The following is a 57,671-nucleotide window of genomic DNA, read 5'->3' on the forward strand; positions in this document are numbered from 1 at the left end:
TGTTCCGATTGATCGTTAATGAGTTTGGCGTATTCTTTATACGTGCCGTAATTATCTTGGTGTGTGGCGTGCTGAAGCTTGGCCACCGTATCGGGATTAAAAAGATGATAATTTCCCGTACGCCGCCATTGGTATTCGCCGCCTTCTTCCAATTTATAAATACCAGCATAGCGTTTAGGAAATGCTTTGGCGTGGCGCATGCCAATTTCTTTGGCTAACACATCAAAGCCAACACCTTCAATACGGGTAGCAGTGTTGGTAAAATACGCATCAATCACTTCGCGATTTAAACCAACAGCTTCAAAAATTTGAGCGCCTCTGTAACTTTGAATGGTAGAAATACCCATTTTAGACATCACCTTCACGATGCCTTTTTTAACGGCCTTTTTAAAATTAAGAACGGCTTTTTTGTGATCGAGTCCTGTTACAATTTGCCCCGCAATCATGTCATCAAAAGTTTCAAAAGCCACATACGGGTTAATAGCAGCAGCACCATAACCCAACAAAAGAGCAAAGTGGTGCACTTCGCGTGGTTCGCCCGATTCAAGCACTAAACCGGTTTTTACACGAAGACCTTCTTTCACTAAAAAGTGATGGAGGCCTGCTGTGGCCATTAAAGAAGGAATAGGGGCTAAGGTATCCGAAATACCGCGGTCGGATAAAATAAGGATATTGCTGCCGGTCTCAATAGCTTTTTTGGCATCAGAAAAAAGTTGATCCATGGCGGCCCTTAAACCTTGGGCGCCTTTAGAAACTTCAAATAAAATAGGAAGCGTTTTTGATTTAAATCCTTGGTAAGGATTTTTTTCGAGAGCCACCAGTTTAGCAAATTCATCATTGTCTAAAATTGGATTGCTAATTTTAATTTGGTGACAGTTTTCGGGAGTAGGTTCTAGTAAATTTTTTTCGGCACCAATGGTGGTATCCATGGATGTAACCAATTCTTCACGGATCGCATCGAGTGGCGGGTTAGTAACCTGAGCAAATAATTGCTTAAAATAAAAAAACAGTGATTGTGGTTTTTCAGATAAGACAGCCAGTGAGGTATCGGTTCCCATAGAACCCATGCCTTCCTCACCGTTCACAATCATAGGTGTGAGTAAGATTTTAATATCTTCATCGGTGTAGCCAAACAAATTTTGCTTTTTAAGCAAAGTAGAATGGTCGGGCTGCGGATCGTGCGAAGATGCGGGTAAATCGTCTAGTGCTACTAAATGTTTTTTGAGCCATTCCCCATAAGGCTGTTTGCGCACCAACTCATTTTTAATTTCTTCGTCTTCAATAATGCGTCCTTTTACCGTGTCCACCAAAAACATACGGCCGGGTTGCAGACGTCCTTTTTTAACCACTGTTTCAGGTGCAATATCATCTAAAACACCCACTTCACTGGCTAAAATGACTAAATCATCTTTGGTTACATAAAAACGTCCGGGGCGTAATCCGTTACGATCAAGCACAGCACCAGCCATGTGACCATCGGTAAAACCGATATAGGCGGGACCATCCCAGGGTTCCATAAGGGAAGCGTGATATTCGTAAAAATCTTTTTTATCTTGCGGCATGGTTTTATGCCCGCTCCAGGCTTCAGGAATCATCATCATGATGGCATGAGGAAGCGAATAACCGCTGTGCACCAATACTTCTAATGCATTATCAAAAATAGCCGAGTCGGAATAACCTTCGGAAACAATGGGCAATATTTTTTCAAGTTCGTTGCCAAAGTTTTTAGATTCAAACATGGCCTCACGAGCCCGCATCCAGTTAATGTTGCCGCGTAGAGTATTAATTTCACCGTTGTGGCAAATAAAACGGAACGGTTGTGCTAATTCCCAACGTGGAAATGTATTGGTAGAAAAACGGGAGTGCACAAGCGCAATAGCCGATTGTAAAAGCGGATTGGTTAAATCTTTAAAGAATGGACGGACCTGGTGCGAGATGAGCATCCCTTTGTAAATAAAAATACGTGAAGAAAGAGAAGGAATGTACACCGAGGCTTTATCCACCAAGGTAGAATTTTTTACAGTTTTTTCAAAAGTTTTACGGATGATATAAAGCCTACGTTCAAAAGCCTCTTCAAAAGTACCAGGTAAATTAGGACCTTTGTCGCCCACGCCAATAAACACTTGTTCAAAATGAGGCATGGGTTCACGCGCTGTGGGCCCAATCATGCTATCATCAATAGGAATTTGGCGAAAACCCAACAGTGTTTGCCCGTTTTCAATCACAATGCGTTTTAGCATTTCACGGGTTTTATCGCGTTCGCTGGCTAGTTTTCCCGACAGAAAAATGAGACCAGAGGCGTATTTCCCTTTTTCGGGCAAATCGATATTGTTTTCTTTAGCTACAGCCACGTTAAGCGCATGCGGCATTTGAATAAGGATTCCGGCGCCATCACCAGTATTTTCTTCACAACCGCAGGCCCCGCGATGCTCTAAATTTTCAAGAGCAGTAAGAGCCTTGCTCACAATGTCGTGCGAGGCGATGCCTTTCATTTGCACCATTAAAGCCACACCACAGCTGTCTTTATCGAGTGAGGTATTATAAAGGCCGTCATTACTTTCGGCTATTTTGCGTCGTTCTAATTCGTTCATTTAAATACAAGTGGATGGTGGGTAGTGGATAGTCAATGGAAGAAGAAAGCCTTATGCCGTCCACCATCCACCATCCACCATGCACTTTTGCGTAGGGCCGGCCAATATTGTCCAAAAAGATTATGATTTCAAGAGCTTTTCTGTAATTTTATAAAAAAATTGGATATTTTAAAAATGGATGACAAAATGAGGCTAATTACTTGAAGGTCTTAGCTTTTTTATTTCTTTAAAGATGAAAAAAGCAGGTATTAAAAACCACATGGTGCTACATAAAGCCAAAAAATAGTCTTTTATCCAAAGTGTAATAAGTAAATTAAACAGGAAAACCCCTGTATACAAGCCAATGCCGCCTAAATGAATGAGACGGCTAAACACAGGTGCAAAGTATGGCTTTCTTAAAATTAATCCTGCCCATGCAATACAAAAACTTACTAGCAACCATCCTGCAAAATTAGAGAGTGGAACATTAAAATAAAAACCCGGATTGGGATAATAATAAATATCACCTAAAAACCAGCGGCCTCCCATGTGGGCTAAGGGATCTACAATTACATCTAACAATGTTGTAAAAAAGGCCGCGAGCCATGCTTTTTTAAATGGAGCCAACTGCTGTGGAAAACTAAATTCAGCCACGCGTAATCCGGCATAGGTTAAAAAGACGTATGAAACCGAATCCCACACGGGTACTCCAAAATTAAAAAGTTCGCCGGGCATATTTTGATATTTATAAAAATACCACCCGTATGGAAAACCTGTGCGAATGGAAGACGCTTCCGAAATCCAGGCTATAAGATAACCTACAAAAAGAAAAACAAGTGAGTTGCGTAAACCTTCACGTTTAATACTTAAAAAAAGATAGGTGAGAAGAAACAAAAATACGTAAGGGCGTTTACAAATGGTAATGATGATGGAGTCGAGCATGTTAGCGGCTGCGTTCGGCTGCGTTTTTGCGGATGAGAGATACAAAGGTATCTACAATTGCAGTATCCCATTGCCCGGTGGCGCGTTCACGTTCAAAAATGTCGGCTGCTTGCGTAGGGGCAATTCCTTTTCGATAAGGGCGGTTAGAAGTCATAGCATCAAAGGCATCGGTAATAGAACAAATACGGGCCAGTAACGGGATTTGGTCGCCGGTTAAGCCTTCGGGATGCCCTTTGCCATCCATACGTTCGTGATGGGAACGAATAATGGGCAATAAGTTTTTAAATGATTTTAATTTTTTACAAATATCGTAACCACGTTCAGGATGAGTGCGAATGTGGGCTATTTCTTCTTGGGTGAGCCGTGCTTCTTTATTAAGAACATCATCACGAACACCCACTTTGCCAATGTCGTGCAAAAGAGAACCTTTTTTAAGGTCGTCCAATTCTTGGGAATTAAGTCCCATTTCACGTCCGAGTAAAACGGAATATTTTGCAACACGCTCTGAATGACCACGCGTATAATTATCTTTGGCTTCTAAAGCTTCGGCTAAGGCAAAAACAATATTTTCGGAAGAGTCTAAATCGTCGTATAGTTGTTTTACTCTTAAAAGAGATTTAACACGCGTGATGAGCTCTAACTTATTATAGGGCTTCATTAAAAAGTCATCGGCGCCCAGCTCGATGGCTTTTAATTTGTCATCTAGCTCCCGTAAAGCCGTAACAATAATAGTGGGGATGAGATGCGTTTCGGGATTACTTTTGATGATTTTACAAATTTCATAACCGCTCATGCGCGGCATCATGAGATCCAGCAAAATAAGATCGGGCGGTGTTTTTTTTATAATCTCAAGAGCCTCTTCGCCGTCGTACGCCTTTAAAATTTGATAATTAAATTGTTTAAGCTGAACCGAAACCAGTTCTACATTGGTAGGGTTATCGTCAACCACCAAAATTTTGGGAGTATTCAATACTGAACTTTCGGAAGGGCGAAAAGATAATGCGGCTTGAGACATAAATTTACTATAGCAAAACAAGTACTTGATAACAAGAAGGACTTGCTGGGAAGTGCTTTTTCCTGTAAAACAACCCAGATGAAGTTAATTAAATTTTTACTATGGGTTGCAGTAACTATTTGTATGGCCTATTTTATTACCGATTTTAAAATAGGCGACCGCACCATTAAGCAGCGTCTCGATGTTTTTATCCGTTCTGAAGAAGGGCTAAAAATTCGCCAAGATGTGACCGATTGGGTGAATCATAACGTTAGTCCTAGTGCCAAGCCTTCTGTAGCTCCTCCTGCTGTCCCGCCTGCTAAGCAAGAGGATGTTCAATTAACACATTCCGACGAAAGTGCTCTTACTAAAATTATTAAAGATGCACCTTTAAACAAGGACGACAAAGATAAAATAAAACAGTTTTTGGACGAGTAACGTAACGCAGTTTAATGAGGGGAAAAATATGAGTGAAACGTGTAAGGTAGAAAAATGTAAACGTGAATACCGCGCTAAGGGTTATTGCGATGCCCATTATAAAAAATGGAAACGTGGTGAATTGCCTAAAAGCCGTTATAAAACCTGCCACAACGAAAATTGTAATAAAAAAGTGAGTAAATCGGGTTTGTGTGAAGAGCATTTTGCTGCTGTTTATGGTAAAAAAGCAGGGGCTGCTCCCGCTGCCGAAGCTCCTGCTGCATCTTAGCACGAATACATGAAGTATTGTTTGCTTATTGGTTTTCTTTTGCTCTTTTTGCCCGCCTTGGGTATGGCCAAAACCTATTCCCCTAAAAAGCTTGAGCGTTTTTTTGATCTTAATAAAGATGGTCGTTTAAGTTATTTGGAAAGCGCACTCATAAAAACGCAAAAACGTTACGGATGGCCGTTGGTTGATACCTCAAAAAAGAAGCCTTATGATTATAACGGCGATTTTATGTTAGAACCTTATGAATGGGAATTATATCAAAGAAAGGCCGATCCCAAAGAAGTGTTGCATACTCAGTCTGTACACCGAAAATTTAGAACAATAAATGATTGACGTGAGTGTTTGTATTGGCTATACAAACGCAGGTCTTAATTGAGCAATTTATAGCTGACATGGCACATAAAAAGAAAAAGGCAAAAAATTTGATTTTTACCAAAACCTCCCGGTAACCAGGGAGGTTTTTTTTTACCAAAAACGACCAAAATGAGCATTTTACTTAAAGAAAACCAGGTAGCCGATATCATCGGAGTTATGGCTAAACAGATTAGTGCCAAAGTGAGCAATTTGGACGATTTGGCCCTGGTGGGTATTCGCAGCCGCGGGGTTCCTTTAGCAGAGTCTTTGGCCAAAAAGATTGGAAAGGTGCCGGTTGGTGCTTTGGATATCACTCTTTATCGTGATGATTTGTCGCGCCTTTCTGAACATCCTGTTGTTAAAAAGACCGAAATTAATTTTGCCCTCGACGATAAGACCGTCTTTTTAGTGGATGATGTGCTTTATACAGGCCGTACCATCCGTGCGGCACTGGATGCCTTATTCGACTTTGGTCGCCCTAAAGCTGTTTATCTGGCTGTACTTATCGATCGTGGTGGGCGTGAGTTGCCTATTGAGGCCACCGTTGTAGGTAAAGTGTATGATGTAGAAGTGGATAGCAATGTGAAGGTAAATTTGTTGGAAGTAGACGGAAAAACTTTTGTGGAACTTGAAAATAAATGACATTTAAACGCAAAGATTTATTAGGCATTGAAGATCTCTCCAAAGAGGAAATTTTATCTATTATTGAAACAGCCCGTTCTTTCCAGGAAGTAGGCGCCCGCGAAGTTAAAAAAGTACCGGCGCTGCGTGGTAAAACCATCATTAATTTGTTTTACGAAAGCTCTACCCGCACACGAGCCAGCTTTGAAATAGCCGGTAAACGTTTATCGGGTGACGTGATTAACTTTTCGCCAAGCGGATCCTCTGTAGAAAAAGGTGAAAGCTTGATGGATACGGCCAAAAATCTGGAAGCCATGGGGCCGGATATCATCGTGTGTCGTCACAGCATGGCGGGGGTTCCTTACTGGCTCTCTAAAAATTTAAAGGCCTCCATCATTAATGCCGGCGATGGTTTTCATGAGCATCCTACTCAAGCACTGCTCGATGTGATGACCTTGTTGGATGCCAAAAAGAAAATTGAAGGATTAAAAGTAGTGATTGTGGGTGATATTGCCCATAGCCGTGTGGCTCGTTCGGATATCTACGCGCTTCAAAAACTAGGGGCTAAAGTATCGGTAGTGGGGCCGGCTTCCATGATACCGGTAGGCATTGAAACCTTTGGAGTAGAAGTATCGTATAATTTACGCGAAGCCATTAAAGATGCCGATTGCGCCATCATGCTGCGCATCCAGAACGAACGATTAGGCTTAACACCGTTTCCTACCACGCGCGAATACTCACAGTTTTATGGACTTAATAAAGAAGTTTTAAAGGGCGCTAAAAAAGATATCACCATCATGCACCCGGGCCCGGTTAATCGCGGTGTGGAAATTGATCCGATGGTGGCTGATGGGCCTTACTCGGTAATACTCGATCAGGTTAAAAATGGCGTGGCTATCCGTATGGCGGTGCTTTACTTGCTGACCCAGCATCACGAAGAAAAGAAAAAATGAAACGACTCCATATAAAAAATGGTCATCTGATTGACCCTAAAAACAAGATTAACGGCAAGTTTGACGTTGTTTGCGAAAATGGCGTGGTGATCGATGTGCTCAAGCCCGGCCAGAAGGTGGCTGATGCTGAGGTGATTGATGCGACGGGGCTTGTTGTTTCGCCTGGCTTTGTGGACTTGCATACGCATTTACGTGAACCCGGTTTTGAATATAAGGAAACAATCGAAAGCGGAACCCGCGCTGCGGCTAAAGGTGGTTTTACTTCTATCTGTGCCATGGCCAATACCAATCCGGTGAATGATGCGGCGTCTGTGACCGAGTTTATTATCAAGCAAGCCAAGACCAAAGGGATAGTTAATGTGTTTCCTATAGGAGCCTTAACTAAGGGCTTGAAAGGTAAAGAGTTAGCGCCCATAGGAGAGCTCAAGCGTGCGGGTTGTGTGGCTCTTTCGGACGATGGCAAATGTGTGGAAAATCCTCTGCTCATGCGGGTGGCTATGGAGTACGCCAAAAGTTTTGATATTCCAGTTATTACTCATTCGGTAGATCAATGCTTATCGGCTGGCGGTGTGATGAACGAAGGAAAAGTTTCGGCTCGTTTAGGTTTGCCCGGTATTCCGCATGAAGCCGAAGATATTATGATTGCCCGCGATATATATCTGGCAGGCTTAACCGGGGCTCGACTTCATATTGGCCATGTAGCAACCTGCGGCGGTGTAGAGGCTATTGAACGTGCAAAAAAGAAGGGTTTACCCGTAACCGGTGAAGTAACACCTCACCATTTTACACTCACGGATGAAGCAGTCATTGGCTATAGAACCGAAGCCAAGATGGCGCCCCCGCTCCGTGAAAATCACGATATTAAAGCGCTAGTTCAGGGCTTGGCTGACGGCACCATCGATGCCATTGCTACCGACCATGCTCCTCATTCGGTGCTTGAAAAGGAAGTAGAATTTGAACGCGCTGAATGCGGCATTATTGGTTTAGAAACTGCTTTAAGTTTATCGATAAAACTAATTGATAATAAAAAGATTACTTTAGAAAAAATAATAGCCACCTTAACCCATCAACCGGCCCAGATTGTTGCTTTAAAGAAGGGGAGCCTGGAAAAAGGGGCGGATGCGGATATCACCATCTTTGACCCCGAACGGGAGTATGTGATTGATGAAAATACTTTCTGTTCCAAAAGCTCCAACAGTCCCTTTATGGGCATGAAGGTGAAGGGTGTGGTGACCCATACACTTGTGGCAGGAAAGGTGGTTTACTCATTATGACAAAAGAAGCTCATTTAATTTTAGCCGACGGCACCATTTATAGCGGCAAGTCGTTTGGATACGAAGGTAACCGATTTGGCGAGGTGGTGTTTAATACAGCACTCTCGGGTTATCAGGAAATCTTAACCGATCCCTCGTATGCTGGCCAAATTGTGGTGATGACCTATCCACAAATTGGCAACTACGGCATCAATCCCATGGATGTAGAATCGCGCGGGTTGTTTCTGTCTGGTTTTGTGGTGAAAGAAAACTCGCCCATCGTGAGTAATTACCGCTCTAGCCAAGATTTAGGCAGCTATCTTAAAAAATGGAAGGTGCCCGGTGTAGAAGGGGTGGATACCCGTGCTTTAGTCCGTAAAATCCGTGATGGAGGCGCCCAGCAGGCGCTGATAGTGGTTGGCCCTCTTAAAAATAAGAATAAGCTTTTAGAACAAGCCAAAAATCTCCCATCGATGGAAGGGCAGGATTTAGCAAAAACGGTATCGAGCACCAAAAAATCGGAATGGAAAGAGGGTGTTGTTACCCTTGAAGAAGAACTTTCTAAAAAACGCTCTAAAGTAAAAGCCAAATATCATGTGGTGGCTTACGATTTTGGAATGAAGCAGAATATTTCACGTCTTCTAACCTCGCATGGTTGCAAAGTAACGATAGTACCCAGCAATACACCTGCAGAAGAAGTGCTTAAATATAACCCGGATGGAATATTTCTTTCTAACGGCCCCGGCGACCCCGCTATGTGTGAAGAACCTATTAAAAATGTGAAGAAGCTCCTGGGCAAAAAGCCCATGTTTGGCATTTGCTTAGGTCATCAAATTATGGCGCTGGCCTTGGGTGCTAAAACCTACAAACTTAAGTTTGGCCATCATGGTGGTAATCAGCCGGTGATGGATGTGACCACAGGGAAAGTAGAAATTACCTCTCAAAACCACGGTTTTGCTGTGGACGACACAACACTCCCAAAAGATGTGACTGTTACGCACATTAATTTAAATGATAGAACCGTGGAGGGGATTGAGCATAAAAAACAACAGGCTTTTTGTGTGCAATATCACCCGGAAGCGGCTCCCGGACCGCACGACAGTGCTTATTTATTTAAACGTTTTACCGATATGATGGACAAGCGATAAACGTTGGTATTTTGTGCGGCAGTTTCGAACGCACGAACATACGAACGTACGAACGTACGAATTATGCCAAAAAGAACAGACCTTAAAAAAATAATGATTATTGGTGCCGGCCCCATTGTGATTGGGCAGGCTTGTGAGTTTGATTACTCCGGAACTCAAGGAGTAAAGGCCTTGAAGGAAGAGGGTTATGAAGTGGTGCTGGTAAACTCAAACCCGGCTACCATCATGACCGATCCGGAATTAGCCGATGCCACCTACATCGAGCCGATTACTCCCGAAATTGTTGAAAAAATCATCGCCAAAGAACGCCCCGATGCCATCTTGCCCACTCTTGGTGGACAAACCGCTCTCAATACCGCTGTGGCTTTAGCTAAAAGAGGTGTGCTGGAAAAATATAACGTCGAGCTTATCGGTGCAAAAATCCCCGCTATCGAAAAAGCAGAAGACCGTGAGCTGTTTAAAAAGGCCATGCTTAAAATTGGTGTGTGCGTGCCTCGTAGTGGGCTGGCTCATTCGCTGAAAGAAGCGATGGAAGTGATTAAAAAAGTAGGATTTCCGGCCATCATCCGTCCCGCGTTTACCTTGGGTGGTTCGGGCGGCAATATCTCGTACACCAAAGAACAGTTTAAACAGCATGTGCTGTGGGGTTTGGAATGCTCACCAGTAAAACAGTTGCTCATCGAGCAATCGGTTATTGGCTGGAAAGAATACGAGCTGGAAGTGATGCGCGATTTGAACGATAACGTGGTGATCATCTGTTCCATCGAAAATTTAGATCCCATGGGTGTGCATACTGGCGATAGTATCACCATTGCACCTGCACAAACGCTTACCGATAAAGAATATCAGCGTATGCGTGATTGGGGATTAAAAATTATCCGCGAAATTGGTGTGGATACCGGTGGATCAAACATCCAGTTTGCCATCAACCCTAAAAATGGCGAGATGATTGTCATCGAAATGAACCCGCGTGTGTCGCGCTCGTCAGCTTTAGCCTCTAAGGCCACGGGTTTCCCGATTGCTAAATTTGCAAGCAAACTTGCGGTGGGTTACACGCTGGATGAAATTAAAAACGATATCACCAAAACCACTCCGGCCTCGTTTGAACCTTCAATCGATTACGTGGTGACCAAAATTCCGCGTTTTACCTTTGAAAAATTCCCGCAAGCCGATGACCGCCTCACCATCCAGATGAAATCGGTGGGCGAGGTGATGGCCATTGGCCGCACTTTTAAAGAATCGTTGCAAAAAGCCATGCGCTCAATGGAAACGGGTACCTATGGTTTTGAAGAAAGAAAATTAAAAGAGAAAACCGCCGCTAAACGCACCAAAGAATTAAACGAACACTTAACTGTGCCCAAAGCCGACCGTTTGTGGTGGGTAGGCGAGGCGTTCCGCCAAAAGTATACGCTCGCTAAAATTCAAAAGCTTACCAATATCGACCCGTGGTTTTTAAAACATATCGAGCAAATCATTGCCTTTGAAGGTAAAATTAAACGCGGGCTGATTAAAGGTAAAAAAGTTGATGCTTTAATGCTTAAAGATGCCAAGCAAATGGGTTTTTCCGATAGGCGGCTAGCGGCTCTCACCGGTAAAACCGAAGATGACATCCGTAATTTGCGTGAAAAAGAAAAAGTTGTTCCCATTTATAAGCGCGTGGATACCTGTGCCGCCGAATTTGAAGCGAATACTCCGTATATGTATTCGTCGTACGATCAAGAAAACGAAGCGAATGCTACAAGCCGCAAAAAGATTGTGATTTTAGGCGGGGGCCCCAACCGTATTGGCCAGGGCATTGAATTTGATTATTGCTGCTGCCATGCAAGTTTTGCGTTGCAGGAAGAAGGTTATGAAACCATCATGGTGAATTGTAACCCGGAAACTGTATCGACTGATTACGATACCTCTGATCGCCTCTATTTTGAACCTCTCACCAAAGAAGATGTGACCCGTATTTTACAGGAAGAAAAACCGCATGGGGTGATTGTGCAGTTTGGTGGACAAACCCCTCTTAAATTAGCCGTGCCTCTCGAAAAGTGGGGCGCGCCTATCTTAGGGACTTCGCCTGATAGCATCGACGTAGCTGAAGATCGCCAACGTTTTGCCGACATGCTTAAAAAGCTGGATTTTCTCCAGCCTAATAACGGTATTGCTAAATCGGCAAAAGAAGCCATCGCCATTGCTAAACGCATTGGTTATCCCATTTTAGTGCGTCCTTCGTACGTGTTAGGCGGCCGTGCCATGCAGATTTGTTACGATGAAGCAATGCTGGCCCATTATATGGAAACAGCCGTACAAGCGTCTGAAGATCGTCCCGTTCTCATCGATCAATATCTTGAAGGCGCCACAGAAGTTGATGTCGACGCACTTTCTGACGGTACAGATGTGGTGATCGGAGGGATTATGGAACATATCGAGCATGCCGGTGTGCATTCCGGCGACTCGGCCTGTTGCTTGCCTCCGCATTCTCTGGATGATTCCGTGATGCAAACCATCATTCGTCAAACCAAGGCCATGGCTAAAGAATTAAAAGTGATTGGTCTTATGAACGTGCAATACGCCGTAAAAGATAATGTCGTTTATATACTCGAAGTAAATCCCCGTGCCAGCCGTACGGTGCCATTCGTATCAAAAGCTATTGGCGTACCTTTAGCTAAAATGGCGGCCCGTGTGATGGTGGGCAAAAAATTAAAAGATTTGGGATTTACCTCGGAGATTATTCCTCCGTACCGCTCGGTAAAAGAATCAGTTTTCCCGTTTGCCAAATTCCCGGGCGTGGATACTTTGCTTGGGCCCGAAATGAAATCGACCGGTGAAGTGATGGGTATCGATCCCGCGTTTGGAATGGCTTTCGCCAAAGCGCAAGCGGCTGCCGGCACGCATCTCCCCAAAGAGGGCGCTGTGTTTATCAGTGTACGCGATAAAGATAAAACCGACATTGTGGATTTGTGTAAAACATTATCGCAGCTCCATTTTAAATTGGTGGCTACTCACGGTACCGCGCGCTTTTTACGCAGTCATGGCTTAGAAGTTAGTGGCATTAATAAAGTACGCGAAGGTTCGCCTCATGTTGTAGAAAACATGGCGGAAGGGCAAGTGCAGATGGTGGTCAATACGCACGAAGGACGCGAAAATGCGCGTGATTCGTACGATATACGCCGCACAGCCTTAACCAAGAGCATCCCGTATTTTACGACGATATCGGCAGCTAAAGCCGCCGTAGAAGCTATCAAGAACTTGGCTGAAACGAGTTTGAGTGTGACTAGTCTTCAGGAGTACGGAGCGCGCAATAATGTGGTAAAAGGTAATTTTGGGGCTGCATAACCCCTCCCAGCCTCCCCTTAGTCTAAGGGGAGGAGTAAGAAAGCTCCCTCCCTTAAGCTAAGGGAGGGTTGGGGTGGGTTACTTCTTCAATCCGCTTTCTTCAACTTAAACACAATCTTTTCAATCACCACACTTTTTTCGATTTCTTTGATTTTGGACAAAAGTTTTGTTTTCTGAAATTCCAGCTCCTGCAAAATCATATGATGATCTACCGAAACATGAAGGGTAGTTCCTGTTACAAAGTCGGGATGGGTCTTAGTTTTTAGATAATCTCCTACAATTTTGTCCCAGTTTTTCCAAAGTGTGTATACGCGTATATTTTTTTCGAGGTTTAATTCGCCAATGGTATTGCCTAAAATATCGCCGATAGCGCTAAATGTTTTGGGTTTTTGCTCCACGCCGGGAGGTTAGGGTAAAACCTGACGCATTGCAATAATAAAGCTCACGATTTTAAATTGACAAGAAGTAGAATATCCCTATGATTCATTTCCTTTTTTGAATATACTGTTTCGTCGAAAATTACCTTATTAAGGAAGGGCAACTATGAATAAAAAAGACATGAAAAAGTTTGAAAAGATTTTACTCGACCGTAAAGCCGAAGTAATGCAACAGGCTGAAGTAACCAAAGAAGCTGGCTATGCTTTTGACCCGGATGATTTACCCGATGAAGTAGATTTAGCCAGTAGCGAAGCCGATCAATCGATGAATATGCGTCTTAGAGATCGTGAACGGGTTCTTCTTAAAAAGATTGAAAAAGCCTTAAAGAAAATTGAAGCCGGTGAATACGGCACTTGCGAAAGCTGTGGCGAAGACATTGGTGTTAAACGCTTAGAAGCCCGCCCTGTGACTGATCTTTGTATTAAATGTAAGGAAGAAGAAGAACAGGTTGAAAAATCTTACGCGGAATCGTGATATGTCGCTTAACCGCTTAAAAGAAATACTTCTTAAACTCTCATACGAAAAACGGGAAGTAACGCTTGCCAGCGGCCGTAAGAGTGATTTTTACTTTGATGGCAAGCAAACGGCTTTAAATGCCGAAGGCGCTGCTTTATTAGGGGAGTTTTTCTTTAAAAAAATGCTTGAGAGCTACCCGCAAGCTCAAGCCGTGGGTGGGCCAACCTTGGGAGCTGATCCTTTAGTGACTGCGATTTCCATTCAAAGTTTTAAAATGGGAAAACCCATTCCTGCCTTTATTATCCGTAAAGAGCCTAAAAAACATGGTACCGGTGCCTGGATTGAAGGGATTAAAAATTTATCGGCGGGGATGAATGTGGTGATTGTAGAAGATGTGGTAACAAGCGGTGGCAGCCTTTATACTGCTGTGGAAAAAGCCCAAGATTTTGGATTAAAAGTTACAGGGGCCTTGTGTATTGTTGATCGCGAAGAGGGTGGACGTGAGTTTTTAGCTGGTAAAGGTGTTCCCCTTCAGTGTTTATTTACGAAGACGGAGTTACTCAAATAACAGGTGCTTGTATGAAAAAACTAAGTATTATTTTTCTTTCTTTATTTTTCTTAGTACCTCTTGTTCAGGCTGGATCGTCCAGCAAATATTCCAAAATTCTCAACAGCAACACCAAGTCCGATAAAGTGTATCGTACCGAAGATTTATCCGCTTCCATTATTTGGCATGCAACCATGTTAACCGATGAAATGATTAATGCTCAAGCTCGTGAATATGCGCGCATTTACGATTTGGATGAAGATAAAGAAAATCAAGTTCTTGAACAACGTCGCAGTAAAAGAGATGGCAAGCTTCTCTTTTTTGTATCTTTTTTTACATCCAATCAAAAATTTGCCGATTTAAAAGATGAAAAGGCCGGCTGGGATTTGCGTCTTAACTTTGGTGATACCGAACTTAAACCTGCTAAAATTGAAGTGGCAAATGCCTATCCGTTAGAAGGAGCTTTTTACCCCTATCACGATCAATGGTCGAAGGCTTATTATGTTTGGTTTGATCAAGATCCTAAAATGGGAGCACAGCCTTTTACGCTTAGTTTGTATGGTGTAAAAGCTAAATCTATTTTGCACTGGAAATAATGCAACCCATTACTCTTGTTGTTAATCATCCCACTCTTTTTAAAGAAAAAATCCTAGGCTTGCCATCTCTTATCCGTACACTTAAAACTTTGGAGCGATCACCAGAAGTAAAAGATATTTATCTAACTGGAGAGTATGCGGCTCAGGCTTTGGCTTTTATTTTACAATCACTTCCGCACTTTAAAGAACGGCTTGTTCTTTCTGACGAACCAAAGTGTTTGGTGATGGATGCTTCTTTTCATTACGATCCTGATTTTATCAATCATAATCTTCGTTATTTTGGTACGTCTTCTGATAATTCTATTCCAGAAAACTGGTACCAAGATTTAAAACAGCCTGGTGCTTTTAAAGAAGCCGAAAAAAAACTTTTTATCACCATTCGTAAAAAAACCTTGGGCCTTATTGCGCCCACACTCAATAAACCTGTTTCTTTTTTCATTACGCGTTTTTTAGTAAAAACACCCATTACGCCTAATCAAATTACATTTTTAAATATGGTCATGGCCAGCATAGCTGCGTATTTACTGACGCTGCCAGATTATAGCCTAAGACTATTAGCCGGTTTTTTAGGCCAAATGTCGTCGGTGATAGACGGGTGCGATGGCGAAGTGGCCCGTTTAAAAGTGCAATACTCCACTTTTGGTGGCTGGCTGGATACGGTGAGTGATGATTATGTAAATAATGTGTTATTTTTAGGATTATTTTGGGGGCTTTTTCGCGATACCGGTTTGTTGTTTTACTGGTACGGGGGCTGGACTATTTTAATTATTTCTCTCGCTGTAAGTAGCCTTATTTATATACAACTCTTTAAAGCCAAAAGTGGTCCTAATGTGGGCCAATTAAAAATGGGCTGGAAGGCAACCGAAGAAAAGAGCTTTTACGAAAAGTATATTCATCCCTTAGGCAAACGCGATTTTTTTATTTTTCTTATTTTTATTCTACTCATATTTAATCTGCGCATCCCTCTTTTTTACCTCATGGGAGTAGGGGCTATTGGTGCTTTTATGGCGCATGGCGTTTCTATTTTTTCTGGGCTCAAAAATAAGAGAAACCCCTAATGCAACTTTTATCCATAAAATGTGTCATTTAAGTGATATGCTCTTGACATCATTTGTTCATCCGTAATAAGACCAACATCGATTTTAGAGGGCATTTAAAATCATCAGGGTCAATCAGCTAATATATCAACCTCCATTTAAAGGGGGCTCGAGTCTTATTGGTATCCAAGGGCATTGGAAATCAAGTTCTGGGCATAACGTAGGTTGACGTAGGGAAAGACATGGCTGTTTCAGATATTGGGAATTCCAAAGGTGGAAGTGTGTCATCTTCTGCAGATGATTTCACTTGTGACAATTCATTTATCACTCAAGAAGAGTGGAACGCGCTCGATCAAGACGGTTGGGATAATTTTTTATATAATGCCCAAACCGAAAACATTGATTTTTATCTATTATACACCGGCCAAGCTAAACCCACTTATAACGAAGCCTTTGATGCCTGGAATGGTACCAGCAGTTATTCAGAAAATGTAAGTAGTTCTGCACCCGCTCCTAAAAGTACACCTCATGTTACTACCGCTCACGCTGCTGTTATTCACGCAGAACCTCGTGTCGATGACAGCGTTTCGGATGTAACGCCAACAGATGAAAACATAGATTCTTTATTGGAAGACAACACCTGCTCCGTTGCCTCCGACGAAGACGAGCCTTTAGATCATATTCCCGATGCATACCGTCCTGGTAATATTAGCGACAAACAAGATACGGCCATGGCCCTGCACGATGTGGTTGAGCGTTTTACTTCTTTGGTGGGTTTTTTAATTCAGCCCATGTTTCGTAAAAACGGTGCGCTTAATCTGGAGTATTTTAGTGTGAATGGTTTTGTTAAGCAAGATCGCGAACCCTGGTATGGGTTGATGGAATTTTTTAGAAGTCAGTTTAGACTTTTGGATGGAGCCTCTCTTAAAGACCCTTACAGCGATTTAATGTTTCAAAATTCGTCGCTGTTAACGCTTGTTGCGTCCTACATTACTGGCGATGCCGAATATGTAGTACGCTCCGAAGCAACTTATCGCCGTGAAATGGCCGATTTTGAAAGAGCTTTTGTTTCAATTAATCCCTATAAATTTGTAGATGAAAATTTAGATACACCAACCGGCCGTCATATGGTGGAGCGCGTCTTATATCGTGCTGTAAACGAAAACTGGGGAGGGGATAAGCAATGGTTTAGCGATGAAGGAGCCGCTTATCATTCTACACTTAATTATTACACGGCAGGCTGGAGTGTGCGTGATCAGCTTATTGATGCTGTAGCTATTAGCGGGGCTGGTATTATTGATGGAGAAATTTTGGGCCGTATTAAAAGCCCGGTAGCCGAAACTCGTACAAGCGCTGTTTTTGAAGGTATACGGCAAATTAAGGATTACTATAATAACGTCACAAGCCGTCACACCGATCAATTTGATGCCGACAAAGAAGGCGATGTTTCCTACACTACTTTTGATTCTTCTTATACAGTAGCTACTATTCGTTCGCTTAACGATACTGCCGCTAAAGGTGTTGATATTAAATCCAAGCTTATTGCTACTCTATCTAGCCTGTGGATGTTTGGCACCAATAATGCCAACTGGGCCGATTTTAGTTACCCGGGCATCAATAATGAAACCATCCGCCGTTTTATTGTTTATAACACCGACCGCTTTTTAGGTATGGCCGAGCGCCTTAAAACCGAGTCTGATTTAGTGACCGTAACTGAAGACATTCAGGATTTTATCAATACGCCTCTTTATATAGATGGGGCTTTGTTTGGATCTGTCTTAACCGATATTCTTAAGGCTATGCCCAAAGTTGTAAAAGAACCTTACACCTCCTTTGTTTTTTATGCCGATAAACTGTCCAGCTCTATTGAAATGGGAGAACATTTAAATCCCGTCCAAAATTTTACTTTGGCTTATGTTGCGCCTCCCGTTGTGGATGAAAATGTAGAAATTTCCGAAGATGCACCACTTCCAGAACTTGATTTAACACAACCCATTCAAAATTTAATTGGCGCTCTCCAAGACGGTAAAATGGAATTATATAAATATTACCGTGACCAGGGTTACCTAACGCGTGGCTTTGCACAGGCAGCCAGTCTTTTAGGTGATGGCGATTTGGTTTATATACAACGCGCCCAAGATTATATGGATGCGCTGGTGGGTCGCTTAACACAAGCAAAAGATCAAAAAACTCTGCAAAACATTATAGACGATTTGTATGTATCGCTTGCTCCCGGTGGCGAAATTGCCGCAGCCCTTAACATGCTGTTAGGGCCCGAAAAAGCTGCGATATTAAATGTATTACAATTTGCAGCTACAGGTTTAGCTGCCAAACTGGTTATTGGTGTTGCCTTTAAAGTTGGTCAATTGGCTATTGCCGGTACCGCTGCAACCGAAACTACCGCTACCGCAGCTGCTGTAGCTAGCCAAACCGCGCGCGTTACTGTTGGACAACGAATAGTAGAAGGTACCACCCGTGCAGTACAGGCCGGAGCTTCCACGTCGGGTTTAGTTTTAGCCAACAGCACTTTAGACAGTGCCAGCGGTACCGGAAGTCAGCGTCATGCCACTTATAGCGAGTGGGGTACTCAGGCGCTTTCATCGGGTGTTGCCGGTGTGCTTACCGGTTTTGCACCGCTGGCTAGTGGTAGTTTATTAAAACGTTATGCTTTAGCCGATGATGTGATGTATCGCTTGGTGGCCGATCAGGCTATTGAAATGGTGGAAGAACCTTTGGATGATGCCATTAATCGTAGCTTAAAGGGCGACCGTTTTGCTACGGCTTACGATTTTAGCGAAACGCTTCGTTCTACTTCGCTGGGCGGATTTGCTAAAGTAGGTGCTGTTCGCGAATTAATGGAAAGCAATCATGGTCATGGAGAAGGCCATGCCAACCAGGATCTTTCTCATGATTCAAATGAGCAAGAAACAGCAGCACCAGTTTATCAGCAGGTTTCTCAAACGGCTCCTGTTGAAACCGAAATGCATACGCTGGATGCAAGCTCTACTGTTTCCTCGTGGGAAAATGCTCAAATGGTTGATTTGCGTGCTACTACTGAAGAGAGCAGCATTGAATTAACAGATGACGGTCAGGTTGTTGTTGGTAAAACAGTTGCTCCCGAAACCTTAGTAGAAGAAGAAAAAACCCCACATACCGTTACTTCTGCAGAACACGTGGCTGAAGATGGACACATCATTCTAGATACAACTCAAGTGATTGTTGCTGAAGGCGTTCAAAAGGTGGCCGACACTTCTCGTTCAAAAGGGAGAGTATTGGCTTTTGATACTGAACGTAAACCGGCTCAACGGTCTGAAAGACTTGCAGCAGAACGTCCTAAAGGTGAAGTTGTTTCATTTACTCCTGCTCATACAACAAACAACACTCAAACTACGCCAGCAGTGCATGAGGCTACTGTTGCAACTCCCATAAATGTAGCGGTATCAGCTGCTATCCCAGCGGCAAGACTTGTAGCCTTGTCAGACTTATTAGCAGGCACTGGATTAACTCCTGAAGTATTGACTTTAGTTCGTGAAGAGCACACGGCATCCATGGAAGAACAGGCTCTTCGTGTTCATCCAAGCGGAGAAGTAAGTATAGAAAAAGGCGATACCTTTATTGTTCCAGATGAGGATGGTGATGTAGCACGCATTGATTATCAAACGCATGCCCGTGTATGGAGCAGAACCGACGGTTCATCTTTTGCAGCCCACACGCAACCCGCACGCGATGCTAAACCGCTTACTTTGGCACGCGCCTTAGCCGCATCTGCCGACGACTTGGCCGGACATGTTGCTAGTGCAGTTAAAGCACCTGGCCAAACTGTTACTCATGTTATTACTACCAATTTACTAAATACAGAAGGTGAGCCCGTTGTAGCGGCCATCAGCATTCAAGCTAATCGCAACCAAGACGGCAGCACGCATGTAGAAATTACCGATGTAAAAGTAAGTGGCATTCCGCCATTAGCCCTTAATGCTTATCAAGCGGCGTTAGAAACCCAGCTTTCTAAAGGAATTCGCCTTGTGGATGAAATAGGAATAGAAAAAGCCCTTGAGCGTACTGCTGCGGCGCCCGAAACCGCACATGGGGATACACAGGGAGACGGCAACAGAGGAGATACACAAGGTTTTGTAATGGATGAGGAAACGCGTCGGGAGAAAGCGGCTGCCATTAAAGCAAAAAAAGAAGCTGTTCAAAAAGAAGTGGCAGAAATTGCCAGAGGTTTAATTGACTATAAACGTGGACTTTCCTTAAATCCTTTTAGAGCCATCTCCGAACTAGCTTCTCGACAATTAGATAAGATGACTATTACCATGTCTGCTGATGCTGATCTTTTGGATAGAGTGATGCGTTTTACCGATGTGCTTCCCGAAATAGAAAATGATCCGCAAGAAGTAGTGAGTCATTTTAAAGATTACTTTCCTAAAGAGATGGCTCTCAATTCTAATTTACCAGGGCCGTTACGCTTAGCTATTAACATGGCTCATGGAGGTATTCCTTCGCAGGCTTTATCTTTTGCTATTCAACGTGGCATCCGTACCATGGCGTACCGCTATATATCGGCTACAAGTGCAAAAAATGCAGCAACACAATTTCGTGAAATGGCTCAAAGTGGAATGATGCCCAATGCCGATATTGTAGGCGAAGCTATTACCAGCACCAAAGAAGAAAGTGCCTACTTGGATGCTTACATGGATTTAATAGATCGCTTGGCAGGTGATAGTAAATTGATTGAACAAACACGTGCCAACAGAAAGCGTGAGTTTAGCGTTAAAACTTTTGAAGAAGCCGATCAATACGATATTCAAATTTCTCTTAAATTTTCTTCTTTGTATTCACAATGGAATCCTGCCGACCCCGAGGGCACTGCAAAGGTTGTAAAAGATAAGTTTAGACAAGTTTTAGATAAGGTTCTTAAGGTAGAAGTCGAAAGCGGTGTGCGTGTAGGTGTTACTATTGATTTAGAGCAATTTGAATACCGCGATTTAACATACGCCATCTTTAAAGAAGTTTTAGCTGAAGAAAAATATGCCGGCATGACCAATGTAGGTATTGTAGTGCAAGCCTACTTACAAGATTCCGAAAGCGTTTTGCGTGATTTGGCCGCCTGGTCTAAGGCGCGTGGAGACGCGCAAGAAGAAAAAGGTAACAGACGCAGCACAGTATTAATTCGTTTAGTAAAAGGTGCGTATTGGGATTACGAAAATTTACAAGCTGCACAAAAAGGTTTTGATCTTCCCGTTTTCTCCGAAAAATCCCACAGCGATGGTAATTACGAAGAAATGGTAGATGTGTTGATGAGCGAACACCAGTATCTGCGCGCTGCCATTGGTTCGCATAATGCTCGTACTATGGCTTATGCCATTTACAGAGCTCGTTCGCTGAGTGTGCCCATGGAAGCGCAAATGCTTTTTGGCATGGCCAACGACATGAAAGAAGCGCTGGTGGGGAATGGTATTCCCTTAAGTGTTTATTCTCCTGTGGGTGAATTGTTACCGGGCATGGCTTATTTGGCCCGTCGTATTTTAGAAAATTCTTCACAGAAATCGTTTTTACTGCAGCGTTTAAGCGGAAGAAGTGTAGAGGACTTGGTTCAGCCTCCTGATATTGGCAATATGTGGCCTCCCAAGCCCCTAACATCGCGCAATAGTGCTGTTGTCACTTCATTAGGAGAACCCTTTGTTAATGAACCTCTCACCGATTATTCACGACCAGAAAATCAGGAAAAGCTTCGTAATGCCCTTGAAGAAGCTAAAGTCGGATTGCAACAACGTTTAGAAACAGGATTTATTTTTGAACCCGTAGTTGCAGGTGAAACCATAAGATCTTCTCAAACCGAAAATTCTGTTAATCCATCTCAACCTTCTCAAATTTTAGGCAAAATAGCTCTTGCCGATAGAGAAGCGATAAAAGCTGCTTTTGATTCTGCCGAAAATGCTGTTGGCACGTGGGGAAATGATACGCGTGCTGAAGAGCGGTCTCAAAAATTATTAGTAGCCGCTAAAGAAATGCGTTTGGCCAAATTTCAATTAACAGCCATTCTCATGCTGGAAGCTGGAAAATTACCGCACGAAGCCGATGCTGAAGTTGCCGAAGCTATAGACTTTTTAGAATATTATGCCCGCGAGGCTTTACGCTTACGGGATGAAAACCCCGATGTGAATATCAAGCCCAAAGGCGTAGCTACCGCTATTGCTCCTTGGAATTTTCCTTTGGCCATTTTAACCGGCATGTCGGCAGCAGCTCTTGTTGAAGGCAACAGCACCGTTATTAAGCCTTCGCGACAAACCAGCATTTTGGGTTATGCCGTTTATAGCATTTACCGCAAAGCGGGCATTGATGCCGATGCTGTCCATTTTGTACCTTCCAAAGGTTCTGATTTTGGAAAATATTTAGCAGAAGAACATCCTGCCGATGTTATCGCTTTTACGGGTTCCAAAGAAACAGGTCTTCAACTTTACGAAACACAAGCGCCTCATGGTGTAAAAGTAATTGCCGAAATGGGTGGCAAAAACGCGATGATTATTGATCGCGATGCGCATCCGGACGAAGTCATTAAATATGCTTTAGGTTCCAAGTTTGGATACGGCGGACAAAAATGTTCAGCGCTTGATAGGCTTATTATTGTGGGGGATGAAGCTCATTTCCGCCACATAACCGATCGTTTGGTGGAAGCTGCTCAATCGTTAAAAGTTGGAAACGTAGAAGATTTTGGAAACACTTACGGACCTGTGATTGATGAAGAGTCGTATCACCGTTTAATTAAACTGATCACGAATATAGAAGAAACTCGCCAGGGCCGTATTTTATTGGACGGTCGTCCCACACAAAAACGCGGCGACGGCGGTTATTTTATTAATCCCACACTGGTAGAAGTAGATAGCGCTCAGGTCCCGTTAATGCAGGATGAAAATTTTGGCCCCGTGCTGGCCATTATGCGTGTGGATACTTTGGATGCGGCCATTCAAGTGGCAAAAGATTCTGAATTTAATTTAACCGGCGCTGTTATTACCCGTAGCCCAGCTTCACAAGCCAAAGTGCTCGAGCACTGGGATGAAGTAGGTAATTTATACATCAATAGAGGAACAACCGGTGCCGTGGTGGCTCGTCAGCCGTTTGGTGGTAATAATAATTCGGGTATTGGTGGATCCAAAGCAGGTGGAAGAAATTATTTAAGTCAGTTTGTTACTTTTGAAGCGATTGACAATGTTAATAGTGCAACAGCTATCCATACTATGGCTGAAGTGGCTTGGGATATGCTTACTAGAACAGATTATCAACCTCATCTGTTAGGAGAAACCAATTATACACGCGCTGCTGCAAGGGGTTTAGGTCTTATTTACGTAGACGACTCCATGAGTTTAGCTCAGTTAAGTGGTTTATTAAGCGCTGCTGTTTACACAGGAAGTGAAGTGAATGTTGTTTATGATCCGTCCGTTGAAAACATGGTTTTTGGTGCGTACGCTGTGCTTGAAGATGAAGTAAGAGGACAAGAAGTAGCCGGCCAGTTATCACAAATACATTTAGTGAATAAATCTGAACCAGAAGCCGCCAACTTAGCTCAACATACCGACACTCAATGGGTGGCTATTGGTTCTTATAACGAAGCCGGTCAAGAGTTAGCGCGTTTGGCTTCACAAACAAACCCCAATCAAAATTTTGTACGCAATATTATTGACGGTGATGCCACAGCGGCTGATCCCAATATTGTGGCGGCTATGATTAAACCGCAAACAGTATCTATTAATACATCGCGCCATGGCTTTGATGCTAAATCGGCTCCTGCGGCTAGCACTCAAGTGGCACCTTATGAACTTCACCCTGTGCCCAAAGCACAGCTAGTTTCTCTCAAGTATTTATTGTTGGGAACTGGTGTAACAGAAGACCATTTACAAACCGCACGCCAGGCCCATACAAAATATGGTGTAGAACAAACTTTGCACGTACAAGCTGATGGTCATGTAAAAATTGAAAGCGGCGATACTTTTATTGTTCCCGATGGTGCCGAAGAAGGCGATGTAGCCCGAGTTGATTATTATACCCATACCGGAATATGGACAAGAGAAGATGGTTCTCATTTTGCCGGACATACGCACCCAGCTACCAATAGTCATTCTTTAACTCTTAGCGCAGCACTTTTACCTTCCAGGCAAGATTTGGCAGGCCAAATTGCAGCTACCATAAAAGCGCAAGGTAAAAGTGTTAGCCAAATTATTACCACCAATTTGGTAAATCAAAAAGGCGAGCCTGTAGTGGCTAAAATAGTTTTGCGCGCTGTAAAAGATGAGCATGGCTCTGTAAAAATACGTGTTACTCAATTACAACTTCACGGCATTGAGCCCAACTTGGTGAATGTTTTTCGTGAAGACTTTGGTATACGTTTAAATGAAGGTTTAAAGCTAGTACAAGAATTAGGCCTTGAACGCGCACAAGGCATAGCCGCCGAGGCACCTTCAAGTGCTGGTGCGGATACGCAGGGTGATGGAAGTCAGGGTGGTAATACAAGCTCTTTTCAGGGTGATACTCACTTTGAAACGGCACAAAAATTATTGAGTGTTCTCACATTTGATCCAAAAGATGAGCATAAATTACGTCGTGTTGCAGAATTAGGTTTAGCCAATGCTTGTGAAGGCTTTAAACTAGCGGCTAACGAAACCGAAGCGGCTCTTAATATGGTTTTATTTTTGAGTGACGCTAAAAATAATCTTATTACAGGTGAAGAACGTACTCGTTTAGAAACACATTTTGTAAAAGAAGCCGAACGCTTATTGGCAGGACGCTCCGCCGAAGAAGTAGTGACCAGCAATTGGGAACGCGTGGCTCTGTATTACAACAAGCGTGCTGAATTAGGTTTAGATGATTTTGAAGGAGGACGTTTTGAACGTCCCCAATCGGCATGGGATGCTAAAAAAGTAGGCGCTTTGTTTGCAGGCCAAGCTAATGACTGGTTAGCTCCCTTACGCTTTTTGTATAAAACCTATCCCGAGGCTCGTCGCTTTATTGAACGTGAAGGAGGAAATTATCTCTCCGATTTAACTCGAAAAATTCCGGATGTAGAACCTGGTCGTCAAATAGATGTTGTGCGCTGGATCAACGATCCAGCCTCGGCACCGGGTAGCGATATTCTTAATGCCGTTGATGTGAGTTCGCCGGGTATTGGTTTATTTTCGTTAACCTTGCACGAGGTATTAAAACTTCGTATTCATTTAGACGCAGCCACTGGTTTTAGTCAGGGTATTACACCGGCTTTACATGTAGCTGGTGGATTGACTGCTCAGGAAGCCATCCGTGATTTAACGTATCAAGGACAAGCCTATCGGCAATCCGATCCGGGTTATGCCGGCAATATTCCCATGCGTTCGGTATGGGGTATTTCTGAAGCTGGGCTAAAAAAGTTTACAGATGCCGTAAAACGTGAATTAGGTGATGATCATCAAATTTCTGTAAGTCCCAATACCGATTGGACACACACAATTACCGGAACTCAAGAAGGCTTGGCTGCTCTTAAAGTTAAAATTGATAAAGCCAATGAAGGTAAAGACGATAAACATTCAGAATATATCAAATTTTTAGATACTACTTCGGAAGGTCGTTTTCATCATCCGTTGGGTATGGCACATGGTGATAGTCAGCTTGCCACTTATCATGCTCAACCTCCTGAAGGGGGAATGGGCATACGTGTAGCTTCTCAATCGCTCTCAATTCCCGTCTTTTCTACCTTGGATGCTGCCGATTTACGGACTGTTGCAGATCCTCTTGCACGCACAATTACCGATCGTGGAACATCCAGTTTTCATTTTCCAAAACAATGCAAAGCTTTGGCTGATGCCGGAGTGGATGTGGTTATTGGATTTGGACCAGGGACAGCAGTAGACGGCATGGCGCGTAAAAATTTGGCCGGTACTGGTATTCAAATTATTTCGGCTGCCGATGAAAATTTTGATGGATTGCGTGCACTATTTACGACCGATGCAGCAAAAACAAAACCAGCTGCGCGTTATGATAGCTGGCAAGTTGTAAAACTTCCGGATGGTACCGAAATTGTACAAACCGATTTTAACAGAGCTTACCGCGGAGAAGTGGGTAGTTTTATTCAAATTGGCGCCATGACGCCCCACACGGGCGATATAGATACGGTTACGCGTATTGCCTTAGAAGAAGGTATGCTCACCGGTTTATCGAGCGGTTCGTGGGGCACACGTTTGCCCGATGCTATTCGCAGTGTAGCCACTGTTGTGGGGCGCGAAGTAGCGTGGTTTACCAATTTGATGGCCATTTGGGGTGGTTTTGATGGTCAGGTGAGTGATGCTATTAAAGGGCGTCAGGAACACGATTCTCCCGTTGGTGTAGAAGTAACCGCCGGCATGCCTAAAGATTTACCTGCTTTTATTAAAAAAGCTCACGCGGCAGGGATTCCTTTTCCTCAATTTAAAATTGGTTCACCCTCTCAAGTAGCCGATGTGGTGGCTGTGCTTAAAGCCCAACCCGAACTCACGCAAAATGGTCACGGAGTGGTAGTTGTATTAGAAAACAAAGTAGCTGGTGGTCATCATGGGGCTCATAGTGTTCAAGAATTATGGGGACGCGGTTTTGATGATTTACAAAAAGCGGGAGCCATTGTTGTGGATGCCGGTGGTTTGTTTGAACCAGCCCTTATTGCGCGTGCCATGATTCATGGTCGCAGTGATGGCTTGCGTGATTTGCCAGCGGCTTCTGTTATTGTAGCAAGTGGCGCCCAAAACTTTGATGTAATGAAAACCACAGACGGTGTGCGTAGTGCCAATGTGGCGGCAACATCTAAAACTGTGGGCACTTTACCAAGCCAGGCCAGCGGCCCTCAACATGTTGTACAAAACGAATATTTTGCCCGCTGTGGGCGTTTAGAAGCTTTGGTAAATAGCGTTAGAGTTGATTTAGGTGGCGGTAAGTTTAGATTTAATCCTTGGAGTGCCGATCAAAAAGCCGCGCTTATTGCCGAGTTCAATAGCTCTCAAACAAAACCATGGTTTTGGATGAGAGGCGATGCCGTTGTTGAACCTACCAGCATGACTTTTGGCGATGTGTTGAATCGTTGGGTAGACTTGTCTCTTTACGATGACAAATTCCGTCCTCCTTATCCCGAATTTTACAACACCACTTTTGTGGCCATGCAACGAGCCATGGATGAATACCTGGCTCCTCAAACAGGCCGCACGGCCCATACGGTTGCGGCAGATGCCAATTTTACAGATCCGGGGCAAGTACGTGCACAAGCACGGGCTTTTATTGCCGGCTTAGGAAAAGCAGCCGAACAACCCATTAGCGAAGAATTTTTAAGCCGCTTGGGTGCTATTTGGCACAGAGCCGGAGAATTTCAGTGGAATGGATCGGAAGCTGTTTTGGTTTTCAATCATTTCCCACAACGTTTTGTTTTTGGTTTGGATGCCGGTCAACTTGTGGCCGATTACAAGAGCGGTCAAACTCAGTATGCACTGTATGAACAGGGTTATGATGCCAATCAATTATTAATTCAAACAGGTCCGGAAGTGGCCGATCAAATTACCGAGGCCAATATTCCTATTGCCGATTGGCACCGTGCAGTAATGGAAGCTACTGTTGCTGAAGCTAAAAAAACACGCCCCACATCAACCGTGGGTGAAGTGTCGGAACCGGGTGCCAAACCCTATGTCTATAGCGATATGGCCAAGGTAAGTGGTGTTAGCGTTTCAGTGCAAGACAATACTGAAGGTGGTCAAAAGAGAACTTTTGTTATTGATAAGGCTAGCAGAGTTGATGCGGATGCTTATCTTGAGGCCCTCATGAATCAGGGCACAGGTGATATACGTACAGCTCTAGATGTTCGTTTCCGTCATGAAGAAGGTGGTCAAAAAGTTAAAAATGATTTAAGCGGCATTTTTAAACCCAGAGACGGCCAGGTTGTAGTGGTAGAAACCAATGCTCTGGGCCAAACAACATCCATTCGCATTCACGATAATTCTGGCGAGCCTTCAACCAATAATCTGCGTGTTAAATTTGAATTAACTGGTGAGTCCACTGGAGCTCAAACTCGCTTAACAGTTAGTCATTCTACATTTGATGGTCGTTCTGAGCCTTTTGTTTGGGAATATACGCGTTCTCGTCATCATGGTTTTATGACCAAACTTGAAGAGCGTTTTGTAGATCCTTATGAAACCTATGCTCGTCTATTTGGTTCCTCACAGCCCGATGAGAGTGGTGTTTATCGTGGCTCTTATACAGTTACCCGTGATGATTTAGTGCGTTTCCGCAATGCCATGGGTGGCCAGCCAGCCGCTCGTGAGAGCCGTACCGATGCCAGTGGCAAACTCACAGCACCTCTTACCATGGTAGCTCGTTTTGGCTCTGCTCCCTGGACAGCCGCCGCTTTTAAAGCTGTTGAGGGTGGTTCGCCTATTAACTTACGCCATGTGCGTGATAGTCTCCAGTTTGTTGCTGATGGTTTGTGGGTGCAAGAAGGAGACACTGTTGAATCGGAAGCCCGTATTGTTGGTGAAACCACCGATGCCAGTGGCCGTAAGCGTTTTGTGGAAGCGAGCACTTATGTGGTGCGCGGTGATGAAAGAATATTGGTAGCCAAATCACGCAGCGAATTTTTAACGCTGGGACATTTTTCTGATGCTTCCGGTTTTGATGATCAAACGCATACGTTTTATCTTAAGGCCGATAATCCTTTCTTACGGGCTATTCTAAAAGCTCATGATGTTGTTCGCGGCGTAACTTTGCATGACGGAGTTAAGATTGTTGATAACACCGAATTAAAATTTGATTTAAGTGAAAAAATTACGGTTGATGCCAGTGGTGCTACTACATCCAGATTAAGTGGAAATATTTTAGACGGTGATAAAATTGTGGGAACGGTAGACCGTACCGATACTTTTGCCAAGGGAGAAAAACATCCTTTCTTGCAAGGTCATTTCTTCAACTCTCGCAAAGTTACTAAACCCGACTATGCAGCTTTTGCTCCGGGTCAACCCGTTTTATTCAAGCGTGAAAAAACTTCTTTATTGGAGCCTGCTGTTTATTCACGCGCCTCTGGTGATATCAATCCCATCCATGATGATGTGTATATAGCGGCCAAAATGGGACAAGACCATGTTATTAATCATGGCATGTGGACCAAGGCCAGTGCCATGGCCACTTTAGTGGCTTCACCTGTTGTGGGCGGTAACCCCGCACGTATTCTAAAAGAAACAACCACCATGATGGCCGAAGTAAAACCCGGTACCAAACTCACCGATACGGTGGAAGAAATTGGAGCTCGGGATGGACGTATTTTAGTGCGCGTTAAAACTACGATGGCCGATCCGGCCGATGCCAGCAAAACAAAAACTGTTTTAGAAATGATAGCCGAAGTAGCACAACCCCGCACGGCTTATGCGTTACCAGGACAAGGCGACCAAAAGCCTGGCATGTTTGCCAAACTCTTGGCTGAACCGGCAGGCAAAGCCATGCTTGAACGCTTAGATCGTCATACTCGTGCAAAGTATGGTTTTTCTATTATAGCCATGGTTGGCAATCCCGATCTTAAGGAACTTTCTTTTGTTCCCGTTGAGGGCCGTGGTGTACAAACACCGGTTAAGCATCCCGAACATGTAATCCACCGTACCGAATTATCCCAAATGGCTTTGGGTGCTCATGATATTGCTACAGCTGCCGTGTTGCAGGCCAAAGGTTTATATCAGGAAGATGCCGTTCTTATTGGCAATAGCCGTGGCGAATATGTGGCGGCTTACATGGCAGGCAAAATTTCTGCCGAAGATTTGCTCGACATGTTCTACATGCGTGGCATGTCGATGCAGCGTTTTGTGGATCCTCTGCGTGATGCGGATGGCAAGTCGCCTTTCCGCATGGATGCCATTGCCTACTATCGCAATGATTTTGACCAACCTGATTCCGAAGATCCGACAACCCAGGTCGACATCCGAAAAATTGTTGAAGACGTGCGTCGAGACACCGGCAAGTTTGTGCAGTTGGCCAATTTCAATCGCCCGACCCAAACCACTGTAACCGGTGAAATAGACGCAGTCGAAGAAGTCGGTCGTCGTATTGATGCAGCCCACAAACAGGTCATGGCAAGGCTGGGCAGACCTTTTAGTTCGGTGATTACCAAGTTGCCGATTGATACTCCCTTCCATTCACAGGTTCTGGCTTTTGGTATTCCCGAATTTTGGCGTGTTCTCACCACCACTCCCATTGCCGAAGGCCACTCGCTGGATAGTCGCTATGTGCCTTGCATTCATGGCGAAGTTTTCCGCGTGACGCCTGAGTATATCGATTCGGTTGTGGCTTTTATTAATCGCTACGCCGAAGGCCTTGATACCGATGCGTTTAAAGCTACAGCAGCCATGATGCAGGCCAAGGGTTTTGATTCGGAACAGCTCTTAAGAGAGTTACGTACTCTCATGGGCCAGCACTTAGTCGATTTACATGAATTCCGTCGTCGTTTAGAGGCGGGAACTGCCGATCGTGTTGAAGTAGAAAATTATCTATTACGCGTGGGCTTAGTCTATCAGTTTGCGGCACCTGTTGAGTGGGTCAAGGTGCAGATGGCCGTGTTTGAACCAGCGGGCGCCGTACGAGCTGAACGTTTGATTGAAATTGCGCCAGCTTCTACAATTAAAGACCATGCGTCTTCTACCACTGATAAAAAATTAGGCGCTCGTCGTGTCTTGATTGCCAATGGTAAAGGTCCGCAATTTCTCACCACAGGTGCTGTGGATGACTGGAACAAAATCATCCGCCATGTCGAAGCTGCCGAAGAAGCTCCTGCTACGGTTGCTGCACCATCCAATCCTGCGCCAGGGGCAGGTGCCACACCGCCGCCAGCTGATGCAGCTCCTGCAAGAGCAGCAGCGCCAGTGGCTGCCGGCAATGTACCTGATAAAACAATCACGGCTTTGGATATTTTGCGCACCATCGTGGCCATGGAGCGCAAGGTGCGTGTTGAAGAAGTGGATGTGTCTAAAACATTGGAAACACTGATGGGTGGTTCGGATAAGGCCATTCCTGTGGCCAATGACGGCATTAAACCGGAATTTCCTGGAGCCACTGTGCCCGACAATGCGCATAAATCCCTGAGTCTGACAGATTTGGCAGGTGCCATTGGCGGTGGAGCTGCGTTTACTACTGCCGGACCGACTCTGAAAAAATATTTCAAGGCGGCTGCGGCCAGATTGACTGGTGTACCCGATGACAAGGCTGCCCAAGCACATTTTCTGACTGAGTGGGCCGATTTGCCTGCGGGTCGCAGATTGGAAGCCATGATGCTGGCCATAACGGCTTCGCGTGAAGGCACCTCAAACGATACCGGTAAACAATTGGCAGATGGCGATCTGGCATTGACTGGCAATACCGATGGCAAGGCCTGGTTGGACAAGTTGCTGGGCCATTATCGTACCCGCGAATCAATCCCATTGGCTTCGGCTAAAGAAAAGGCTGCCAGTGGTGGTGGAGAAGGCGGCGGAGTCAAGGTTGACATGAAAAAGTTGCACCGTGATCGTGATTTATCCATCGCCTTCCGGTTTTTGGCTGATTCCTACCCTGGTTTGGACGAAAAAGCGCTCACCGCCTTGTTTGCCGAATTGGAAAGCTTGCGTGGTCAGGTGGCCGAGTATGAACGCCGCGAAGCCGTCATGCAGCAAATTCGCGACAAGCTGGGTGATCGTTTTGCTGACAGCTTAACGCCGGCTTTTGATGCCGACAAAATGCGTTCGGTGCATTCGCAATTTGTTGATTCTGAAGTAACAGATTGGATCTTTGGCCAAAAGTTTGCCTTGCGCGCAGGGACTAGTGTCGCAACTGTATTGGCCGAACAAGCGACAAAAATGGCTCGCATGGCCAACCGTGCGACCACGCGCACCCTGGCCCTGTTGCGCTATCAGCGGGCGCAGGTGGCCGAAGAGCTGGCAGCTATTGCCAGTTCTTATCCCCAATTGACACGCCTGATAGCAGATGAAGAAGCCCAAGTGGTAGGTAGGTCACAATTAGTGAGTCGTTTGGGTGCCATTGAGGGCTTGGAAGGTGCGGCAGCCAAGGCGCTGGCCGAACATTTGGCACAAGCCGGTGCCGAAGTGCAGGACCATGCCCGTATTTTAGCCCATGCCAAAGATTTTTTGGCTGATCTTACGGCCTATGGTGCAACGGCCCGCCCCGAACTGGAAGCTTGGGATCAAGTGTTGGCCCGCATGGAAACTTTGGTGGCGGATCAGACTGTGGATCCGACTTTGTCTGGTGACAAACTCATGAATCCCAACGGTGCCATGAAGGCACCGGTCGCCCGCCCTGATGTGGTGTGGGCTGGCAGTTTTACCCGTCCGCGCATGAACATGGGCACAGATGGTAAAATCACGGTCAAGGAAGTGGCGCGTCCTGGTTTTACGGCCGCAGACATGGTGACAGAATTCCGCGAAGGCGGGACTTTGACCTTGGATGGTGAAAGTCGTCATGTGGATTATTTGTCAGGTCCGGATCGTAACTTGGTACTAGAAGCTGCCGATGATTTTATTGCCAATGGTCGTACTTATCAAACGGTTGCAGCTGATGGGTCACGTATTCCCGAAGTGGCCTTGATGATTGGTGCCTCTCTGGCGTCGATCAATATCGACAACTTCAAGGCCTTTGCCGCCGGTGGTGCGCATATTATCGTCACAACTTCCAAAGAAGACTACAACGTGATGGTGCGTACTCCACAGTGGGGCGAAATTCCGCTGATTGAATTCTATGAACGTACTTACCATGAACATCGGGGTCGTGGCGCCAAGCTGGAATTTGCCAGCTTGAACGTTGGTTCGGATGAAGATGTTGAGGGCTTCAAGGCAACGTTGAAAGTCCGCAAACTTTATCCCCGTTATGTTTACAACTTTGCGGCCTGGCCCCTGTCTTTTGACACGCATTTGGCCGCAGGCAAGTTGGGAGGCAAGGCTTCGGGCGATGGATTGGCGACTTTCAATGTCAACTACAAGGGATTGGAGCGTGTGCGTGCGGCATTAGTAAGCAATATGCGTGAGGATGGCGTGACTAGTTTTAAGATTATTGAAGTCTTGGCTGGTTCGCCCAACAAGCATTTGCTGCCTGGCGGTGAATACGGTGATGTGCAAGCAGCCAAGGAAGCCTATGTCAATGCTGCTGAAAGCGACCCTTCATTAAAGGATTATTATACTGTTGCTGATCAAGAGCACGGTTGGATTCGTACTGGACTGATGGATGAAAACGGCAAGGCAGCCGAAGGTATTGAAGCCATTGGTGTGCGTACTCATGCGCCAGCCGAAGCGGCATTTTTGGATGTGGTTTTATCTCATCCTATTGTTATGGATGTGGCTGCCAATCGTCCTGTAAGAGTTTCGACCGAGGCAGGTTTCTTGGCCGTGGGACCCAAACGCATGTTGCCGGTGCGCAATGAAATTGTCGGAGACGTGACGGATCAGGCTGAGATGCTGAAGGCCATTGCCGAAGCGGGCGCCAAAGATGGTCGTCTAAAGCCGACTGATAGTATTGAAGTCCACACCGCAGCCAGACGGATTGAAGCCCCCGCTGTGCATCGTCGTGCTACGGATGCGCCGCTGGATATTCCGTTGGAACAAACAGTGGTTGTGGTGTCGGCTGATCGTATTGTGGGCGGTGGTGATCGTGCCACAACACGCGCTTTAGCCGAAATGGGCTCTGTGAAACGTTTGGATGATGAATCCATCATGCGTTTGGCGGCTCTACAAAATATTGTGAAATGGGATAGTGGACGCGGTCGTTATGTGGTGGCCCGTAATATGGCAACAGAAATGGCAACTGTGAGTGAAGTTGCAGCTAAAGCAGCTTTGTCCGAAGGTGCTCCTATTAACGCTAAAGGCGTGCGTGATATTTATGGTGACTGGATGAATGCTCATGTGGGTATCCGCCAAATTGAACCCGATTTACATTACGGTTTTAATCCTCGTGGCGATAAATATTTAATGAAAATAGTGAGCCCCGAAGCGCGTACTGTTAGAGGTTTAGATAGTACCCAGTTGCGTCAGTTGATGAGTGAAGGAGATCAGTATTATTCAGATGGTGAAGGTACTTATACTTTGGTGAAAAATGCTGGATCGGTCGATTATTTTTGGGCCGAAAAAGAATTGGACCGCCAATTGGCGGGACAGGTTCCAACCGGTTGGGATCCCGTGGCAGAAGGCATGCCACGTGCTTACGCTGGTGAAGTAAGCCGTTCTAGTAATTTATTGATACGTGCTACTGCTGGCGCTTTGGCTGCTATTGGATTAACACCCGAAGCTATTGAAGCCGATCCCGTTTTAAGTATTCGTACGGGTCTTGCCATGGGAACTGGTTTGGCCGACCAAACCTATGCGCGTCTCATGCAAACCTTGGGCTTGTTCGACGAAAATGCTCCCGGTGGTATGGGAAAACCCATTGTAGATGGTTTGGGTAATATGCCTCAAGCACGCGTGGCCATGAATTATTTACGTAATTTTACAGGCCCTAAAAACTTAAACGTAGCGGCTTGTGGTACAACCGCCGAATCAATGGCTACCGCCATATTTATGCTTATTACCGGTGAAGTAGATGTGGTGATGATGGGTGGCGTAGAGACACCAGTTGGTCAGGGCGCCACCAAACGCTTTGCCGAAATTGATGCCACACAAACCATTGACTATCTAAGAAAACTGGGTGTTCCAGAAAATCAGGCGGCTAATTTGGTGTTTAGTACTTTAGCCAACGGTTTTGTGCCAGGTGAAGGTGCCGGTGTGGCTGTTCTTACGCGCGGTGATGTAGCTTTTGAACGCGGATGGCCTGTGGAAGGTATTGCGCTGGGTGTTGGCAATGCGTCTGGCGGACAAGCTGCGGCAGCCGCTAGCCCCGATCGTGGTGCTATTACACGCCTCCCTTATCTTTTAGATGCTTATGGAAAACCTTTTGGTTTAACTCCCAATCAAATCATGTTCCACGAAACGCATGGCACAGGAACTGTTCAGGGTGATGCTAACGATTTGAAGGTAGCTTACTTAACAGCCATGTACGCTGGTTTACGTGAGGCTGGTAATCTGTATCCTGCTAACGCTCCCAAGGGTGTTTTAGTTGGTCACACCATGGGCCAAGCAGCACTGGATGGTATCATTGAAGGATTGGATATGTTTTTAACGGGTCGCTTTCCAGCTCGTGCTGGATTGCAAACGGTTAATCCTATTGTAGATGCCAAACTCCATCATCTCATGATGACGCGTTTTGGTTTCCAGGTAGATCCCGCTACTTTAGATGCCTTTGCCTTTTCATCTTATGGTTTTGGGAAAGAAAACTTTGAAGGTGTTATGCTCAATGGAAGCCGATATTGGCAGCGCATGGTGATGGGCCGATATGGCCGTGCCGGTTGGACAGCGTATCAAGGACGTTTGGAACGCACCATGGGCGCTGCTAACGATTTACAGGGCGCTATACGTACCGGTCGTAGGCCTTTAATTACAATGAACGATGCTGTTACAAAAGGTAAACCAACCGATGATACTCTTTTTGATAACCATGTAAGACGTAGTAGAGAATGGATTGCTGCAAACCCGCAAGCTAGTCTTGGATATGGAAGACCCAGATAATGATGATACTTGGCCAAGGTTGCGACATTGTACAAATTTCGGATTATAAAGAAAACGTTCTTAAAGCCGATCCGTCGCAATATTTAAGCAGTCATTTTACCTTGGATGAAATAGAAATATTGGAAGCTCGCAATATAAGCTATAAAGCGCAACATTATGCTGCCCGCTGGGCGGCTAAAGAAGCCTTTATTAAAGCTATCAATGCTATTGATCTGCATAAACAAGAATTATGGATAGGGTGGGTTGATTTTAAAGAAATTGAAGTATTATGTGATCAGCACGAAAGACCTTATCTGCGTTTATCGGGAAAAGTAAAAGAAGCAGCCACTAAAAGAAATGTTCAAAAAATATTTGTGTCTTTATCTCATGCCGGCGACTATGCCATGGCCACCGTTATTTTAGCCGATTAAAAATCGTAAATAAAAAACTCCGCACCATCACCCGGTGTTCCAACACCACCCGCTTCAGCATCACCAGCCGAGGTATCCAGCGGTGCCATAAGAGAGGCGTCGTTGATGTCTTTGGGAATATCAAACTGCTTGATGGGCAAGCCTTTTAAGGCTTCCTGCATATAGTATAAAAAGATGGGGGCCGCTGTATGGCCGCCCGTTTCGCCACTTCCTATTTTTTTAACCTGGTCAAAACCTACCCATACACCAGCAAAAAGTTCGGGTGTGTAACCCACAAACCATGTATCGGTTTCATCGTTGGTGGTACCCGTTTTGCCGGCGGCAGGGCGTTTTAATTCTTTTACTTTATAACCCGTTCCAAAATTTACAATATCACTCATGATAGATACCATGGTGTAGGCTGTTTTTGGCGAAATGGTATATCCTTCGGGAATATAAGAACCGTATAAAATTTTCTTTTCAATATCGTTAATACTTAATTTGTCATCCTTAATCCATTTTTCGCCGGCTTCTAAAAGAGGCTTGTTGAAATCGCCGGATGCTTTTGCATTTTTATGAGCTTCTAATTGCTGGGAGTACGGTACAATTTTACGCGGTTCAAATTGTTCCCGTACACGATTATAACGATCGGTCATGCGTGTGATAGCAACTGTGTTGGGTAAAATACCACCGGTAGGAAATACACCAAACGCGCGGCTTACATCGGCCAATTTCATGTCGTTAGCGCCTAGCGCCATCGAATAATAACGTTTAATGGGCGTTTCAATACCCAATTTGCGCAAATATCCGGTTGTAAAATCGGTTCCAATATCCATCAAAATTTTAACCGAAACAACGTTACGCGAATTAACAAGAGCACTACGAAAACTGGTTGGGCCTTTATAACCACCACCATAATTTTGAGGAGACCAGAATCTTCCGGGAGAATATTCATAATAGACAGGAGAATCATCAATAACCGTATCGGGTTTATATCCTTTATCTAAAGCAGCAGCATACAACATGGGCTTAAACACCGATCCAGTTTGCCGTAACGATTGTGTGGCACGGTTAAACTCACTCTTTTTAAAATCTTTACCGCCTACAATGGCTTTAATGTACCCTGTATATTGATCATACGAATAAAGGGCTGCTTCCACTTCGGGGTCTTGTTCTAAAGTAAAAAGGGGAGTAGTGCCGCTTCCACTTTTAAGACGCACCCACACTACATCTCCACGGCTAAATAGAGTTTTTCCATGTTGCTTGCCAATATTACTACCGGCAAAACGGTAAGGACGCGATCTGGCCCAGGCGTAGTCGGCGGGTAAAATTTTTCCTTCTAAATTAGCTACCGAGACGGTTAAACCATCACTGCTCACGTTGGTGATAACGGCATCATAATCCTGATTTTCATTTAAACGAAAAGAACGGTTTAAAAAATTAACCTGAGAGGGGTTTTCAAAGAAAGGTTCGTTATAAAATTCCTCTTTGGCAAGCTTAACGTGCTCATCATCTAAAAACTTTTTAATTTCGCTTTCCTGCAATTGCTGGCGGGGGCCTTGATAGCCCTGGCGCTTATCCAGCTCACGCAATCCACGGGTCACAGCCATGTCGGCTGCTTTTTGGTTATCTATATTAAGGGTGGTGTAAATTTTAAAGCCTTCTGTGTATGGCGATTCCTCACCATATGTTTTTTGCAAATAAGTGCGCACATACTCGGTAAACCACGGCGCATACTGATAATTAAATTCTTTGTCTGTTTTAGCCACACTCACTTTAATCGGATAGGCCTTGGCCTTTTTGGCCTGTTCCTCGGTGATATATCCCACGGTATACATACGATCGATTACATATTCTTGGCGTTGTTTGGCTAATTCTGGTTTAACAATAGGCGAATAAGAAGAGGGGGCTTTGGCAAGCCCCGCAATCATGGCGGCCTCGGCAATATTTAATTCTTTGGCCGATTTGTTAAAATAATTGCGGGCAGCAGCTTCAATGCCGTAGGCTCGGTTTCCAAAAAATGTTTGGTTTAAATAAAGATATAAAATTTCATTTTTACTAAACGACTTTTCAATTTTGGTGGCTAAAATAGCTTCTTTAACTTTACGTTCAATGGAACGTTCACGCGTTAAAAGAAGGGATTTGGTAACCTGTTGCGTAATGGTAGATCCACCTTGCACCACATGGCCGGCACGCAGGTTTTCTAAAAAAGCGCGGAAAATCCCGTAATAATCTAATCCCTGATGTTCAAAAAAACGGTCATCTTCACCGGCTACTATGGCTTCAACAATAGTTTTGGGAAGCTCTTTGGGAGATAATAAATAACGCTTTTCGGTCCAAAACTCGCCAATTTTAGTGCCGTTATCCGAAAATACCTCGGATACCACAGGAGGGTTGTAATCCTTTAAGCTGTCAAGTTTGGGAAGATCACTACTATATTTGTAAAATAAACTACTCACACCCACCAAGCCCAACACAACTATGATAAAGGTAAAAATAAATAAGTACTTGATGAATTTAACTAGCTTCTGCATAACAAATAAGAAGCGAGAGTACCAAAGCACCCCCCATCACGGCAAGGAGTTTTAAGTGACAGAATTAAAAAAGAACAATAAGGAAATGATAGAGAAACTGGGAAAAAATGCCAAGCGTGCTTATGCAACCGGATTAAAAGTAGTGAAAGATAGTTTTAAAGGCATGGAAGTAGTGGCCGGTAAAACCATGGAGGTCACCAAGCTTAATTTAAAAAATCAAAAAAATTTAAAAATGATTGAATCTCTTTTTCTAGATTTAGGGCAAAGAATTTATAACATTGCCTCTCATCAAGCCGATAAAACTATTCCCATTACTGCCGACATTCAGTCTTTTATCGATCAAATTAAAAGGTTACATGGTCAGGTAGAGCAAAACACCGATAAGCTCAAAACTATTTCTACTGTGAAGAAATAGCCCGATATTGTGTTTTAATTATTTTTACTTGCGGGTAATTATTTCTTATTATTTCTTCTGCTTTTTCTCCCAAAACAAAAGCGGCATTGTCCAACCCATCCGATAGTGTGGCACTAGGAGCAATAATAGTAATACTTCCATCAGCTAAATAAGGTTTTTTTGTTTTAGGATCGTATATATGTTTGCCGCGTTCATACAAACCGGAGGTGGAAACACCCTTGTTTGTAACTCTTATTTTTTTTGAAAGGGCATTATTGGGTTGAGAAGGGTTACGGATTTGAATACTCCATGTGCCAGAGGCATAAATGTCGCCACCGGCATTAATAATATGATGCTTATAGCCCTTTTCGCTTAGTTCCTGGCTCATTGCATCCACTATATATCCTTTTGCAACACCCAGTACATAAAGGTGCATTCCAGGTTTTAATAAACGCACGGCGTGATGCTCTTCGTTTATTTGAATATCGCGATAAGTGGCGCTTTTATTGGTGCTTGCATAAGTAATATCAAAAGCACCATTTGTATTCTGAGAAAGTTCTAAAGAATAGCCAATTAGTTTCCATAAATGGTTTGGAACACTATGCCAGCGAGTAGAATTTTGAATACGGTTCACGGGAGAAGAAGAAATATATTGGCTCACTTGTTTTTCTACTTCGTATACCTTGCTGAATGCATTGTTCATGGCGCTAAAAACCTGGTTTTGAGATGTTTTAGAATCACGTATGGTGATGCTTACGGGAACATTGCCCATTAAAATTTGGGTACGGGAATATGTTTTGGCAAAAACAAGTGAGGGGAAGAGGAGAAAAAAAACAATAATCGTTTTCATTCTTTTTTACACAGCTGTTTTAAGGATACAAACGACATGATTAGTAAACTAGACGACATCATGGCCTGCGACACACCAAATAAATAAACGGCTTCACCTGCCACATAACGAATAAGCCAGGGCGTGGCATTACTTAAAACAGTTCCGGCAAAACCCAAGCTAATCCAAAATGCTTTTTTTCTTTCGGAAAGAGTGCTGAAGGCAAAAATGAAACCAAGGCCTGCAAAAATAAAAGGCTGAGAAAAGCTGTGTACATGCGTTACCGATAAAATACTGGTAAAACTTTGCGGCATTAGAATGCTATTAGGATCGCCGCTTTCATCACCGCGGTAATATTGAACTGTTTCCTTAACATTCATATTGGTGCGGTCAAAAATTTGTAAAAAAGCCACAAAGTAACCCAATAAAAGTGTTAAAATAAGTCCCTTTGCCAAGGCCTTAAGGGAAGGGCTCCAGGAAGAAAGATTATTGGCCATACAAAACTCTCCATAAGGCTAAGGCACGCTTGACGCCTTTAGTGATGCCTTTTGACGAAAAAGTGGCACCGGTAACGTTGTTTATATCGCCACCCAACTTTAAAGGATTAGCCGTTGTTTTGCCATTAAACTGATTTAAAAAACCTTTGCCGCTTACCTGGCTACCATACGATTCACGATAAACTAAAATTTCTATACTCTTAACACTCCCATCGGCATTCAATGCAGTCATAAAAGTAATAGGTTCTGTTTTTCCTATTTCATTATCAATAAGGGCATAACCAACTGTGCTGCCACTTACTTTGGCAACATTAAAATTAAAAGTATCCTTTGTGATTTTTCCAACTTGTTTTTCCAAAGTATTTTTTTGTTCGGGAGTAAGAGTTTTCTTTTCAATAATAAAAGAGGCGTTGGGAAAAGCCAGTTTGAGGGCATCGGCTGGTGCCAAATAAACAGTTTCGGCAAACGATATCTTTGCAAGTAATAGGGCTGTAAAAAGAAAGAGAATTTGCTTCATAAAAATATAGAGGCGAATGATCAGCTCATTCGCCTCTATAGCTTATTTAAAAAAAGCGATAAAGTGATTTTAGAAGTAAAAGCCAACAATGGCACGTACTTCTACAGCCTCGTGATCATCAAATAAACGATGACCCTTATCAGTCGTGAGTTGCGGTTGAACAGCCAAAGTGGCCCAGCCACGGCCTTTTTCATAATGAACGGATGGGCCGGCAAAAAAGGCGGTATGTTCATAATCATCAAAATTACCAATTACAGAAACGGCACGGCCTTCAATTCCTACCGACCAGTTAGGATTTATTTTGTAAGCCAGTCCCAAATTATTTTCTATGGCCATTTCTTTTGCAGTACCACTCGATTCAAATTCCCATTCATGCTCCATTACAAAATTGTATGTTAAAATCCAGTTTTCACCAAAATTGTGTTGAAGAACTATTTTTTCCTCAAGCTCTAGTTCGCGACCGCTGTAGGTGGGTTCAAAGTAGAGGAGGAGGCCTACGGGATGCAAATTGGGGCTGCTAATCATGTATTTCCATTCGGAAGACACCCCTTCAAATTTAAAAGCTTCCTCGTCCGGTAAAAAAGATACCCCATCACTACTTTCGCTTTTTAAGTTAAGATATAAAGCCGTTGTTAAACGGTCGGTTAAACCCACCTCAACTTCTTCACGAATATCAAAACGGTAGTAATTACCCGACCCTTTTCCGGTGCGAAAGGTGAGCCACTGTTCAAATTCCCATTTGCCTTTTTCAAGCACAGAATCGGCTTCATAAAGGTAACCAAAATGGCGTGAATCGGCCTTGGCTTGGCCTGAAATTAAAAGTGTTAATAGAGTAAATACGAGCAGTAATGCGTGTTGCGGCTTCATGTTGTTTGTCTCCTTAGTTTAAAAAAACCTACCCGGTACGGGGTAAGTGAAATTGAAAATGATTTTCAAAATTAAAAAACTTTTATGGGTTTTGGACCTAATTGTCAAGACTGTATTCAATATAAAACATAACTATTGAATATTTAATAAGGTTTGGTTAATATAATCATATATGGCATTTCGTATTGGTCAAAAAGACGGAACTACTCTCATACCGCAAGGTGAAGCAAAGACATCATCTACTACTGCGCCGGCACCTAAGCCCGATAACTATCAAGCCGGTTCGGTAAAAGGCTTCGCGTCATTTCTCTCAAAAAGTGTACTGGGTGGAGGTTTTGGTAAAGAATTTTATGCCGAGGTAGAAGGGCCAGAAGCCAATCCCTACGGAGAAATGCCTAATTTAGAAGACAAGGACTTTGAAGGCCTGGTGACCACCTATAAGGATAATTTGCCAACCGCCTAGTTATGGATGACCCACTTGTACGTCAAGCCGTTATTGAAGAACTCTTAAACCGCGCGCCCACACTTACTCCCGAAGAATTTAAAAAAGCAGCAAACTTAGGCCTTACCGATCCCGATTTTAATATTAATGAAATTACCTTTAATTATTTACTCACCAATCAGCTTGCAGCCAAGTTTAAAACAGAAATTACTAGCATGGCCGAAAGATTTTCTCAAAGTAGCGAGCCCTATTACAAAAAATTGGGGAATAGTATTTTAGCCACAATACAAAAGGCCGGACAAATCAAGGCTTAGCTTTTCTTTAATTTGAAAAAGCTTTAGATTTTATTCCACAATAATTTTTAGAATAATAAGGGCAGGTGGGGCATAAATCGCTGTTTTCTGTTAAAGCGTATTTTTTATCTTTAAAAGCTAGTCCCATTTTATTTATAATTTCATTCAATTTTATTTCTACACCGGTCAATTCAGCGGTATTCCATTCTTTTTTATACACAAAGGGTCCGTCCATAAATAAGAGGTGAGTATAAATGCGACTAACTCCCAAAATGCGAGAAGCCGCAAAAGCATACAAGCTCATCTGAATATCATATTCATTTATCTTTTTTTCAATATCGTCGCGTTTAATAATTTTATCTGTTTTGTAGTCCATAACATGCCAATCGTTGCCAACGCGATAAAGACGATCAATAGTTCCCTTTAAAATCACATCGTGATGCCTATAAGTAAAATCCCATTCAGAATAGAGCTCATCGTTTTGAGCTAAGGCTCCAAAAATTTCACCATTGCCCAGCAAAGAATCGAGCGTATGGATTATTTTGTTTTTAACCCTATTATCCGGGTCGTCAATATGTTGATTAATTAAAGCCTGATCAACCACAGTTTGACGATTTGATAAGGTTTTAAAATCTAAAAACTCCATAATTTCATGTAACAAAGTTCCCCAATCAGCCGCGTTTAAGAATTCATTTTCATGGCTAGAAGCATACAAATTCTGTTCGTTTTTTACCGGTATAATGTTTTGATTGTATCGTAAATGAAATTGCTTGGGGCAATGGTCAAAGGTTTCAATTTCGGATACGGTTAAATGTAGAGTGTTGTGTGTATTATGAATAGGCTCTAACATGTGATGTTGCATATCAGAAACCGGTTCTTCTTGCTTTTTAGATAATATTTCATCGGAGAAAGAGAGGGGCGTCATTAAAGAACTTTCAGCATACAAATGCCACAACCATTCATTAACAGATGTGCCATCTAATAATTGCTCAATTTTTTTTGAAGGTTCTTTTAAAAATAAAATTAAATTTTCCTTCGCTCTTGTCATGGCCACATAAAGCAGACGCTTGGTTTCTTCCTTTTCGGCAAGTGCGGCTTTTTCTTTAAGTTGCGCATAGTAGGTTGATTCCTCAAGTTTTACTTTTAATCCGGGCAACGGTTTAGCGCTTTCTTTTTTAACCGATAAGCCCTGAGAATCGTCAAAAATATAATCTTCCCATTCCTTTTGGCCGCGTGCGTATAGTTGAGGGAGATAGACAGTGTCAAACTCAAGGCCCTTAGAAGCATGAACGGTCATCAGGCTAATAGCATCTGGATTTGCTTGTATGGGAAGAGTGGGAATAATCTCGTTATCCGCCACTAATTTTTTTATAACTCTATACAATTCCGTCATACTCTCATTAAAACTAGCAGGAAGATTTTCTAAAATCATTAAGAATTCTTCCAAATACCCATTATCCGATAATGAGATTTTAAGAGTTGTTATAATTTCTTTAAGTAATGGGATGGGTAATAGTATCAGGCTTAACTCTTGCCAGTATTCAAAATTATATCTTAATTTTAGCCATTTATCATGATCGGACGGACTAATAAACAGATCGGGCGTATAGGGGTCGAGTAAGGAGCGCGGTTTGCCACTTAAATACTGATGAATAAATTTTTCGGAAAGATTGTAAAATACCGATTTTAAAATACCAGCCTGAGTAAGGAGCGTAGTGTCACCGGCAAAATGACCCATAACATGGATTAAATCGCGGATGACGGGTATTTGAAGTAAATCGGAGGTACGCGTAACACTGACGGGCAAACCATGATCGCTTAATATTTTCTGATACACATTCATGGCTGTGCCAGAACGAAACAGAAGGGCTATTTTACCACTTTTTCTGTTTTCAAGAATATCACGCGCAATATAACGTGCCTCTAGCTCACGTAATTCATCTGCTGTTTTGCCTTTAGGAACGCAAACAGCTTTAACAAGTCCACCTGTATTACTCGACAATGAATGAATGCTTTCAAAAGTAATATTGTTATCTGCCAAAAGGTTTTTAAAAACACGGTTTACTTCTTGGGATACAACAGGTGTCATTCTAAAAGTGTCATTCAGTGCTATAGATTCACCATTATTTTCCTTAATCCATTGATTAAATTTTAAGAACACCCCTACATCGGCATTGCGGAAACGGTAAATAGATTGCTTGGGATCGCCTACAATAAATAGCTTGTTAACATGAGGATCATGAATTTTTTTAATGAGAGCACCCTGAAGAGGGTTAATATCCTGAAATTCATCTACCAAAATATGCATAAAGCGCTTTTTTTCTTTCTCGTGCACATCGGGATAGGTAGATAACAGTAGGTAAGCCAAATACTCTAAATCGTTAAAATACAACTTTCCTTCTTTAATTTTTTCTTCCAGCCACACATCATAAAAAGATTTTACAGCATACAAAAGCTTGGCATCAGGGTCATCCAAAGTTTTATCTTTATAAAAACGACTTTCTGTTAAACGGGGATGGTCCAGTAATTGTGTGGCTAAGCGAACCAAACGCTTTAGCCCTAATGTTTTGGCATAAAACAAAAGCGTTTCATCACCTTTATCGAGAGCTTTACGAATAGAAGAAGTAATGCGGGCCTTTTTGCTAATTTGCTGATCGTATTCGGTGCCAATAGTAAAAGCGGGATTAATGCCCAGGCGAACGCCATATTTACGGATGAGTTCGGCGCAATAGGCGTGCAAAGTTCCCACATGAATATTATTTTCTTCTTCGGGCTTAATTACATTTTGAGAAAGCAGACGTTCTTTTATTTCACTGGCTGCTTTTTCGGTAAATGTGAATGCTAAAATACGATACAGCGGAATTTTATCGGATTCTATAATATGTCGAATACGCTCAATAAGAACGCGTGTTTTGCCTGAACCTGCACCCGAGATCACACTCATCGACAAATGAGTGTGTGTAGCAGCAGCCTGTTGATGGGGGGTAAGGCTACTCATGCTGCGTCCTCCTCGGTATCCACAGCCTGGTAATGACAAATTTGTTTATACGAGCATGTTGTACAAAGAGATTGGTTGCGCGGGGCAGGATTAAAGAGGCCTTTGTTAATACCCAGTGCAGCTTCACCAATAATATCGCATACTCTTTTTTTAAGAGAGTCCCATTCGTCATTACTTATTTTTGAACCTTTAATAGCCATATCGGTATCGGCATTATCACCAAACACAAGAGCGCTTTTTTTACCCACTTCTTTTAGGCTTAATAATACGCCTTGCGAGGATGTGTAGCGGGGTAAAAGCAAATTTTGAATAGCCATCTGATACAACGGAATTTGGATAGATTCGGCATTTTTAAGACTTTGCGTACTATCAATTTCACCTGTCTTGTAATCAATAACCGTAAACGATTTTTTTCCCTCGTTAATATCAATTCTGTCAATGCGTCCGGTTACAAAAATATCATGATCGCGATAACGTATTTTAAAGGGCGAAACTTTCCCGCTGCCAAATGCCCACTCTAATACATGGGGAAATGTTGTTTTCTTTTTGTCGCGCAGGGCCAATACTTCATTTTTTACCAGTTCAACAATAGCCCCCTCGGCGCGCTTTATAAAATCGCTCACTACAATTTGAGGTAATTGCGATGTTTTTAAAAAAACTGGCTTTTCATCCTCAATAATTTGCCGGGTTTGATCGGCTAATTTATTAAGATACAAATCGTATTCTAGGGCATCTTTATAAAGTTCGGTATTTTCACGATATAAACGTTCCAATACTCTATGGATAAACATACCCTTTACATCGGGTGTGATATCGGTATCGTCTTCTTTTTTATCTTCTAAATTAAGAATGTAGCGAGCGTAATATTTGTAGGGACATTTTAAATATAAATCTAAACTAGTGATGGAAAATCGATTTTCTTTAAGTGCAGGATAATGAATAGGCTCTTGTGATGTTTTTACAGCAGTCGGATCACTCTCCTTTATAATTTGATAAGTACCAGTTTGTGGTGTTTCCTGCTTTTTATCCCAGCTTACTTGTGGATACGATAAATAAGTGCTCTGCCGAACTCTCAGCAAAAGATGATCGAGCCAGTGTTTGTGACGCTCGTGCAAATATGTAGGCGACAATAAAATTTCGCGCATGTAAGGTGCTTCCAGCATTTCGGTATCAAAAAAGGGATGGTCACTGATGTTTTCTGAGAAATTCTTACGCGTAAAACCTGTTACAAACAAGTGCTCGCTATCTAAACTATGGGCTACATCTAAAGTAAGCACTTTAATGCCGTCTTTAGATTGAGGGTAGGGTAGAGTGATGGCTTCCCTCTCGTCTTTTTTCCATAATTCTAATAATCGGGTTTCGTTAAAGCCTTCTAGCAATAATTTTTTTTCAAAATCCCACTCTTCTTCAAATTGCTGATAAGCCGCTGCTGTATTAAGCGCCATTATTTCGCTCAAACTAAACTGGCCCTGCTTATTTTGAAATTCTTCGGGCAGAGGTTTTGCTCCTGTGAGTGGAGCCTGAAAACTTGTAATAAATGGAAGACTTGCGGCATGCAAAAGTTCGGGAACTCGTTCTTTATAATAAGCTTGCTGAGGAATAATTACCGTAATGGCAGAAGGGAGAACTCCTGCATCTATTTTATTTTTAAGTTTCTTCACAAGAGCTTCTAGTTCAATCCCGGGATGACTAAAAGCATGCAGAAAGCGTGTTTTATCGACAGCAGGAACATTAAAATATTTAGATTGTTCGGCCATTTCACCCAAACGCGTATAGGCTGGATAGAAAAATGCATCGTCGCTTGAGGCATGATTAAATGAAAAATCAAGAGTAATGCTTAAGTTTGGAAAGTTCTGATTTAAAAGACGCAGAATTTCTTCTTTACCACGCTCTAACGGAAAATGACGGCTCACATAAAGAGATGTGTACGGGCATTTCAACTTTTTATTTTTAAGTAAATCGAGTGTTAAGCGGTAGAGCTCTCCTGTATCGGCAAAATAATTTTCACTCAGCACATGCTGGTAATCTTCAAAAAAATTGAGACAAGCATTAATTTCAGGGGTTTGATGATTTTCAAAAAGCTTGCGGGCTTCGGTTACACCAAGCCCTGCGTGTTTTAGGAGGTCGATTGTATTTAAAAGTTTAGAAAGGAGCTGAGGAAAGTATAAATAATCTTTAAAAGTTGGATATTTGTTTTGGGCAATAAGTCTGCGCGCTATGGTGCGCTTCATGCGCGGTGTGAGTACATGCAAGCGGCTTACATTAGTTTTTAAGAGATGAAGTAAAAAATCATCAAAAGTGACTACTCGATGTTTTGATAAAAAACCACCTGCGCTGCTAAAGCGGGCCAGTTCAGTTTCTGCAAAAAGTGACACAAAACGGTTGGGTACAATAAAGGCTGTTTTAGAGCTTTGAGACAAATTCTGAGATGCGTTTTTAAGAAGAAGCCCTAGTTTATCGGAGCCTGCTGGTCCATGGTGGAGAGTGAGGGACATAGTGTCTATTTTTTCCAAACGATGGGTGATGGCCGGAACCCCTTTCCTATAGGCTTTGGGATATGCATCACGTGTGTACTTGTCTGAAAGACAAGTACAACATTTTTGTAAGTCTTGCGGCTACCGGCGGTAACCGCAAGACTAACAAAAATGTGCCCGAGGCCGGAACCCCACTACACTACGCTTCGGGGGCGGCTCACTTTGTTCGCCGTCGAATCCGGTTCCCGGTTCTTCGAGTATGCTAAATTTCTAGCATTTACCCAATTCACTGTAAAAATATTTTTTGTGCCCGAGGCCGGAATCGAACCGGCACGCCGCGATGAAGCAACCCAGGATTTTAAGTCCTGTGTGTCTACCAATTCCACCACTCGGGCAATCTAGAATCTAAAAATTACTTTTAGAAGCTAGGTATAAGGCGCGGGTCGGAGTTGAACCGACGCATAGAGATTTTGCAGACCTCTGCCTTACCACTTGGCTACCGCGCCAGAGTAAGGGGAGAAGGTATAAAACAGGGGGGATGGAAGGTCAAATGAAAATAACAATGAATTCAAACAGATCTTATAGTTCCAGCCGTAGCGCTAAAACCTACGCCAAACGACACAATAAGGGCAGAACCTTTTAAAGATGAAATAGATTGATGAACCATTAAGCCAACAGATGCGCTTGATACATTGGCATGGTTGCGTAAAGTGCTAAAGGCAATGTCTGTTTTAGGGGAATCAGATAAAACACCCAAATTTTTACATACACCCTTTAAAATTTTTTGGCTGCCAGTATGAATAAAATAGTGATCAAAGTTTTCAATATTATTATGTGGGCTAGTTTTATCGTTAAGCACGGCGTCTACGGTAGTTTTGGAATAATAAATACCTTTAAGTGGAACCTGCTCACTCATATTGTAAGAAGGACGTAAAGTTTGATGACTCACATACGGAAAACGGCTGCCGCCTTCATTCATAGTTAATAATAGAGGATCGGTTGGCTCTCTATTGGTGAGGTGATGAATAGCATCAAATGCAAAGGCTCCGTCGTGAGCCGATAAAACCATGGCAATGGCTCCGTCGCCAAACAACAAGCTTTGTATTACCGTTTCGGTGCGCCGTTTATTAATAAGCTTCTCTTCGGCGGGCATGCGGCTCTCATTTATTTCTTTAAAACTAAAATAGCGTCCGCCGTTCACTTGCGGCGCCAGAGGTGTTTGCCCCTCAGAAATAACCACTAAAACATATTTATTTGGATTAGCCTTTAAAAACCACGATGCCGTTTCAACCGATTTAAGCAAAGAAGAACAGCCCATACCTTGAATATTAAGATGAGGTACAGAAGGGGATATGCGCGGGTTTAAGCGAGCTAAAATTTCGGAAGCAGATCCTGGTAAAATTCTATCGGAGGCATTAGTGGCGCAAATAAAAAGGCCCACATCATTTTCATGAAGACCAGTTTCATCCAAACACTGCGTGGCTGCTTTATAGCCTAGTTCTACGGTTGATTCATTTAATTCAAGATGAGTTTTTCCATCAATAAACTGCGGATAATTTTTAACAACCGAATAGCGCTTGGCCACATTTAATCCAATGAGTGTTTCAAAAAGTTCATCCGAAATTTTTGGTTTTAAAAATTCGTAAAACTCTTCTGTGTAAAAGGAATCTTTTGGTAATGCTTTAGTAATTTTTTTTAAGTAACAGCCCAGCATTTTATCTCCCATACCACTTTGCCCGGTGGATAAATTTTTATCGATAGTAACTGTAAAAAGTTGCTTAAAACAACGTAAAAGGTGAAAGATATTTGCAGGTTTTAAAAATACTAAATGATTTGATGCTCTTGATGCAGTGCGGTATTTTTAATAAAGTACCACGCAACTTTTCTTTTGGAGAATCGATAAAAACATATTAGGAGAAAATATGGGTGATGGAAAAATTGAAGCTGCAGGTACTGGATCAACAACCCCGGGTTATTTATTTCAATATACAGATCCGTCTGTCACTGAGTCAACACCAACCTCTTTAGATCAATACCGTGTGCTTGTTCCTGAAGTAAAATATCCCACTTCGGTTCCTCAGTATAAAATTGAAAATGCTGCCAAGCTTTGGGCTAGCCACCACTCTTTTAAAAAATGTAAGGTAAATAAAGAATTAAAAGCCCTGCTTCCCGATATTCAAATTAATTATACAAAACCCCAAAATCCCAACGGCGCTAACGTCCCTACTGTCCCCAATATGTTTGGACTTAATACGACCACCAAAGTGGAAGAGGGAGGGAAGCTTTCCGATGCAGCCGAGATTGTGTTTAGTTATGGCAATCAATTGGCCGAAGGTTTTATGGCCCGTGTGCGCTTGGCTGATGGTAGAAATATAGAGTTTCCGGCTCTTATTTTAGAAATTGATCGCAATTTTTCGCCGGGTCGAATTGGTGAGCAGCTCATACTTATTTCAAAGCGTCATTTACAAAATTTGGGATTGTCAGAGCCAGATATTACCGATTTTCAGGCCCATATGCAGGCTAATGCTATTCCCGTTTATTTAACCGATGATCCTTTATTTAATGTCGAAATAAGCCCCATTGAGGGGATGCCACATCGCAGACAATATACGGTTCATGCCACTATCCCCGAAAAAATTTGGGAAGAGACTCCTGTCACCCTCAATGTCACTTTTAATGCCATCTATCCAAAGCCTGGTCATAGAGGATTTTTAGGATGGTTAGCCTCGGCATTTAATAGCGATAACGGTAATATTGGTGCGCACTTCCAGCCAGCCCATGGTCCACAAACTGAAAGTAACAGGCCGCTAGCAGGTGGTGCTAATGGTACAATCCGTTTGGATGATATTAGACTGGGGCCTAAAACTAAAAAGAGTATTGAGTTTACTGTGCAGGGAAAGCCTGATGCTGTCTTAGATCCTTTAAGTATTCCGCCTTTTGTGAATCAGCCTTTAGCAATGGTGTTGGCTCAGCGTATTGCTGTTTGGATGGATGGAGAGCATCTTATCACTCAAGGCGATCAACCAAATGAATTTAGAGGTATTAAAACAGGCAATGGCATTACAATTGGCGAAGAAGTTTTAGTGCGTGAAGAAGAGGGTGAGCGTATTACTACTATAACCTCTTTCCCCTCACCCTATTTTATCGAATTACACGAAAAACGGATTGATGTACCTGACCAAGCTAAACCGGCCTATTCGCTCACCGATTATATTGTACGCGAAATACCTCCCGATGCCGATTTAAGTAAGGCGCGTCAGGTGGCGCGTGTGGTATTTGAATTTGGGAGCGGAGATAATCAACAAGGTTTGCCCGATCCTAGTTATGAATATACGGTAAGCGGTGGCCCCTGCGTGGGCTCTTACAAACTTTATATTGGTGATGAAGGGGATGGTCGCACAAAGATATTTAGTCATGGGCTTGTTACCTGCAGTTCTTATTCAGAGACAGATGAGGAAGGACTCAACTATGTGAGAACCGAATTTTCCCTACAAGCGCTCAATACGCAACCCAATAGTTTTAAGGAAACTAGCTTCTATTTTATAGTTCCCAAAGAAGGCCAAGAAGAGGGTTATTCTCAAACGCGAAATACTCTTAATGTTGAATACGTTTCACCTAACTAGAATTTAACATAATATATATTATACGACATTGTGTAGAATGGCGCTCCGCCTCAAGATTTCTAATTCTTTCACTTTGGCCTTATTTATAACGATGTTAAGATGGCCCCTATGAAACCCGGTCGTGTCGTTTCGCCTCAGGCGCCTTACGACAGTTACTTCAAATTTACCTGTCCCTTTTGCTCATCCAACCACACGCTTGTTCTTCGTGGACAGGTTTTTCCAAGTTCGGTGTTATGTTCGGTTTGTAAAAAAGAAAGTAATTTAGCTAATCATAAAGCCCGCCAGGTTCGCCGGCATGAAGTTAATCATGAAGCCAAGGTTTACGATTATATGACCAAAACCACACATGAAGCCTGGGTTTTAGATACGTCTCCGCGCGGCGCCCGCATTGCGCTTTTATTTTCGCCTAAAAGCCAGCAACTTTATAAAATTATGGCCAAATCGTTTACGGCCATTTTTGAAGCGCGCTGGGTTATTAAAAAAAATCGTTTATATGAATCGGGTGTTGAATTTCACGAATTTTGGCCCATCCATAACCAAGGCCTTATTAAAGACTCGATTGAATAAATTAAACAATAACGGCAGCTTTTAAAAAATGTGTTACTAAAGGATCCGCTCTTAAATCAGACTCTTTTGATGTCGTATAATAATTTTGCCCCGGTTGAACCCGATAATCACTGCCTACCCAGTTATCCAGCTCTTTGTATGTTTTTTCGGGCAATCCCATTTGTTGGCGTAACACATTAAAAAAGCCCAACATGCGTCGTTCTACACCTGTTTTATTAGCCGCGTAACGTCGGGCATCCATCATATGCACCATAGCATCACCTACTTGATGCGACGCTAAATGAATATTGGCCGCGGTTTGACAAACACAGGCTAAAATCTCGCTTCTCTTATCCCCTTCACTCATTTCTAGCTGCTTTTCAAAAATCTTTTTGCCCATCAAATATGCCAACACTTCATCCCGTAAAAAAATGCGCGCTTCCTCAAACGATTTTACCCGATGAGGTGCTACCATTTTTTTAAGATTATCCATCATGGCAGATAAAGCCTGGTTATAGTCATTAAAGGCCGCAATGCCATTTTCTGAAAGTGCTTTGAGGCTATTTCTAAAAGCCAACAGTTCCTTAGATTCATTAAAGCTTAAAAAATGCTCTCTGCTCGCTTTAAAGGCCGGGCTTACAAATTCTGATAAAAATCCAAACTCCATATGTAGAGCAGCCGGCGCTGTTTTAGCCTCATTAATTTGGCTAAATAATAATACCGTTGGTGCTTTTAAAGTAACTTCTAATTTACCAGCTGTAAATATAGGTTTTACATCACTTATGTCGGCATATTTTGCCATTTGCTCGCGTTCTTCTGCCGATACAGGAGCGGGAGCTGCCTCTTCGCTATCGGGGGCTACAATATGAAACAAAAGTTCCATTAAGTCAGGAGCTCGTTTTTTGCCTCTGTTAATTTTAATTTTAAGGCGATGTAAGCCGGGCGGATAGGCTGCTAAACTTAGAGTATGACCATTCAGTAATGTTTCAAAAGGTGGGTCCATAAAGCTGATGGCCTGAGAGGCTATTACCCCCTCCTCGGTATCCATAAAAACCACAGGCATTTCTTTTTTATCGCTTGGGGCAATCTCTAATACACCCATTGCATTCCTTTTGGCCGTAGTTTTTAATTCGGGTAAGTCTTTTACATCTAACTTTTTACTCCAATCAAAGATAACTTTCTTAAGTTTTTCAGGCTCATGGCTTGCTTCTTTTAAGTTAAGGATTAAACTTTTCAAGTTTTTACCTGATGCAGCTAAAAGAAGTCTGGCAATTTTTAAGGGGTGGCTATGATGAGCCATTTGAATGTAAGTTTTGCTATCGAGACCTGCTTTTAAAGCCGTTCCATAGCCCATCAGGTCGGCCTTAAAGAATTCTGGGTTTTCCTTATGTTCATCAAGTGAAAAAACAATAAAACTTAAAGCTTCTTCTAAATTCAAAAGCGGCGGTGTTTGCGGGTTGTTTGCGATTAGCTTAGGAGGAGTTGCCCCTTCTAAGACATCGGCAATAAATTTAGCCGCCATCCGCAAATTTAAAATCGGCCCCGTAGTGGAGGGAGGCACAGGATGAGTCTCGTCTCCTATAAAGCTAAACTTTAAGTTTTCAAATAAACTAACTAATTGATTGTATGTTTTTTGAGGTGCAGCGTTCTTTTTAAGCGTGTCCCAAATTTTTATAAAATCATCAATTAAGAGAGGAATTTCTTTAAATAGTGGAATGAGCTGACGGGTATGGATCGATTTATCCTGAGTATTTAAATTGGTGGATTGTCCTAAAAGCTCCAATAGAGGTTCTACTGTTTCACTTAAAAGTGTTGCGTAGGCTACCTGAGACAATTCTGTTTTTTGAGGGGGTGCTGAACTTCCTTTTGCTGCAGGACCTAAATTTCTAATTAAAAGTTGGGTAGACTCAGCATTTTTTAAGGCTGATGCTAGCTTTGAATTACCTTTTTGTTCCGTAGCCTTAAGAAGCGTTTTTATAAGTTCTAGTTTAAGGGTTTCGGATAGAAGATTCATAACACCATGATACTAACGGCATTATTGTTAAATGTCATGCAATGCTTTTGTAATAGTCGGCCCAAAAAAGAAGTCGCTCATCAACAACTTGGCTGGTTTTTTTGAGTTCCATCAGCACCGGATCGGGTAAGTCGTCCATCAATTCCATAACCTGCTCCAATGCTTTTTCGAGGCCTTTTTTAATAAGATGTGAAAATTCACAGAATTGCACATAAGTATTTGATAAATTTCTATTTTTTAAGCTCCATTGCTCAAAGCCAGAAAAGGCGTATTGCAAAAAATGAAGGCTTAAGGCTTCTGCCGTCATGGTCTTTTCTCCAGTGTCTTTAAAGGAGGCATATTTAGGCCAAGCATCACCAAATTCGTGAGGGTGCATTTCGGCTAAATTGGCTGTTTCCAATTTGGCCGACATCTTCAAGATTTCAAATGACTCAGTCAGTTTGTCCATATCTCTCCCTTAAACCTTAATACGGCATCTTCTGTTTAAAATTGAGCTTTTTTATCTAAAAATCCACCCTTTCACTCCCCTTTTATGATGGGAGAAAAGGTTTGACGTATAATATTGAACATGTTAGCGCCCATCCCATATGAAGGGTCTTGGTAAAATTCTACCTCTCGTAATCCTGGTTGTGCTCATTTCGGCTTGTTCTGGCTATAACGGCGTTAGGTCGGCAAATAATGAGTCTCAAAAAGCAGGTGGTGCCGATGTAGTGAATACTCTTTTTGGTCGTGCTTCCTGGTATGGTAAGGGCTTTCATGGTCGCAGAACGGCTAATGGCGAACGTTATAATATGTATGCCCATACAGCCGCTCACAAAACCCTTCCTTTTGGTACCTATGTAAGAGTTACCAATCTTGTAAATGATAAAACCACCTTGGTAAGAATTAATGATAGAGGTCCTTTTGTAAAAGGCCGGGTTCTCGATTTGTCGCTTGCCGCCGCTAAAGATGTGGGAATTTATCAAACGGGCGTTGGTGAAATTAAATTGGAAGTTTTGAAGGATACCAGCCCTCTTGTTTCGGCTGTTTTACACGCCCAGAAAAAATCCTAAGGTTTTACAAAAATCCTAAAATTATTTTATTTTTTTGATAGCCTCAAACGCAGGTATGTTTTGAGTGAGTTCATCCATAATATCTTCTACATTCGTAAAATCTATACCGTATGTATAAGATTTGTAATGAATAGTGGGAGCTACGGTATTGGGGTTAGAACTCATAAAGGCTATGAGTTTTTTAAAGCCATGAAGTAGTCTTTCACCTACAAGGGTTGCTTTATCGGGTTTGGTGCGTGACAGTAATATTAAAATATCCCCAGCCTCGTTCTTGCTAATAATATCACTGCTACGGGTATGGTTTTTTACAAACAATCCCAAATTTACCTCTAGTTCACGGGCAAATAAAAAGCCGTAGTGTTCGTGTAAAGCCTCTTTGTTTTGCAGGCCTATTTTTAAAATAGAAAAACTGTCTTTGTGTCGTTCGGCAAGAGTAATTTCACGGCCTAAAACCTGGTTAAAGAGTTCTGGTAAATAAAGCCCGTTAAAATGATCGCGGCAATAGGTGTGGTCTTGTTTAAAATTGGGATAAGCCTGATATACAAGGCCTACCCAGTCTTTCATGCGTGATAGTTTTAACCCAATTTCAGGTTCGCCGTTTTGTGAATTTTCTAGTGATTGTGCTTTAATAAAAATGGGTGTGATGTAATTCTTTTTAAGATTTTCTTCAATATGAGCCCTGTTGCAGGTGGGTTCGCAAAAATCTTCTTCCCATAAGACAACTCGTAAATCATGTTCGATGGTTGATTCTAAGGCCTGCTTGGGGCTTGTATGTGTTATGGGTAGAATTCGGAACCCCAAATTTTTTAGTCTAAAGCGTGCTTCTTCTATAAAAAATCGGGTGCTTCCGCAAATTCCCACCATGGGCGTTTCCATCCAAAGAGATTCGGACAAGAAGTTTAAAATGCGTTCTTTCAATTCATTATTAATGGCTTTGGTAGGATGAAAATACAAATTGGGTAAATTAAGAGAGCGCCAGGTCTTGATAATATCGATACTGGGGCTGCTAACAATAATATGTGTCCCCTTTTCGCGTAAGCGCTCCTTTACTTCGTGCTTTAATTGCAGTGTAATATCTTTCTGTGTATTAGGAGACTGAATAAGAATCATGAGTGGGGAATGATTTTCTAATATTGTGTTTAAATGAGCTTCGTTCTCTACGCGTAAAATGTCGAGATGATGTCCGGCCAGCATAGTGGTTAATTTATGCGCCCATTCCGGATCGGAAAGAATCAGGATATCGGCGTCAGTTTTATGTGATTGTAGTTCACTCATGATATAATTATGACGGTACTATTATAGTAGACAAAATATTGACAGTCTAGATGTATTTTATAAATAATTGATTTTATTAGTTATATTGTCTATTATGCGTAAAGCCGCTATGCAATCTTCATCTATAAAATCCATCCTTAAGCTTTCTGCTGAGCCCGATAGCGCTTTAAGCGACTGGGAGGATTTTAGTGCAGCCTATAACAAAGCAAAAGGTGAGTCTGTTAGCGCAGCCCTTCTTAATAGCTACCCTGGCCTACTTAAAATATTTGGGAATAGCCGGTTTCTTTCACGCTTTCTCATCCAGCATCCTGAGCGCTTGTCTCCCCTGCCGCCACTACCAACAGCCGCCATAGATGAGCTACGTCTTTATAAATACCAAGCTCTTCTTCATCTTACCATGGCCGATTTAAATGGAGAAAGTCAGGAAAGTATTTTTACAAAAATCTCCCAATTGGCCTTAACTATTTTACAACAAGTAGACTCTTTGAGCTTTAACGAAACCGTTAAAAAATGGGGATCTCCCGTACAAAAAAATGGGGATCGCTGCGCTCATCATATTTTAGCTTTGGGCAAACTAGGTGGGCACGAGCTTAACTATAGTTCCGATATTGATCTAATTCCGTTTTATGAGACCGATGATGGTCAGGCCGGCTCTATTACTCTTCATGAATTTTTTGTGAAACATTTACAAAATCTTACCAAAAAACTGGTAGAAAGAGATGAAAATGGCTTTTTGTATAGAACCGACTGGGATTTACGTCCTGAAGGTCGTGCTGGCACACTCACCAATTCACTATTGGCCATGGAAGAATATTACGAAAATTTTGGACGCAATTGGGAGCGGCAAGCGCTTGCAAAAGCCAATTTAGGTTCTGGCGATACACAATTAGGACAAACATTTTTAAAAAACATAACCCCCTTTATTTTTAAAAGGCATATCGATCTTTCTACATTAACCGACATGAAAGACATGAAACGCCGTATACATGAAGAGCATGTGCGCTCGTTAAAAGATGCTTTTCATGTAAAGCTTGGCGTAGGTGGTATTCGTGAAATTGAATTTATTGCCCAATCGCAACTCATGCTTTTTGGAGGTAAAAATCCTGAAATTCGTTTTAAAAGTACTCTCCCCCTTTTACGTGCCTTGGCAGCCCACAATGTTATGTCTAAAGGTGATACGCTTAAATTAGAGGAGGCTTATCTTTTTTTACGCAAATTAGAACATCGCCTTCAGCTTGTTGAAGAAGAGCAAACACATCTTTTAAAAATGGATGACAAAACCATGTTGCAAACAGCACGTAGGATGGGATTTGAAGGAAGTGATGATGAGGCTTATTCAACTTTTAATAAAGAATTAAAACGTCATACTCATTTAACCAATACCCTTTTTGAGGAATTG

Annotated in this window: 36 protein-coding genes and 2 tRNA genes (2 of these 38 cut by a window edge); 21 read left to right on the plus strand and 17 right to left on the minus strand. The window is 42.8% G+C overall.

Features of this window, described 5'->3' with window-relative positions:
• The 3 genes from gltB to K1X76_03950 form a co-directional block, all read right to left on the minus strand.
• On the minus strand, nt 1-2,591 hold the 5' portion of the coding sequence (gene gltB / locus K1X76_03940) for a glutamate synthase large subunit (protein MBX7148212.1). 2,002 nt of this gene lie to the left of the window's left edge; 2,591 of the gene's 4,593 nt are visible here — the first part of the coding sequence; the start codon lies at nt 2,589-2,591; its stop codon lies beyond the left edge, outside the window.
• Nucleotides 2,592-2,783: 192 nt separating this feature from the next.
• Nucleotides 2,784-3,512 carry a carotenoid biosynthesis protein gene (locus K1X76_03945; protein MBX7148213.1) on the minus strand — a complete coding sequence of 243 codons (729 nt, stop codon included), beginning with the start codon at nt 3,510-3,512 and terminating at the stop codon, nt 2,784-2,786.
• Between the two features lies 1 nt (nt 3,513).
• Nucleotides 3,514-4,527 carry a response regulator gene (locus K1X76_03950; protein ID MBX7148214.1) on the minus strand — a complete coding sequence of 338 codons (1,014 nt, stop codon included), beginning with the start codon at nt 4,525-4,527 and terminating at the stop codon, nt 3,514-3,516.
• 78 nt (nt 4,528-4,605) lie between these two features.
• On the opposite strand from K1X76_03950, the gene K1X76_03955 reads away from it, so the two are divergent.
• The 8 genes from K1X76_03955 to carB all read left to right on the plus strand — a co-directional run bounded on the left by K1X76_03955 (nt 4,606) and on the right by carB (nt 12,865).
• The gene (locus tag K1X76_03955) at nt 4,606-4,944 is read left to right on the plus strand and encodes a hypothetical protein (GenBank protein ID MBX7148215.1); all 339 of its coding nucleotides are present in this window, start codon (nt 4,606-4,608) and stop codon (nt 4,942-4,944) included.
• A gap of 28 nt (nt 4,945-4,972) precedes the next feature.
• Complete coding sequence (locus K1X76_03960; protein ID MBX7148216.1) at nt 4,973-5,212, plus strand: vegetative protein; 240 nt, start codon at nt 4,973-4,975, stop codon at nt 5,210-5,212.
• A 9-nt stretch (nt 5,213-5,221) separates the two neighbouring features.
• Nucleotides 5,222-5,545 (plus strand): hypothetical protein, encoded by a 324-nt coding sequence (locus K1X76_03965; protein ID MBX7148217.1) that lies wholly within the window; start codon nt 5,222-5,224, stop codon nt 5,543-5,545.
• A gap of 150 nt (nt 5,546-5,695) precedes the next feature.
• Nucleotides 5,696-6,208, plus strand: a complete 513-nt coding sequence (gene pyrR / locus K1X76_03970; GenBank protein MBX7148218.1) for a bifunctional pyr operon transcriptional regulator/uracil phosphoribosyltransferase PyrR — start codon at nt 5,696-5,698, stop codon at nt 6,206-6,208.
• Nucleotides 6,205-7,140, plus strand: coding sequence for an aspartate carbamoyltransferase catalytic subunit (locus tag K1X76_03975; protein ID MBX7148219.1), 936 nt, complete (start codon nt 6,205-6,207; stop codon nt 7,138-7,140). Before pyrR ends, K1X76_03975 begins: the two co-directional genes overlap by 4 nt.
• A complete protein-coding gene (locus K1X76_03980) occupies nt 7,137-8,414 on the plus strand; it encodes a dihydroorotase (protein MBX7148220.1) in 1,278 nt (425 codons plus the stop codon). Before K1X76_03975 ends, K1X76_03980 begins: the two co-directional genes overlap by 4 nt.
• Nucleotides 8,411-9,541 (plus strand): glutamine-hydrolyzing carbamoyl-phosphate synthase small subunit, encoded by a 1,131-nt coding sequence (gene carA, locus K1X76_03985; GenBank protein ID MBX7148221.1) that lies wholly within the window; start codon nt 8,411-8,413, stop codon nt 9,539-9,541. Before K1X76_03980 ends, carA begins: the two co-directional genes overlap by 4 nt.
• 63 nt (nt 9,542-9,604) lie before the next feature.
• Entirely contained in the window at nt 9,605-12,865 is a 3,261-nt protein-coding gene (carB, locus tag K1X76_03990) for a carbamoyl-phosphate synthase large subunit (protein ID MBX7148222.1), read from the plus strand.
• An 86-nt stretch (nt 12,866-12,951) separates the two neighbouring features.
• Here the strand turns inward: carB and K1X76_03995 are convergent, their stop codons facing one another.
• Entirely contained in the window at nt 12,952-13,263 is a 312-nt protein-coding gene (locus K1X76_03995; GenBank protein ID MBX7148223.1) for a DUF721 domain-containing protein, read from the minus strand.
• 145 nt (nt 13,264-13,408) lie between these two features.
• On the opposite strand from K1X76_03995, the gene dksA reads away from it, so the two are divergent.
• From dksA to K1X76_04025, 6 genes are all read left to right on the plus strand, one after another.
• On the plus strand, nt 13,409-13,777 hold the full coding sequence (gene dksA / locus K1X76_04000) for an RNA polymerase-binding protein DksA (protein ID MBX7148224.1): 369 nt from the start codon (nt 13,409-13,411) through the stop codon (nt 13,775-13,777).
• A 1-nt stretch (nt 13,778) separates the two neighbouring features.
• Entirely contained in the window at nt 13,779-14,327 is a 549-nt protein-coding gene (pyrE, locus tag K1X76_04005) for an orotate phosphoribosyltransferase (GenBank protein ID MBX7148225.1), read from the plus strand.
• Between the two features lie 11 nt (nt 14,328-14,338).
• Nucleotides 14,339-14,902, plus strand: a complete 564-nt coding sequence (locus tag K1X76_04010; GenBank protein ID MBX7148226.1) for a hypothetical protein — start codon at nt 14,339-14,341, stop codon at nt 14,900-14,902.
• The gene (locus tag K1X76_04015) at nt 14,902-15,960 is read left to right on the plus strand and encodes a CDP-alcohol phosphatidyltransferase family protein (GenBank protein MBX7148227.1); all 1,059 of its coding nucleotides are present in this window, start codon (nt 14,902-14,904) and stop codon (nt 15,958-15,960) included. Before K1X76_04010 ends, K1X76_04015 begins: the two co-directional genes overlap by 1 nt.
• Before the next feature lie 221 nt (nt 15,961-16,181).
• A complete protein-coding gene (locus K1X76_04020) occupies nt 16,182-35,528 on the plus strand; it encodes a proline dehydrogenase family protein (protein ID MBX7148228.1) in 19,347 nt (6,448 codons plus the stop codon).
• Nucleotides 35,528-35,938: a holo-ACP synthase gene (locus K1X76_04025; protein ID MBX7148229.1), complete on the plus strand. Its 411-nt coding sequence runs from the start codon at nt 35,528-35,530 to the stop codon at nt 35,936-35,938. The genes K1X76_04020 and K1X76_04025 overlap by 1 nt, the downstream gene beginning before the upstream one ends.
• Here K1X76_04025 and K1X76_04030 read toward each other — a convergent pair.
• Nucleotides 35,935-38,376 (minus strand): PBP1A family penicillin-binding protein, encoded by a 2,442-nt coding sequence (locus K1X76_04030; protein MBX7148230.1) that lies wholly within the window; start codon nt 38,374-38,376, stop codon nt 35,935-35,937. The two genes, K1X76_04025 and K1X76_04030, sit on opposite strands and share 4 nt — an antisense overlap.
• A 130-nt stretch (nt 38,377-38,506) precedes the next feature.
• On the opposite strand from K1X76_04030, the gene K1X76_04035 reads away from it, so the two are divergent.
• Nucleotides 38,507-38,866: a hypothetical protein gene (locus K1X76_04035; protein ID MBX7148231.1), complete on the plus strand. Its 360-nt coding sequence runs from the start codon at nt 38,507-38,509 to the stop codon at nt 38,864-38,866.
• Here K1X76_04035 and K1X76_04040 read toward each other — a convergent pair.
• The 4 genes from K1X76_04040 to K1X76_04055 form a co-directional block, all read right to left on the minus strand.
• A complete protein-coding gene (locus K1X76_04040; protein MBX7148232.1) occupies nt 38,850-39,695 on the minus strand; it encodes an FAD:protein FMN transferase in 846 nt (281 codons plus the stop codon). The genes K1X76_04035 and K1X76_04040 overlap by 17 nt on opposite strands.
• Nucleotides 39,692-40,171: a hypothetical protein gene (locus K1X76_04045; protein MBX7148233.1), complete on the minus strand. Its 480-nt coding sequence runs from the start codon at nt 40,169-40,171 to the stop codon at nt 39,692-39,694. The genes K1X76_04040 and K1X76_04045 overlap by 4 nt, the downstream gene beginning before the upstream one ends.
• Nucleotides 40,161-40,688, minus strand: coding sequence for an FMN-binding protein (locus K1X76_04050; protein ID MBX7148234.1), 528 nt, complete (start codon nt 40,686-40,688; stop codon nt 40,161-40,163). The genes K1X76_04045 and K1X76_04050 overlap by 11 nt, the downstream gene beginning before the upstream one ends.
• A gap of 69 nt (nt 40,689-40,757) precedes the next feature.
• Nucleotides 40,758-41,555, minus strand: a complete 798-nt coding sequence (locus K1X76_04055) for a transporter (GenBank protein MBX7148235.1) — start codon at nt 41,553-41,555, stop codon at nt 40,758-40,760.
• A gap of 172 nt (nt 41,556-41,727) precedes the next feature.
• Between K1X76_04055 and K1X76_04060 the strand changes: the two genes are divergently transcribed.
• Nucleotides 41,728-42,018: a hypothetical protein gene (locus K1X76_04060; GenBank protein MBX7148236.1), complete on the plus strand. Its 291-nt coding sequence runs from the start codon at nt 41,728-41,730 to the stop codon at nt 42,016-42,018.
• A gap of 2 nt (nt 42,019-42,020) precedes the next feature.
• Nucleotides 42,021-42,311, plus strand: coding sequence for a hypothetical protein (locus tag K1X76_04065; protein MBX7148237.1), 291 nt, complete (start codon nt 42,021-42,023; stop codon nt 42,309-42,311).
• Nucleotides 42,312-42,318: 7 nt separating this feature from the next.
• Here K1X76_04065 and K1X76_04070 read toward each other — a convergent pair whose 3' ends face one another.
• The 5 genes from K1X76_04070 to K1X76_04090 all read right to left on the minus strand — a co-directional run bounded on the left by K1X76_04070 (nt 42,319) and on the right by K1X76_04090 (nt 49,488).
• Complete coding sequence (locus K1X76_04070) at nt 42,319-45,288, minus strand: UvrD-helicase domain-containing protein (protein MBX7148238.1); 2,970 nt, start codon at nt 45,286-45,288, stop codon at nt 42,319-42,321.
• Nucleotides 45,285-47,783: a PD-(D/E)XK nuclease family protein gene (locus K1X76_04075; protein MBX7148239.1), complete on the minus strand. Its 2,499-nt coding sequence runs from the start codon at nt 47,781-47,783 to the stop codon at nt 45,285-45,287. The genes K1X76_04070 and K1X76_04075 overlap by 4 nt, the downstream gene beginning before the upstream one ends.
• A gap of 286 nt (nt 47,784-48,069) precedes the next feature.
• Nucleotides 48,070-48,157: transfer RNA gene (locus K1X76_04080), tRNA-Leu, on the minus strand.
• A gap of 39 nt (nt 48,158-48,196) precedes the next feature.
• A tRNA-Cys gene (locus K1X76_04085) sits at nt 48,197-48,268 on the minus strand.
• Between the two features lie 62 nt (nt 48,269-48,330).
• On the minus strand, nt 48,331-49,488 hold the full coding sequence (locus tag K1X76_04090) for a hypothetical protein (GenBank protein ID MBX7148240.1): 1,158 nt from the start codon (nt 49,486-49,488) through the stop codon (nt 48,331-48,333).
• Between the two features lie 196 nt (nt 49,489-49,684).
• Here K1X76_04090 and K1X76_04095 point away from each other — a divergent pair, with 196 nt between their 5' ends.
• Nucleotides 49,685-51,385, plus strand: a complete 1,701-nt coding sequence (locus K1X76_04095; GenBank protein MBX7148241.1) for a hypothetical protein — start codon at nt 49,685-49,687, stop codon at nt 51,383-51,385.
• Between the two features lie 108 nt (nt 51,386-51,493).
• Nucleotides 51,494-51,952, plus strand: a complete 459-nt coding sequence (locus K1X76_04100; GenBank protein MBX7148242.1) for a hypothetical protein — start codon at nt 51,494-51,496, stop codon at nt 51,950-51,952.
• Between the two features lies 1 nt (nt 51,953).
• Here K1X76_04100 and K1X76_04105 read toward each other — a convergent pair whose 3' ends face one another.
• Both K1X76_04105 and K1X76_04110 read right to left on the minus strand, forming a co-directional pair.
• A complete protein-coding gene (locus K1X76_04105) occupies nt 51,954-53,945 on the minus strand; it encodes a hypothetical protein (GenBank protein ID MBX7148243.1) in 1,992 nt (663 codons plus the stop codon).
• 34 nt (nt 53,946-53,979) lie between these two features.
• Nucleotides 53,980-54,393: a hypothetical protein gene (locus K1X76_04110; protein ID MBX7148244.1), complete on the minus strand. Its 414-nt coding sequence runs from the start codon at nt 54,391-54,393 to the stop codon at nt 53,980-53,982.
• A gap of 139 nt (nt 54,394-54,532) precedes the next feature.
• Here K1X76_04110 and K1X76_04115 point away from each other — a divergent pair, with 139 nt between their 5' ends.
• Nucleotides 54,533-54,997: a septal ring lytic transglycosylase RlpA family protein gene (locus K1X76_04115; GenBank protein MBX7148245.1), complete on the plus strand. Its 465-nt coding sequence runs from the start codon at nt 54,533-54,535 to the stop codon at nt 54,995-54,997.
• A gap of 21 nt (nt 54,998-55,018) precedes the next feature.
• Here the strand turns inward: K1X76_04115 and K1X76_04120 are convergent, their stop codons facing one another.
• Complete coding sequence (locus K1X76_04120) at nt 55,019-56,272, minus strand: GGDEF domain-containing protein (protein MBX7148246.1); 1,254 nt, start codon at nt 56,270-56,272, stop codon at nt 55,019-55,021.
• Nucleotides 56,273-56,381: 109 nt separating this feature from the next.
• On the opposite strand from K1X76_04120, the gene K1X76_04125 reads away from it, so the two are divergent.
• Nucleotides 56,382-57,671: the 5' portion of a hypothetical protein gene (locus K1X76_04125; protein ID MBX7148247.1), read on the plus strand. The gene runs 1,182 nt beyond the window's last position; only the first 1,290 of its 2,472 coding nucleotides appear in the window; the start codon lies at nt 56,382-56,384; its stop codon lies off the right edge, out of view.

The sequence above is a fragment of the bacterium genome, from assembly GCA_019695305.1.
Lineage (GTDB): Bacteria > UBA10199 > UBA10199 > UBA10199 > JAIBAG01 > JAIBAG01.

What these genes read in the sequence shown, in the direction of transcription:
- K1X76_03945 (MBX7148213.1), bottom strand. Translation starts at nt 3,512, where the DNA reads ATGCTCGACTCCATCATCATTACCATTTGTAAACGCCCTTACGTATTT.
- K1X76_03950 (MBX7148214.1), bottom strand. Translation starts at nt 4,527, where the DNA reads ATGTCTCAAGCCGCATTATCTTTTCGCCCTTCCGAAAGTTCAGTATTG.
- K1X76_03955 (MBX7148215.1), top strand. Translation starts at nt 4,606, where the DNA reads ATGAAGTTAATTAAATTTTTACTATGGGTTGCAGTAACTATTTGTATG.
- K1X76_03960 (MBX7148216.1), top strand. Translation starts at nt 4,973, where the DNA reads ATGAGTGAAACGTGTAAGGTAGAAAAATGTAAACGTGAATACCGCGCT.
- K1X76_03965 (MBX7148217.1), top strand. Translation starts at nt 5,222, where the DNA reads ATGAAGTATTGTTTGCTTATTGGTTTTCTTTTGCTCTTTTTGCCCGCC.
- pyrR (MBX7148218.1), top strand. Translation starts at nt 5,696, where the DNA reads ATGAGCATTTTACTTAAAGAAAACCAGGTAGCCGATATCATCGGAGTT.
- K1X76_03975 (MBX7148219.1), top strand. Translation starts at nt 6,205, where the DNA reads ATGACATTTAAACGCAAAGATTTATTAGGCATTGAAGATCTCTCCAAA.
- K1X76_03980 (MBX7148220.1), top strand. Translation starts at nt 7,137, where the DNA reads ATGAAACGACTCCATATAAAAAATGGTCATCTGATTGACCCTAAAAAC.
- carA (MBX7148221.1), top strand. Translation starts at nt 8,411, where the DNA reads ATGACAAAAGAAGCTCATTTAATTTTAGCCGACGGCACCATTTATAGC.
- carB (MBX7148222.1), top strand. Translation starts at nt 9,605, where the DNA reads ATGCCAAAAAGAACAGACCTTAAAAAAATAATGATTATTGGTGCCGGC.
- dksA (MBX7148224.1), top strand. Translation starts at nt 13,409, where the DNA reads ATGAATAAAAAAGACATGAAAAAGTTTGAAAAGATTTTACTCGACCGT.
- pyrE (MBX7148225.1), top strand. Translation starts at nt 13,779, where the DNA reads ATGTCGCTTAACCGCTTAAAAGAAATACTTCTTAAACTCTCATACGAA.
- K1X76_04010 (MBX7148226.1), top strand. Translation starts at nt 14,339, where the DNA reads ATGAAAAAACTAAGTATTATTTTTCTTTCTTTATTTTTCTTAGTACCT.
- K1X76_04015 (MBX7148227.1), top strand. Translation starts at nt 14,902, where the DNA reads ATGCAACCCATTACTCTTGTTGTTAATCATCCCACTCTTTTTAAAGAA.
- K1X76_04020 (MBX7148228.1), top strand. Translation starts at nt 16,182, where the DNA reads ATGGCTGTTTCAGATATTGGGAATTCCAAAGGTGGAAGTGTGTCATCT.
- K1X76_04025 (MBX7148229.1), top strand. Translation starts at nt 35,528, where the DNA reads ATGATGATACTTGGCCAAGGTTGCGACATTGTACAAATTTCGGATTAT.
- K1X76_04040 (MBX7148232.1), bottom strand. Translation starts at nt 39,695, where the DNA reads ATGAAAACGATTATTGTTTTTTTTCTCCTCTTCCCCTCACTTGTTTTT.
- K1X76_04045 (MBX7148233.1), bottom strand. Translation starts at nt 40,171, where the DNA reads ATGGCCAATAATCTTTCTTCCTGGAGCCCTTCCCTTAAGGCCTTGGCA.
- K1X76_04050 (MBX7148234.1), bottom strand. Translation starts at nt 40,688, where the DNA reads ATGAAGCAAATTCTCTTTCTTTTTACAGCCCTATTACTTGCAAAGATA.
- K1X76_04055 (MBX7148235.1), bottom strand. Translation starts at nt 41,555, where the DNA reads ATGAAGCCGCAACACGCATTACTGCTCGTATTTACTCTATTAACACTT.
- K1X76_04060 (MBX7148236.1), top strand. Translation starts at nt 41,728, where the DNA reads ATGGCATTTCGTATTGGTCAAAAAGACGGAACTACTCTCATACCGCAA.
- K1X76_04065 (MBX7148237.1), top strand. Translation starts at nt 42,021, where the DNA reads ATGGATGACCCACTTGTACGTCAAGCCGTTATTGAAGAACTCTTAAAC.
- K1X76_04070 (MBX7148238.1), bottom strand. Translation starts at nt 45,288, where the DNA reads ATGAGTAGCCTTACCCCCCATCAACAGGCTGCTGCTACACACACTCAT.
- K1X76_04075 (MBX7148239.1), bottom strand. Translation starts at nt 47,783, where the DNA reads ATGTCCCTCACTCTCCACCATGGACCAGCAGGCTCCGATAAACTAGGG.
- K1X76_04090 (MBX7148240.1), bottom strand. Translation starts at nt 49,488, where the DNA reads ATGGGAGATAAAATGCTGGGCTGTTACTTAAAAAAAATTACTAAAGCA.
- K1X76_04095 (MBX7148241.1), top strand. Translation starts at nt 49,685, where the DNA reads ATGGGTGATGGAAAAATTGAAGCTGCAGGTACTGGATCAACAACCCCG.
- K1X76_04100 (MBX7148242.1), top strand. Translation starts at nt 51,494, where the DNA reads ATGAAACCCGGTCGTGTCGTTTCGCCTCAGGCGCCTTACGACAGTTAC.
- K1X76_04105 (MBX7148243.1), bottom strand. Translation starts at nt 53,945, where the DNA reads ATGAATCTTCTATCCGAAACCCTTAAACTAGAACTTATAAAAACGCTT.
- K1X76_04110 (MBX7148244.1), bottom strand. Translation starts at nt 54,393, where the DNA reads ATGGACAAACTGACTGAGTCATTTGAAATCTTGAAGATGTCGGCCAAA.
- K1X76_04115 (MBX7148245.1), top strand. Translation starts at nt 54,533, where the DNA reads ATGAAGGGTCTTGGTAAAATTCTACCTCTCGTAATCCTGGTTGTGCTC.
- K1X76_04120 (MBX7148246.1), bottom strand. Translation starts at nt 56,272, where the DNA reads ATGAGTGAACTACAATCACATAAAACTGACGCCGATATCCTGATTCTT.